The organism is Chryseobacterium urinae, from assembly GCF_030518295.1.
In the GTDB taxonomy this organism is placed as follows: Bacteria; Bacteroidota; Bacteroidia; order Flavobacteriales; family Weeksellaceae; genus Chryseobacterium; species Chryseobacterium mucoviscidosis.
Genome location: NZ_JAULSJ010000023.1, coordinates 1 through 57289, shown reverse-complemented (window position 1 = coordinate 57289; position 57289 = coordinate 1). Strand labels below are relative to the sequence as shown.

Here is a 57289-nt window from a genome sequence, read left to right as displayed (position 1 = left end):
ATTACTGCACAAGTCGGTATTAACACAAGTTCACCCGATCCGAGCTCTTCATTAGACATTTCAAGTAATTCAAAGGGACTTTTACTTCCCAGAATCAGTAATCTTTCTTTGGTTACCAATCCTGCAACAGGACTGGTTATTTTCGATACCAACAAAAAATGTATCAGCCAGAATGTAGGAACTCCGGCATCTCCGGATTGGGTATGTCTATCTCCTTATTCCGCAAGATTTTTCTATATGCCGAGTGTTGTTTTTGATACGACTACCATCGCTGCCGGACAAACGAAAGATTTATACACATTGTATAAAAATCAGTTTTCGAATATTCCTTCCAATGCAAGAAGTACTTCGGCTCCGGCAACCATTCCTTTTTTTCCTAACGCAACGGATCTTTATTATTATGTAACAGGATATGATTCTACTGTATTCAGGATTAACAGTATCAGCAGTACGGGAGTTTTAAATTATGATGTACTGGCAAACGCTACACCTGCTTCTTTTATTAACATTGTTTTTGTCGTAAAATAAGTAAAACATCATGAAAAAGAATTTCAAGGGGCTGTCATGGATGAGCCTTATCTTTACTTTGCTTACAAGTCTCGTGTACGCACAGACAGACAGTACTGAAGTTGCGAGTATTTACGGATTTTATTCTTACTCAAGCTCTTTAATGAATGCTTCTTCGGCATCCGAGCTTACCATACAGGGAAATGCTTCTCATACTGCAACAGGAGTACAGCTTACGCCGGCAAGCTCAAGTCAGTTCGGAGGATTGTTTATTAACGGCAGAACTTTTACTTCGGTAAATGGTTTACACGTAGAGTTTGAATACGATATGAAATCCGGTGCTGCGTTCAGCGGTTCATATGGTGACGGTTTATCTTTTTTCCTGTACGACGGTTCTGTCACCAATCCTACAATCGGATCTTCCGGTGCAGGTTTGGGATATGCTTATAACAGAGCAAAAAATGATTATGCTTCATTCAGAAAACCCGGTTTATCGGGAGCGTATCTCGGAATTGCGCTGGATGAATTCGGAAATTTTAAATCCAAACGTTTTCAGGGAGAATCCAGAGTTAACGGTATTGCCGGAGTAACATGGAGCCAGGGATCCAGTCACGTTACTTTAAGAGGAGCAAGAGGAGCCGCCATCAACAGCAATGGTTTAGGAGATGGTTACACAGGATATCCGGTTCTGGTAACCCGATCTACATTAAGCAATACAGGAACGGTAGGAAGAATATTACAGGCAGACAGATCGTATGCTGCAACCACCAATACACTGGCTTCTACTTTTGATCTGAGAAACGGAAGTGGAGAATTCAGAAAAGTATATCTGGATCTGATTCCTCATTTTGTAACGGCAACTACTACAGACGGATTTGATATAAAAGTGGATATTCAGACCACACAAAACGGAACACCAATTAATATTATTAATTATTATCATTACAAAACATCGCTTCCGTACAGTGAAAATGCCAATCCTGCGGTAACAGATTTTAACAGTTCCGATACTGAGGGCGCGGCTACAAACCAGACTTTAAATGCTGCAGTACCTTCGGTTTTAAAACTTGGTTTTGCGGCATCCACCGGAGCAGCGTATCAACAGCATATTATCCGAAATGTGAAATTAACACTTCCCTATTCCGCTGTTACAAATGATGATGTGGCAACAACCTGTAAGCTTCAGCCGGTTTCGATCCCGGTTTTGGATAACGATATTGCCTACAAAGGTCCCATCAGTATTACAACTCCGCCTACAGGGAATAAAAACAATATTGATAAAACGACATTCAGCTTTACAAAGACAAGTGATACCGATCTTACTTTATACCGCAAAAAAGTAACTCCGCAGGGAACATGGAGCTATAATAAAAGTACAGGAATTGTAACTTTCTATCCTTCAAGCGGCTTCACCGGAACTGCAACCATGACGTATACCGTGAAAGGAAAAACTTTAAAAGATTCTAACGGTAATATTGTTGAACCGTATGGTGACACAGCGTACAGATCGGTTCCTGCAACCATTACGGTTACTTTAAAGACAACAGGCTGTGTTTATTCGGTAGTTTCTAATAAAATGGTAACTCAGGGCATAAAGTAAACCTTAACTAAATTATATAACCAGACAGACCACAGAAATTTTCTGTGGTTTTTGTTTAGTCTTGAATGTAAAATATCATTTATATTTTTATAAATCTTATTATGCTTAAAACTATATTATATAAGAAATTACAGCATTTTCTGGGGAGATTTCACATTTTGTTACTAAGAATGATTATGAGGAATCACTGACCAAAAAAACAGCTCTTTGCACAGCTTATCATGTATAAATTATCCAATAATAACATCATCTATTCACCTGAGCTTGCTTTTATTGTAATTATACTTAAGTCTTTTTAAGTCCATTATTCAAATCACTACATAGAGATTAAACTATTTCTTACTTTTTTAATTTATATTTTATTTTAAAGCAAGACAAAATATAATAATTACGACCAAATTCATTCATAATCAAATTATTTAAAACAAATTTCAAAAAAGAGACAATTCAAAAAAGAGGTACTTTTGCAACATCAAATTTCAATACACATGAAAGAAAGAAATTGATATAATAAAAACTCAAATCATGAACAAATTATTATTCACCCTTTGTGTAGGCTGTTTTTCCACAGCTTACTCCCAAAATCTTAATTTTACAGATTCGAAATTTAAAGCTTTACTTTTAAGCTCAAATCCGGGCAATCAGATTGCACAAAACCTTAGTGGAAATTATATTGCAATAGATGCAAATAATGATGGCGAAATTCAGGATTCGGAAGCACAGCAAATTAAAACTTTAAATATAAAATTAAACGGAACTCCTGCTTTTAATAATCTTCCCGATCAAATTACAGATGCTCTTCTTTTTACCAATATGGAAGAATTGTATATACATGATAGTAAATCTGCAGTTATCAGTTTTACCAATAATTCTAAGATCAAAAAAGTTTTGTACACGGGAACGGGCGGTTTCACAGATAATACGGGAACTGCGCAAAATGTTTTGGTCGATTTTTCTTTTAATAGCTGTTCGTCTGTTCAAGATATTAATCAATTTTTATCTAATCTTAATCCTTACATCGGAACAACTTCTATATTAAGGTTTAATAATTGTCCGCAACTTACAGGAAATATTGTTTTAAACGAAAAAACAATCAAACAGCTATATCTTGAAAACTGCAATAACATCACTTCAATTACAGCAACTTCATGTTATCAACTTGAAAAATTACATTTTCAAAATTTAAATTCACTAACTAATATTTTGGTGAATGGGAACAGTGGACCTTCATTGAGTCAGGTTTATAATCAAAATATAGATCTTACAGCAACCAACTGCACGAATCTTGAAGATATTGCAGCAGATACTGACCATTACTACAGTGTTGGAGCTTATTTTTCTTCAGCAAATTTAAATGGCTCTGCAAATCTTAAAAAAATTAAAGGATTAAACGCCACTTCTATTAATTTTGCAACGGCAGGATTAATGAACCTGGAAGAACTTGATTGTTCATTTTACAACAGATATGGTTATCATACAGCTTCGGGAGTATATTTTGGAAATGTAGCTTCATTAAATCTTACAGGTTTACCAAAACTTAAAATTTTAAAGGCATTCAACCAGCCTATTACTAATGCTGTAAATTTCAGCATAGCGACAATGCTTCAGAATATTGATATTACAAATTCATGCGGCTATATGAACACAGTGAATGTGAATAATCTTGCCAATCTTCAGGCTCTGAAAACTGACAGATCTAATACGGTGGGAACACAGGGAAATGATGATCTGCAGAAAATTACAGCAAGAAACTGTACAGCACTAACCAATTTTATTTTTAGAAATAATCAGAATCTTAAAGAATTGGATATCCAGAATTGTTCCGGACTACAGAAATTATCTATCGGTTATTATGCACCGATAAGCGATGGTATTTTTCCGGAATTAAATACCGTTAATCTCCTTCAATGTACAGGTATGAAAGAAATTACGATACAATCTACCAAAATAAATAATTTAAATACATCAGATTGTGTAGCCTTAACTTCTTTAGATCTGTCTGATAATAATTTTTTACCCTCCATTAATATTTTAAATAATATAAAATTAGAATATCTCGGTCTTCAAAATATGCCTTTGATTTCACAGGCAAATACAACAGCTAATAATAAGTTGGAAAACGGATATTTCATTAATTGCCCTCAAATTACACAACTGAACTTTTCAAGTTCACCAAGCTTCAAGTATCTTACTTTATGGAACATGGCAAATCTTACCTATGTAAATGTAAGAAACGGCTCCATTGAAGATGGTTTTGATTTTATAAATTACAATCCAAATTTGGCAATGTGTGTAGATAACGCTCAATTAAATGATTTACAAGCTCTTTATGCCGACATTACATTCACTACCAATTGTGGAGGTTTTTTAAACACAAAAGATTCCGAAAACAGCAAAAACGAAATAAAAATTGTTCCGAATCCTGTGAAAGATTTTGTAATGATAAAAGCTGAAGAGCCTATTAAAAATGTAAAAATAATTGATGTGCTGGGAAGAGTAATATACAATCAGGACTGCGATAATGAACTGATGAAAATTGACCTTTCCGCTCATCCTTCCGGAAATTATATTGTAACAGTAAAAACCAATAAAACAGAGATATCCAAAAAGATTATTAAACAGTAATTCACAAACAGCAAACAGTTTTTTTTTAAGAGAAGACCATGGAATTTTTCTGTGGTTTTTGTTTTATATTTGTTAAAAGAGTTAATCACTAAAATATTCAGATATGAAATTCGGACAAGTTGAAGATCCTTCAAAAATAGATTTTACATTACCTAAAGACCATCCAAGAACGAAAGAAATTTTAAGCCGCAATAAAAACGGACTGGAAAATATCTCCATCGGATGTGCAAAATGGAACAAAACAGATCTTAAAGGATTTTATCCTAAAGGAACAAAAGATGAACTTACGTACTATGCAACGCAGTTTAATTCTATTGAGCTGAATGCCACCTTTTACGGTATGCCGACTCCGGAACAGGTACAGACATGGAAAGAGAAAACTCCCGCTGATTTTAAATTTTTTCCAAAAATCACCAATACAGTTTCCCATTTCAGAAGGCTTTTAAATATAGACGATGTCGTTACGCAGTTTGCTACGGCGGTTTTAAACTTTGATGAAAAACTGGGAATGGTGTTCCTTCAGCTTCACGATAATTTTAAACCAAAAGATTACGAAAGGCTGGAAAAATTCGTGAAAAACTGGCCAAAGGAAGTTCCTCTCGCGATCGAGCTGAGAAATACAGAATGGTTTACCGATGAAGAGATTCTCAATAAAACCTGCGATCTGTTTGAAGAAAACAACATCACCAACATTATTGTAGATACTGCCGGAAGAAGAGATATGCTTCATATGCGTCTCACCACACCAAATGCGTTTATCCGTTACGTTGGAGCCAATGCAGAAAGTGATTACGAAAGGCTGGATGACTGGATGAAGCATCTCAGCAAATGGAAGAAGGAAGGACTTCAGAATCTGTATTTTTTTGTACATCAGAATATTGAAAAAGCTTCTCCGCTGCTTTCCGCTTATTTTATTAAAAAAGTGAATGAAGAGTGGAAACAGGATCTTCACATCCCCGAAATGGCAAAAGAAAGTACAGGAAGTTTATTTTAGAATTTAATAAATTTTAATTTTATTCACTATTAAGTGGGATAATGACAACAAAAAGTGCATTTTTAATATAAATAATTCACTTTATCGCCTGTAAAAAAAATTACCGTAAATCCTTCATTTATATTGTTATAATTACTAAATTGGGAAGTAGAGATTCATTAATGAATCAGCCAAATAAAAACCAATAACAGTATGGAAAAGGAAATTTGTACAATAAGTATTACGAGCAACTGGCTCGGTGACGAGTATACTTTTTATGAAGACGAAAAAATAAAAAGAACGTACGACAACAACAGTTTGAGTTCCGATGTAACAGAATGGCTGGAACCGAAACAAATCAGTAAACACAATAAAGATAAGCTGATTAAGAACTGCCCTGAAGAGCATAAAGAAAGAATCATGATTATTCTTGATTATCCTTAATCTTTTAAAAGCAATACAAAATCCCAACCTTTAGTAAAGATTGGGATTTTTTTATTTTCTTTTTCTGAGAAGCAGCATGATGTTGAGAAACAGCAGCAGAAAATCTAAAGTGATCCAGATTCCGAGTTTTACATTTTCATGATTATATGCTTCAATCTGTTTTTTAGCCATATCGGAAAGCTTTGAACTCTGAATGATGTAATTCTGAACTTCTATCATCTGATCGATATTCTTATTCGGGACAGAATTCTGGGAGAAGTAGACAAGATTTTTCTTTCCTAAATATCCCACAACCCAATATTCATCAGACTTATCCATTTTCAGATATTCTATCCTGTAATATTCCGGACGGATGGTTCCCAGATGTTTCGTGTCGATAACTTTCCCTACTTCCGTGTCATTAAGCGTAAGAACATAAAAATCCAGAGGCTGCGGAAGTTTATTAATCACCTGTAATGCCACAGAATTTTCCACAATGCCTATCGTGCTTTTCTTGATAAACCAATACGTGAAAATAGAAAACGAAAAAATAATCGTAACAATACGGAATAATTTTGCCCATTCTGCGCCTTTCCCTTTCTTCAGCTTAGAAAGCAAAAGAGAAAAAACGGAAGCCCAGAAGATGACCAGAACAATAAATACCATAGTGCAAAGATACTTATTTAAAGACTTTTAAAAGAATCCTATTCAACATTCCATTCTTTGTAGAACTGATCGAGGAATTTCAGCATAAAATCGTGTCTTTCTCCGGCAATTTCCTTTCCTTTTTCCGTATTCATCAGATCTTTCAGCAGCAAAAGTTTTTCGTAGAAATGGTTGATGGTGGTTCCGTTGGATTTTTTATATTCTTCCTTAGACATATTGAGTTTGGGCTCTACATTGGGATCATACATCGGATTATTTTTAAAGCCTCCGAAGTTGAATGTTCTTCCGATTCCGATGGCTCCGATAGCATCAATTCTGTCTGCATCCTGAACAATTTTTAGTTCAACAGGAAGATTTTTAGGAACTTCACCTCTGTTTTTAAAGGAAATATTTTTAATAATGAACAAAACCTGCTCAATAATTTCTTTATCAGCATCCTGACTTTCAAGAAAATCGCGGGAAACTTTCAAAGCGAGAGTTTCATCTCCGTTATGAAATTTGGGATCGGCAATATCGTGAAGCAAAGCCGCCAGTTCTACAACTTCCTGATTGCAGCTTTCTGTTTCAGCAATTTTTCTGGATAATTTCCATACTCTTTCGATGTGAAACCAGTCGTGTCCTGCTTCTGCACCTTCCAGTTTTTCTTTTACAAATTCTACCGTGTTTTGGATCAGATTCTTCATTATATCAATCATTTTAAATATTGGGCGACCAAAGTATCGGAAAGAAAAAAACTTTTATCAGGAAATTTCATTTAAAATAATATTCCACAGTTTCTTATTGTAACTTCTGAAAAAATTAATATGCCCGATCTCTCCTTTTTCCGATTCTGAAATTTTCACCACTCTGTAAGTTGGCTTAAGATTCGGATAGGTATCGTTCATCAGACTTTTTACCCCTTTTTCAGTGAGCCATGCATCATCTTCAGCATACATTACAAATACTTTCTGTGTTAAATTTTTAGAATAATCCTCAATTTTCTCCAGCAATCTGTTGGTCGATTTTCTGTTTAAAATTAAGGTTCTCCAGTCATATGCGCAATTTTTCGGAAGACTTTCTCCGAGTCCGAACCAATTTCCCGGAAAATAGCCCAGTAATGCGGTGGTTAAAGGCTGGGCAATTCCAAAACCTAAATACGCTTCTATTTTTGTTTTGAATTTCAAATGTCCTACAAAAGCATTCTGCGTTCCTACAAAGAAAAATTCTTCAAACATTTCAGCATCTTTATTCATTCCTAAAATTAAAGCACCTACGGAATGTCCTAAACAGTACTTTCGATAATCTGTAAAATTTTTCTGAATGTAATCTGTAACAGCTTTAAAATCTTCGGAACCCCAGATTCTCATCGAAGCATAAAATCCTCTCATATTTTCAGGTTTCGAAAGCCCGATTCCCCGATAATCGTAGGTAATAACGGTAAATCCTTTTTCGGAAAAAAACTTTGCAAATGAAAAGTAAATCTGCTGTTTTACTCCGGTTGCAGAATTGATAAGCAATAGTTTACGATTACTTTTTTCAGGCGAAAATAAATGGGCAACTATTGAAACGTCATCAGATGCTGTAAGCTTTAGCTCTTTCATGGGTAAAAAAGAAAAAATCCACTATAAAAGTGGAAATTTTACTTTATATTTTATGTTAAGTTTAAAACTTTCGATATGTAACAAATAGCTTATGAAATAAAATCTGAAAGTCTGGGAAGGCAACATTGGGAACCTTTTGATTCAGAAACTCTTGCCGAAACTTCATTCCCGAATTTCACACACTCTTCTATAGAGTTTCTATGACACAGAGCAATAGAAAATCCTACCGTAAAAGCATCGCCCATTCCCATTTTATACGCAGTTTTATCCTTATCGTTTCTGCAATATTTCATTTCTGTACCATCAAAATAGATGGTAGAATTAATGTCATCTCTTACAAAAACCTTGTTAAAGTATTTTTTAAGAATGTCTTCTCTCTGATCTTCTCCGAAAACAATATGAAGTTCATTGCTTTTTACCACAATAAAATCTACATGATTTAAAATTTCATCGCTCAGACGCTGTGCAGGTGAAGCATACAATCCTACTTTTTTACCATATTTCTTGGCTTTTTTTATGGTATACTCAATTACCTTCATGGAGACTTCAAGCTGAAGAAGTACGAGATCTGCTGTATGAAAGTATTTATCTGCCGCCTCAACGTGTTCTACACTAAGATAATTATTGGCTGCAGGAACTACCACAATTGCGGTATTTCCGCCTGAAGTGGTTACATAAGCTGTTCCGGTGGCTTCACGATCCGTCTCAAAAACGAAGCCTACGTTCACGTTCTCATTCACCATATTCCTCATAATCTGCTGACCAAGCGGATCCATTCCAACACAGCCTACAAAGTAGACGCTGGCTCCCAAACGTGCTGCACCAACTGCCTGATTGGCTCCTTTTCCACCAAAGTAACTTTCGGATTTTCGGGCAATAACCGTCTCGTTCTCACAGGGAACTTTTTCGGTTTCTAAAACAAGATCTATCGAAGAGCTTCCTACAACGATAATTCTTGGCTGTTCTGAGGAAAAATTCATTAGTGTTTCTTATAGAATTAATATTTCGTGATTCTAACAAATTTATGATTTGAAATTTGAATTTCAAAAATAATTAATGAAAAATCAACTAATTTCAATAAATTCTGTTACGATTTTTACAGGATTATTATTTTTATCAAATCCAATATAACTTGCATAAAAACCTTCACCATACCCTGTTTCAAATGCAAAAATAGTTCCCGGATGATTTTCTGAAGGTTTTAGGAATGCAAACTGATCGATTGCTCCTTTTTCATCAAAGAAATATTCATGAAAAAATTCTTCATAGATCCCCATAAAATCAACACCTTTATTACGATACAATCTCTGTTCCAAATCGTTAAGACTATTCTGCGTATCCACATCCATAAAGCAGCCCATCCCGCTTTCCACAGGATATCCGAAAACTTCTCCTTCTGCAAGATCTTTTATGTTCTGCCCTTCTGTTGTCGCCAGTTTCCAGTCTGTAATTTCAGACTGGCTGAAAATAATTTCAGCATACGCCACACAATTGCTTTCTCTTTCCTTGTGCAGAAGAACTGCAAAATCTCCTTTCGGAAATGGTATTGAGAAAGGCTTCATATCATTTGTAATCAGAGGATCACAGGCAACAAGTTTTCCGCTGGAAAGATAAATTTTCCCAACTTCAAAGCTTTCCAGTAACGGACTTTCTACGAAGTTTTTGGAGAACAGTTTTTTGATGTTTTCTATGTGTGTCATGTTATATTTAGACTAAGATGAAGGTTCAGGCTAAGCTCTAAGCTCAACCTTAACCTAAACCTTTTATTATAAACTTTTTAATTTCTCTTCAAGAATGGCTATTTTATCTAGCGCATCTTTTTGTTTTTTCCTTTCAACCTCAACAATTTCCGGTTTTGCGTTGGCAACAAATTTTTCGTTGGAAAGCTTTTTATCTACAGAGATCAGGAATCCTTTCAGGTACTTTAATTCTTCTTCTGTTTTCGTTTTCTCTTCTCCCAAATCTAAGTTTTCACTTAAAGGAATTGAAATTTCTGTTGCGCCCACAAGAAATGTAAAGCTCGGCTTCTCTGTTTTTGTTCCGAAATGAATTTCAGAAACATTCGCCAATTTCTTAATCACGGATTCGTTAGGAAATTCTGAAGCATTGGTATAAATTTCAGCACCTTCTCTTGGAGAAATTCCTTTGGTTTGACGGTAATTTCTAACACCGGAAATAATTTCTGCAGCGATTTCAAACTTTCGAATTATTTCTTCATTAAATTCACCTGCTTTTTTCTGCTGCGCGATAACCAACGCTTCCTCCGCTTTTCTTTCAGAAATTAATTGCCACAACTCCTCTGTCAAGAAAGGCATAAAAGGATGAAGCAACTTCATTAATTCCTCAAATAGCTCAATTGTTTTATGGTAAACTTCTTTAGAAATTCCTTCACCATAATTTGGCTTAATTGCTTCCAGATACCATCCGCAGAAATCATCCTTAACCAATTTTTGAATTAGATGTAATGCATCAGAAATTCTAAACTTATCAAATTGATCATTGATTTCAGCAATTGTTTTGTTCAATTGGTTTTCAAACCATTTAATAGTCTGATTTTCTGTTTCGTTTGAAGGCTTATCTTCATGATTCCACATATTGATCAATCGGAAAGCATTCCAGATTTTCGTCATGAAGTTTCTTCCCTGAAGCATTAAATCTTCATCAAAAAGAAGGTCGTTTCCGGCTGCAGAACTTAATAAAATTCCTACACGAACTCCGTCTGCTCCATACTTATCCATTAATTCTAACGGATCCGGTGAGTTTCCTAAAGATTTAGACATCTTTCTTCTCTGCTTATCTCTTACAATTCCTGTGAAATAAACATTTTTAAACGGAACTTCTTTTCTGTATTCCAGTCCTGCCATAATCATTCTTGCTACCCAGAAGAAAATAATATCCGGACCTGTTACCAAATCTGAAGTCGGGTAATAATAATTGATGTCTTTGTTTTCAGGATCAAGCAGTCCATCGAAAACAGACATTGGCCACAACCATGAAGAGAACCATGTATCTAAAGCATCCTCATCTTGTTTTAAGTTGTCAGTTGTCAGTTGATCGTTGTTGGTTTTTTGCTTTGCAAGTTCTAATGCTTCTTCGATAGTTTCTGCAACTACGAAATCATTTTCTCCGTCACCATAATAGAACGCAGGAATTTGCTGTCCCCACCAAAGCTGTCGGGAAATATTCCAGTCGCGGATGTTTTCCATCCAGTGCTTGTAGGTATTTTTAAACTTTTCAGGATAAAATTTAACCTCATCATTCATCACAACATCCAAAGCAGGTTTTGCAATTTCAGACATTTTCAGGAACCACTGTACAGAAACTTTAGGCTCAATTACCGCGCCTGTTCTTTCTGACGTTCCTACTTTATTTACGTAATCTTCCGCTTTCAGCAAAAGATCTTTTTCTTCCAGTTCTTTCGCAATCTGCTTTCTTACCTCGAATCTGTTTTTTCCGGCGTAATGCAACCCGTGATCGTTCAGATTTCCGTCATCATCTAAAGCATCAATCATCTGAAGATTATGTTTTTGTCCGATTTCGTAATCATTGATGTCGTGAGCAGGCGTAATTTTCAAAGCACCTGTTCCGAATTCAATATCCACATATTCGTCCTCAATAATAGGAATTACTCTGTTAACGATTGGTACGATTACTTTTTTACCTTTTAAATGTGCGTATCTCTCATCATTAGGATTGATACACACTGCAGTATCCCCGAAAATAGTTTCCGGACGCGTTGTCGCTACTGACAGGAATTCTTCTGAGCCTTCAATGGCATATTTCAGGAAGTATAATTTCCCATTCTGTTCCTTAAAGATTACTTCTTCGTCGGAAATATTGGTTTTTGCTTCGGGATCCCAGTTTACCATTCTGTACCCACGGTAAATGAGTCCTTTGTTGTAAAGATCAACAAAAGATTTAATCACCTGCTGAGAAAGTTTTGGCTCCATGGTGAAACGGGTTCTGTCCCAATCGCATGAACATCCTAATTTTTTAAGCTGTTCAAGAATTGTTCCTCCGTATTTATCAGTCCATTCCCACGCGTGCTTTAAAAACTCTTCTCTTGTAATATCAGATTTATTGACTCCTTCAGACTTCAGTTTAGCAACCACTTTCGCTTCCGTAGCAATGGAAGCGTGATCTGTTCCCGGAACCCAGCAAGCATTAAAGCCCTGCATTCTTGCACGACGGACCAGCACATCCTGAATGGTATTGTTAAGCATATGCCCCATGTGCAAAATCCCCGTCACGTTTGGCGGAGGAATTACAACAGTGTAAGGCGGCTTGTCATTGGGCTCTGAATGGAAGTATTTATTTTCCAACCAGTAATTGTACCACTTTTGTTCTGTTTCCTGTGGATTGTACTTTTCTGAAATCTGCATAAATTCTTTTACTTTAATTTACAATTTGCAAAAATAGTCTAAAGAAAAATATTTTAAGTATGAATTAAAATAATTTTTAACTTTGTTTCTCAAAATTTATCTAACAACATATTTAATATTCAAGAATATGAAAAAATTAATCGCAGGAATTGCATTATTCGGAACCTTCGCTATTGCATCTGCACAAACGATTACGTTTGACAAAACTACTTTCGATTACGGAAATGTAAAGCCAAGTTCAGACGGTATCAGATTCTTTACGGTAACCAATACAGGAGATAAGCCTCTTATTTTATCGAATGTAAAAGCATCTTGCGGATGTACCACTCCGGAATTCAGCCAGGATCCTATTATGCCGGGAAAATCAGCTAAGATAAAGGTAGGATACAATACTGCAATTAACGGTGGTTTTAACAAAATGATCGAAGTATTTTCTAATGACCCTGTAAACAGCAGAAGTGTAATCTACATCAAAGGAAACGTAGATCCTAATGCTCCGGATCCAAAGCCATTGACTCCTGAAGAATTGAAAGCTAAAGCTAAAGAAGAGAAAGCGGCTGCGAAAGCTGCGAAAAAGGCTGCAAAAAAAGCGGCTAAAACTGCTGCATAATGGTAAAATCTCTACTAAAATAAACGAAACCGTCTCATGGAGGCGGTTTTTTTATTACATTTATATTAGGTTAGTTGATGGTTAACGGTTTTTTGCTATAAATTATGACCAAAATTAATCTTTAATCTTTTTAATAATTTAAAATAAACATGGACACTAACTTTTCAGACGATTTTTTAATTAAAGGAAAATTTTCCATTAAAAAAGCTTCAACAGAATACAAAGGAAAACTTACCAAAGAAGAAGGGGAACAATTATTATTAAAAGAAAAAGAAAAGCTTCGTGAGCTTCAGGAGAAATTGTATTCGGATGGAAGCCAGTCTCTCTTGGTGGTACTTCAGGCGATGGATGCCGCAGGAAAAGACAGCATGATTGAGCACGTTTTCGGGGGAGTGAATCCGCAAGGCTGTAATGTAACGAGCTTCAAAACTCCCACTTCAAAAGAATATGCCCATGATTTTTTGTGGAGGCATTATTTAGCATTACCCCAAAAAGGCATGATCGGAATTTTTAACCGTTCTCATTACGAAAGTGTACTGGTCTGCAAAGTTCATCCTGAATATAATTTAAGCGAAAAAACATGGAAATCTGTTAAGGATTTTGACGATAAATTCTGGGAAAACCGCTATGAAAGCATCAGAAATTTTGAAAAGCATCTTGCCCAAAACGGAACGACCGTTGTAAAAATATTCCTGAATGTTTCTAAAGATGAGCAAAAGAAAAGACTTCTGGACAGAATTAACGAACAGGAGAAAAACTGGAAATTTTCTGCCGCGGATCTTCCGGAGAGAGCTTTATTCGATAAATATATGGAATGCTATGAAACGGCAATCAATGAGACTTCAAAAGATTACGCGCCTTGGTATGTTCTTCCTGCTGATAATAAATGGTTTGCAAGAGTTGCAGCGATACAGATTATTATTGATGCTTTGGAAAAAATGGACCTGCAGTATCCTAAATTGTCCGAAGAAGACCGTAAAGATTTAGAAGAAGCAAAAAAACAACTGGAAAGCGAGAAATAAATTGGAGGGAAGATGGGAGCTTGAAGATGGAGGCTTAAATGATTGCGTTAAAGACTTCCATCTTCCAGCCTCTAACTTCCAACTCTTAAAACCACGAGAAAATCTATAAGCCGGATTTTGTTCTTCCGAAGAAGTGCCTGTTATTTATCTGCGTCTTACATTGCTGCAAAACTTTAGCTGATTACCCCTCGGCTTTCAGAGCGAGCAACTCCTATTTTCATTACTGAAAAGAACCGATATACTTATCATTGCACCACAAAGAGTTTACCTGGTTTCACTACAGCCGAACTGTACATACTTTCTGTTGCACTTGTCCTACCCTCGCGGGTGACGGATGTTATCCGCTTTGCTACTCTACGGTGTCCGGACTTTCCTACCTCCCGTAAAACGGGAAATCAACAAGCCGATTTTCTCGTGGCTGCAAAGATAGATAATTTGAAAATTTGACAATGTGATAATTTGAAAATTTTTAATCTGCAAGAAAATTATTTTGGTTTGATGTTATTCATTTTCAAATTACTTAAATTTTCAAATTCTCAAATTATATCATATCTTCGTGCTACAAAATTAAACATCCCAATTGGCTTCAAAGGAAAAGGAATTTGCGCAGCTTATTAAGGATAATCAGGGATTGATTATCAAGGTTTCGCGTCTTTATACCAATTCTTTGGAGGATGAGGAAGATCTTTTTCAGGAAATTGTGTTACAATTGTGGAGAAGTTATGACTCATTTAAAGGAAATTCCAAGATTTCCACGTGGATGTACCGTGTTGCCTTAAATACAGCTATTACTCTTTTCAGAAAAAAAAGCAAAAGCCTGCAGACGAATGAATTAGACATCAATCATGCAGATTTTGTGGAAGATGATGATGAAAAACAGCAACAGGTATCACTTTTGTATACAGTAATCAAGACGCTTCCCAATGTGGAAAGAGCAATCGTGATGATGTATCTGGATGATTTGCCTTATAAGGATATTGCAGAAAACCTAGGAATCACCGAAGTAAATGCGCGTGTGAAAATGAACAGATTAAAGAAAACCCTTAAAGAACAGATGGAAAAATATGCCTGAATTTGATTTAGACAGCTTTAAGAAAACATGGCAGGAACAGCCTGTTCAGGAAAAATATGATTATAATGAGATCCTTCAGATGCTCAACAAAAAATCGCGCAATTATGTGAAGTATATTTTCTGGATCAGTGTTTTCGAATTTTTATTCTTTACTTTAATAGGATTATTCTACATCATTCAGGGAAAGGAATCCAACTCTTTCATTAATATTCTCACAAAACTCGGTGTACAGAGAACTTCGGAATTAGAAAATACATTCGATAATATTTATCTGGTCTTAAAAGTTCTGAGCTTAACCATTACTGCATATTTTGTATTTAAATTTTATCAAAATTACAAGGTTATAAAAATTGAGGAAAATCTTAAAAAATTTATCCTTCAGATCATTACATTTAAAAAGACAGTAAACGCGTTTATTTTAATTAATATTGCGTTATTAATCACTTTTACCTCTATTTTCACAATCTTTGTTTTTTACATTTTAAATACTCAGAATGTAGAGATTACCAACTCCACCCTTATAGGATTTGTAGCCGGTATCATCATAAGCACTGTTTTTACAGTAATAATGGTGTGGCTGTATTACAGAGTGGTTTATGGAATTATCATTAAAAAACTTGATAAGAATTTAATTCAGTTAAAAGAAATCGATTCTCAGGAAATTTAAACTGAAAAAAGCAGGAATTTAAGATATTATTGTTAATTTTATTTAACCAAATCTTTTATTCTATGCCAATATCTTATGTTCACGGTAGTTCCGACATTCCATTATTAGGTGAAACCATCGGAAGCAATCTTAAACATACCGTTGAAAAATTCCCCAATCAGGAAGCTTTAATCTGCGTACATCAAAATTACCGCGCCACTTATCAGGAATTTTATAATCAGACAACTGCCGTTGCAAAAGCACTGATCTTTCTGGGAGCAAAATCCGGAGACCGCATCGGAATCTGGTCTACGAACCGCTACGAATGGGTTCTTTTACAATATGCAACCGCAAGAATCGGGGTTATTTTGGTAAACATAAATCCCGCTTACAGAACCAGTGAGCTGATCTTTGTGATTAACCAGTCTGAAATGTCCCACATTTTTTCATCTCTTGCTTTTAAATCCAGCGATTATAAACAGATGATTGCCGATGCAAGAGAGTTCTGCTCGACTTTAAAATCTGAAATTTTCTTTGATGATAACTGGGAAGAGTTTTTAAATAACGGACAGGAAATTTCGGATGACACATTGCATAGTTTTGAAGAACATGTACAGTTTGATGATCCTGTGAATATTCAATATACTTCCGGAACAACCGGCTTTCCTAAAGGCGTCACTCTTTCTCATCATAATATTTTAAACAATGGATATTTTATCGGAATTCGGTTAAAGTATACTGAAAAAGACAGGGTCTGCATTCCTGTACCTTTTTATCACTGTTTCGGAATGGTGATCGGAAATATTTGCTGTACTGCTCACGGAGCCTGTATGGTAATTCCGAATGATAGTTTTGATCCTGAAATTACCTTAAAAGTTGTTTCCGATGAAAAATGCACCTCGCTTTACGGAGTTCCGACCATGTTTATTGCTGAATTAGCGGTAAAAAATTTCGAAACTTTTGATTTTTCAAGTTTAAGAACGGGGGTCATGGCTGGTTCCGTTTGTCCGCCAGAAATTATGAAAAAAGTAGAAAGTCTTATGAATATTAAAGAAATGAGCATCTGCTACGGAATGACGGAAACCTCTCCTGTCTCTACGCAAACCCTGATCGGAACTCCATTTGAAAAGCAGGTGAATACGGTGGGAACCGTTCAGGATCACCTGGAAATAAAAATCATTGATGAAAACGGAAAAATCGTTGCGCGTGGCGAACATGGGGAACTGTGTACAAGAGGTTATTCTGTAATGCTGAAATACTGGAACGATCCCGAAAACACCAAAAAGGTTCTGGATGAAGGAAGATGGATGCATACCGGAGATATGGCAGTAATGGATGATGAAGGCTACATTACAATTTCGGGCAGGATAAAAGATCTGATTATTCGCGGCGGTGAAAATATTTCGCCTAAAGAAATTGAAGATTTTTTATACACTTATCCCAACATTCTTGATGTTCAGATCATCGGAGTTCCAAGCGAGAAATTCGGAGAAGAAGTGATGGCATGGGTAAAAGTTAGAAAAGGATTCGAGGTAACCAAAGAAGAACTCTTAGAGTATTGTAAAGGCAGGATCGCACATTATAAAGTTCCGAAATACTGGAAGTTTGTAGACGAATTCCCGATGACGATCTCCGGAAAAGTGCGAAAGGTTGAAATGCGTGAAGTTTCTGTAAAGGAATTGGGATTAGATAAGGCAAAGATTTAAAGACCTTGTCATTTGTAGCGAAGAATCCACTTTTACGAATGGAGTTTCTTTCAACTTCGTTCGAATCTTTTTAGGCTGTTTCAGAATGAGATACAACTTTATGGATAATTAAAAAACAATAAAAAAAGCATTTCGGTTTGAAATGCTTTTCTGTTATTTTAGAGTTCTTTTCTTAATCTCGCTACCGGAATATTAAGCTGTTCACGATATTTTGCAATTGTTCTTCTCGCAATATTGTATCCCTGCTCTTTTAAGATCACCACCAAAGCGTCGTCTGTTAAAGGCTTTCTCTTATTTTCTTTGCTGATTACTTCCTGAAGATGAGTTTTAATTTCTTTTGTAGAAACTTCCTCTCCGTCATCATTTGTTAAACTATCCGAGAACAGATCTTTAAGGTAAATAATCCCGTTCGGTGTATCTGCATATTTGCTTTTTACCACTCTGGAAATCGTTGAAATATCGAAGCCTGTAATATCGGCAATATCCTTAAGAATCATTGGTCTCAAAGATTTTTCATCTCCCGTAAGGAAATAATCTTTCTGAAACTTCACAATAGCCGTAATGGTTTGCAATAATGTATTCTGGCGCTGATTAATGGCATCAATATACCATTTTGCTGCATCCAGTTTTTGTTTGATGAATAAAGCAGCCTGTTTGTGTTCGGCAGAATTTTTATCGTGAGAATAAGTGGATAAAATATCTTTATATTCTTCTGAAACTCTCAGCGTAGGTGCATTTTTGCTGTTCAGCATCGGGATAACCTGTCCGTCTTTTACCTGAATTACAAAATCCGGAATAATTTCCTGATTGATCGTAATCGTCTGAGTATCGAAATTTCCGCCAACTTTTGGAGATAATTTTGAAATTTCGTCCAACGCATCTTTCAAATCTTCTTCCTCAATATCGTATTTCTGGATGATTTTGTTGTAGTGCTTGTTCGTTAAAGCATCAAACTGATGTCTCAGAATATTGGCAGCCAGAGAAACGGCTTTATCTGAACTTACTTTTTTCTCAATCTGCAGCAGTAGACATTCCTGAAGACCTCTCGCTCCTACTCCGGGAGGATCCAGCTTCTGCACATAATTTTCAAGGATATCTTCTACATTTTCTTTGGTGGTATAAATTCCCTGAGAAAAGGCAAGATCATCCACAATAGATTTGATTTCTCTTCTTAAATATCCGTCTGTATCGAGATTCCCGATAAGATATTCCGCAATCTTCAAATCTTCTTTATTGATGTTGGCAAGATGGATCTGCTCCAAAAGATAATCGTATAATGATTGTCCTTCCGTTAAAAGACTTTCATTATCAAATTCTTCATCATCGGAAGAATAGTTACTGGAAGACGTTTTATAGCTCGGTTCATCATCGTAAAGATACTGGTCTACATCAAAATCTGTTTCAATGCTTTCCGTACCTTCTGTTTCATATGAATCTTCCAGAGAAGAATAATCATCCTCTTTAGATTCTTCTTTTGCGATCTCTAATGCCGGGTTTTCTTCTAACTCCCTCTCAAGTTCCTCTTCAAACTCCAATGTGTGAAGCTGGATCAACTTCATCAATTGGATTTGCTGGGGAGCCAGCTTTTGTCCTAATTTGAGTTGTAAGTGTTGTTTTAGCATATTACTAGTTGGTGTTTTAACATAACATATTCTACGAATTTAGTACTTTTTTTTGACAAAACTAAATTTTAGCACGATTTTTGTACTCAACAGTGTATAATAAGCTATTTAAAATAAACAACAAAAGCCCTGAAGCATGATTTTCAGGGCTTTTTAATTTTTATATATTCAAATTTTCCGGATCTCTTCTGTTATCCCAAAAGGCAAGAATTTCAATAACCTCTTTGTTGACCCGATAATACATTGAAAAATTTTTATCAATCAAAACATATTTCACATCATCAATTTCAGAGGGAGAACCTATATTCGGATTTTCGGCGATAAGTTTTTCCTTTTTTTCAACTTCTGCCATTAATTTTGAAGAATATTTTATCGATTTATTATGTTTGATCCAATATTGAAGCGTATCCAGATAATCTGATTCTGCCTGATGAGACCAGATTACTTTAAACATGTTCTTGCTTTTTCAGCTACAGACTCACTTGATGAGAATTTCCCCTCAGAAATATCTGAAATTCCTTTTAGAATTTTCTCTTTCTGCCATTCAGTAAGTTTTTCTTCTTTATTAATCTCAAAATTAATTTTCAGCTCTTTCAAAAGAGCTTTCAGAAGATTGATCTGATTTTCGTTTTCTGTATGTATGGTAATTGTACTCATCATCATTATTTTAGGTAAAGTTAATAAAAAAATCCTTCCGATAAGATCAGAAGGATTTTTCTATATGTTTTTATTAAAAATTAAAACTCAGCGTTTTTCGGCGTTCTCGGGAAAGGAATTACATCTCTGATGTTCGTCATTCCTGTTACGAAAAGAACCAGTCTTTCCAATCCGAGACCAAATCCTGCGTGTGGAACAGAACCGAATTTTCTTGTATCTAAATACCACCATAATTCGTGTTCATCAACATGCATTTCTGCCATTTTCTGCTTAAGAACATCCAGTCTGGCTTCTCTTTCGGAACCACCTATGATTTCTCCGATTCCGGGGAAAAGAACGTCCATCGCAGCAACGGTTTTACCGTCTTCATTCAGTTTCATGTAGAACGCTTTGATCTCTTTTGGATAATCAAACAGAACTACCGGACTTTCGAAATGTTTTTCTACCAGATATCTTTCGTGCTCAGACTGAAGATCGGTTCCCCAGTTTTCAACCGGATACTGGAATTTCCCTTTCTTATTTTCTTTTGAGTTCATTAAGATCTCGATAGCTTCTGTGTAAGAAACTCTCTTGAAACGTTTCGCAATCACATTCTCAAGCTTTTCGATAAGACCTTCTTTGGCTCTGTCTTTTTCAGGCTTAGATTTTTGCTCTTCTTCAAAACGTTTGTCTAAGAACTCAAGATCGTCTTTGCAGTGATCCAATACATATTTAATTACATATTTTAAGAAATCTTCTGCAAGATCAATGTTATCCTCAAGGTTGTTAAAAGCCACTTCCGGCTCAATCATCCAGAATTCTGCAAGGTGGCGTGTTGTGTTTGAATTTTCTGCACGGAAAGTCGGCCCGAAAGTATAAATTCTTCCCAATCCCATCGCCGCAGTTTCTCCTTCAAGCTGTCCGGAAACCGTTAAATTTGTTTTTCTTCCGAAGAAATCCTGAGCAAAATCGATGTCTCCCTGCTCATCTCTCGGAATATTGTTCAGATCAAAATTCGTTACCCCGAACATTTCTCCGGCTCCTTCTGCATCGGCTCCCGTAATTACCGGCGTGTTGATGTAGAAAAACTGATTCTGGTTAAAGAAAGAATGTACCGCAAAACTCACCGCATGACGCACTCTGAAAACGGCTCCGAACAAGTTGGTTCTGAATCTCAAATGCGCCTGATCTCTCAAAGTTTCCAATGAGTGTTTTTTAGGCTGAAGAATCGTTTTGTCTCTTTCTTCCGTGAAGTTATCTCCTAAAATGGTAATTTTTTTCGCTAAAATCTCAACAGCCTGTCCAGCTCCCTGACTTTCCACCACTTCTCCTACAATTTTAAGGGAAGAAGCTGTACTGATCTTGCTGATAATCTCTTCGTCGAAATTTTCAAAATCAACAACAATCTGCAAATTATTAATCGTAGAACCATCATTAAGCGCAATGAAGCGATTCGCACGGAACGTTCTTACCCAACCGTAAACCGTAATGTCATGATGTAATACTTTCTTGTAATCCTGTAGGATTTCCTTAATGGTCTGCTTTTTCATTTGTTGATTAAAATTTTTCTGTAAAAATTAATGTCTGCAAAGTTACAAAAAAACAGCGCAATTTGAGGATTACACTGTTTTAATTCAATTCATTTATCAATTAATTACTCAAAAAATTATGCTTTAAATAAGAATCAATTAAAGAAAATCGATTTTTTTCTCTGTTTTCCTTTCCTAATTTTCCATGCATGATAAGAACTCGGAACATCATATTGCCATTTGGGAAGGATTAAAATAATTAAAATTACATCAATGTGCGAAACAAATCCTAAAATAACGGTAAGATAAAAAGTCCATCCTGCCTGTTGAAATCCAATTAAATAGGTAAAAGCGATCAGCAAACTCAGTCCCCACATTTTCGATAAAAAAGCGTGAGTACAGGTCTCTTTCCCGAATTTTAGCCAGCTTATTATATAGCAAAGTGCTTCCATGACGAAAATTAGAGCAACTCCTTTCCATTCGTTTTTTATTAATTCGGCATTCAAAAAGTAAGAAGCAAATCCAAGAGATAGCCAGAATACCAAATCGGTCTGACTGTCTAATCTTCTAAGTTTTTCGGAAGAAACACCCACTTTTCGTGCGATGATTCCGTCGAAAATATCCGTTAATAAACCAAAATACATTAAGCTTAAAATTAAAAATCGGGATTGCTCTCCTTTAAAATAAGCTAACAAAAGGATGATTGGAGCCAAACAAAATCTTGTGGCGATTAATAGATAAGGTATTGTTTTCATTTCAATTGTTTTTTTTAAGATTTAGAAGACTAAATTAAATCCCAAAGAAAATCTGAAACCTGAGGTAGAAAAGTACTTATAAGGTTCGTATTCAATATTATAACCCGCTTCAGCAGAAATAAAATGGTAAAAAACTATTCCAAATTTTGGTGATACCGCATATGGAGTAATTCCGGCGCCGGTATACAAATTGGTTATCATACTTTTTTCTTTAAAATCTGCAACTTTGTAAAAATAATCCAGTTCCGGAATAACAATAAATTTTCTTTCCGGTGTATCCCACCAATTGAAATGCCCTCTTAAACTCACATAATTATTTTCATTAAGAGGAATTTTCGGACCGAAAGAAAGAAAAGATTTATCATTCATGATGGTTAATTCGAGACGAGTGCAAATAATTGATCCTATAATTGCCCAGTCTTTTTTGTTGCCGATTTGTGCGTTTACAAAACTGCAAAAAGACAGCGCAATGATTAATACAAAATTTTTCATGATTTTTTATTTTAAAAATTACACCTCAAAGCTATACTTGAAAAGCTGTTTCATAAATGCGAAAAAAAATTAAAATAAAAATCTAAATTTGTGAAAATCGCAAAACTATGTATCAGGAACGTTTGCTTAAAGAAATCCGAAAGAAAATTGGTGACAGATCGTTAAATGACGAAATTGCCAATATTCTTAACATCAGCTACGATGCGGCACACCGAAGAACTTCCCTGAAAGCAAAATTCAGTTTAGAGGAAGCTTTGGAACTGGCAAAGTATTTTCAGATTTCTCTGGATCAGTTTCAGACTTCTGACCGGCAGATTATAGTAAGAAAAACAAGTGTTGTTATGGAAACAGAAGATTTAAAATCATTTTTCCAGAACAATCTCAATGTGTTTGAAAACCTTCCTCTTTCAAAAGGAATGACGATCTATTATTCGGCGAAAGACATTCCGTTTTTCTACACGCTTTCAGATTCGATGCTTTCTCGTTTTAAAGTATATGTATGGATGAATTTGCTTAATTCCAAACAGGTTTTCATTCCTTTTCTGCAGTTTTCGCCTCCCGATTTTAAGCTCGACACAAAAGAACTCAGGAAGAAATATGAGGAACAGAATGTTATTGAGTTATGGAATAATAGTACCATTTCGAGCATCCTACAGCAAATTTTGTTTTATTCTGAAACGGGACACCTGAAACAGAGTGAGGCTCGGATTATTTTAAATGAATTAACGGAACTTATACAGTATATTGAGGAAAAAACAGAAAACAATCTTAAATTTCAATTATATGAAAATGAACTGATGCATCTTTCCAATGACATCTTTTTTCATCATCCTCAACAGTCACTGTTTGCTATTCCGACCAATATGTTTGGCTATATTCTGATTAACGATGAAAAGACATGTACCGAAACACTGAATTATTTTGAGCATCAGATAAAAAATTCAAAATCGATGAATACTTCGGGAAACCGGGACCGAAAAATATTTTTTAACCGAATGTATACTCAGATTGAGGATTTGAAAAAGAAACTGAATACTAAAATGTAAGCAGTAAAATTATTTGTAAAACTATTCGTCTTTCTTGGAAGGAACCAAGAAAACATCAATAAGACCTTCCGGAAGATGCATTTTGATGAATCTTTCATCTCTGTTCACTTCTAAGATCCAGTCTTTGATGATAGGGATTACCACTTCTTTTCCGTCGAGATTGGTGATAAAGTAAACCTGCGCTGTCTGATCGTTTACGGAACGGATCACTCCACAGTCGTTATCATTTTCATCATGGATATTGTACCCGATGATTTCATGGTAATAAAATTGCTTTCCGGTAAGTTTTGGTAAACTTGAGAGAGGAAGATAGACATTTTTCCCCAAGGACTGATCCACTAAAGCTTCCGAGGAATTTTTAAAGGCAATATTAAGAGCATCCAATTTACTCCAGGATGATTTTTCAATAAAAAAAGGAACCAATAATCCGTTGATTTCAACGAATATTGATTCCAGTTTATTGTAAAGCTCGGGCTGATCGGTATCCAGTTTAAGGATAACGTTTCCCGCAAGTCCGTGTCTGCGCGTGATTTTTCCTAATAAATAGCAATCTTCTTTACGCATACCGGATTTTTCTTAAGCTTCAGTATTTTCTTCTGTAGATTCAGCAGCAGCTTCTCCTTCTGTAGTTTCTTCAGCAGGTGCATTTGCAGCTTCTTCAGCAGCTTTAGCGTCTGCTTCAGCCTGTGCAGCAGCAGCAACTCTAGCTTCGTTTACTTTAGCTTCAGCTTCTAAAGCAGCTTTTTTAGCATCAGATTTAGCAGTAGCCAAACCGTCCACTTTACCTTGTACTTTAGCTTCTTTAGCTTCTACCCAAGCATTGAATCTTTTTTCAGCTTCAGCCTCATCAAAAGCTCCTTTAGCAACACCACCTTGTAAGTGTTTTTTGTAAAGCGCCCCTTTGTAAGAAAGAATAGCTCTTGCAGTATCAGTTGGCTGAGCACCGTTGTTTAACCACTTTACAGCAGAATCAACGTTCAAATCGATAGTTGCAGGGTTTGTAATTGGGTTGTATGTTCCTAGTTTCTCGATGAATTTACCATCTCTTCTTGCTCTAGAATCTGCAACCACGATGTGGAAAAAAGGTCTTCCTTTAGATCCGTGTCTTTGTAATCTGATTTTTACTGACATAATGTTTGAATTTTACGGGAACTCGTCCCAGTTAAATATTTAAGAGTGCAAAGATAATATTTTTTTTCAAATATTCCACCTAATAATTTTCAATTCTTAAAACTGTTTATATATTTGTGATTAATGTCTTCGAAATGAATGTCTGTAAAAATATTTATATTTATTTTTTCATCGCCTTTCTTTTCTTTTTCCAGGTTTTTTGTTCCCCATTAAACGTTTATGATGAAGGAATTGTTTTGGTTAATGCCAAAAGATTGCTTCAGGGAGAAACGTATCTAAAAGATTTCTGGACTATTTATCCGAAAGGTCAATACTGGATTTTCGAATCCTGGATGAAAATTTTTGGAGGAAATCTGCTTTCGGTAAGGTGTCTGGAATTTTTAATCGGAATATCATTTGGAAGTTTCTTCTATTTTATTGTCAGAAACCTTATTAAATCTTCGAAAACAGCAGCTTTTTCTTCTCTGATATTTTGCTATTATCTTAATTCCAAATCTGATTTCCTTTTTTTCCCTCCTATCTATACCGCATTAATCTGTATCAGTATATCATACTTGTTATTTTTCAGCTATTTAGATAAAAGAAAATCTCACATCCTGTTTCTGTCTTTTTTAGCTCTTCAGGTTACGGCACTATTCAGAATAGATTTTTTCGTATATTCCTTTATTTCTTATATTCTAATTCTTGCTGTATCCATATTTTTTGATAAAGAATTATTCCGGAAAATTTTATTATTCGCCGGAGTTAGCTTATTATTAGCGGCTTGTACATATTATGCAATATTTACTTCCCAGGAAATCAGTCTATATTTTCAGACTCTCATTGCTGAGCCCGGCTCTCTGATTAAACAATACAGGGTAATTCCAATAAAATCAACATATTACTTGTATCCTTTATTATTCGTATTTGCTTTGTTTACTGAATATCGAAAGATAACGGGATCCGAGAAGCAAAAGCCCAATTACAAACTGCTGGTCGTAATTTTTAGTGGATTTTTATTTTTGAATCAGCTGTTTAACAGAGCCGATACGATACATTCTTTGCCTGTATTATTTTTTGCATGTATCATAGGAATTTACTATATCCGTTCATTCTTTAAAAATTTATGTTTTACTCTACCAGAATGGATTAAATATACAACAGCTGTAATCCTTCTTTTTGTTTCCGTTAAAAAAATATATCGGCATAATACAAGGGATTATAATACCGTAAATCTTTTTACAATGCCTTATTTAAAAAGTGATAAAGATTTAACGGATGTTATCTTTTTTATTCAGAACAATGTAAAAAAGCAAGATTACCTTTATATTGGTGTTGACAATCATGATCAGTTTTTGATTAATCACCTGATTTTATACTATTTTTCTCCAGGAAAAATTGCAACAAAATACAGTGAACTGCACCCCGGAATTGCCAATACTAAAAAAGGACAGCAGACAATAGTTGACGAACTTACCAAGAATAAACCTAAGTTTATCATTACAAGTGACGAAAAATCTACAGAGCCAAACAAAAGCAGTAAAGATATGGGACTTAATATTATAGACCGTTATATCGGGGAAAATTACCGCTCATATCCTTACCATAAATCTCATTATAAGATTTTCATTATCAAATAAAATTAGATCACTCCCATATACAGAAACCCTAAACACTTCTGGTTTTCTTCAATGGTTAAAGATTCTTTCAGATGGTCTACAATTTTCGGAGAACTCCAGTAACATCCGATATTATTTGCAGTACAGGTAAGATACATATTCTGAACAGCCATGGAAACCGCTGCGATTTCTTCCCATTCCGGAACCATTCCGCTGAAATTGACAACAATGGAAACTACGGTATCTGCTTTATTGATTTTAAAACCAATATCGTTGTATTTTTTTTCTAAAAAAAGTGTTTCGGGTTGGGTAGATTTGTAAATCGACTGCATTTCTAAAGCCAGTTTTGCTTTTTCTTCCCCTCTGAATATTTTGAAACGCCAGGGTTTTGTACGTTTATGATTGGGAGCCAAAGTTGCCGAATGTAAAATTTCGTCAAGAATTTCCTGTAAAATTTCTGTATCCGAATAATCTTTTGGAAATATACTTCTTCTTTGCTCTATGATTTCTTTTAAAACTTCTGCTTTATTCATGAGCGCAAAATTACGAAAAAGTTGATGGCTGACTGTTGATAGCTGATAGTTTTTAATTATTGATAAGTTAGATTATCCGTTTATTTTAAAAGTTTATTTGTCGTTCTTACGAATATTCAACGTTAATATCACTAAATAGATTCTTCACTCCGCTGCGCACCATTCAGAATGACAGCAAGTGTTTAGTTTGAAAAATTCATCATTCATCATTATTAAATGACCTCAATAATTTTCTGGTGAATTTTATTCAGTGTAAATTCATCGCCGGGTTTCATGCCCATCATTTTCTTTGCCATCGGACTTTCGGAAGAAATGGCATAGAACCGGTCGCCTTCAAAAAAGAATTCTCCCAAGGAAACCGAAATATAAAACCTTGCTTTATTCGTAATGACCAAAGATCCCAACTGAACTTTTTCGGTGGAATTATTCAGGACTTTAGCCATATTTCTTTTTAAATCGTTTAACGCTCCCAACTGACGCTGCATCTGGTAGATCTCTTCCTGCATCTCTTCTCTCATGCTGTCATATTTCGGAGTCTTTTTGATGTCGCGACTTGCTTCTAATGTAAATTCTATGAAGTTTTTTAATTTTTCGATCTTTTCGGCAATCACGTTTTTTACATAATTTCTTATGTTGTTTTTCTCAAATACGGTCTTCTCCATACATCAAATCTTTATATAAAGATAATATTTTTTCAATAATTCTTATTCGGCTTAACATAAAATAACAATTCCAAATATGGTGCTGAAATTTTAAAATAATTTCTACATTTGTTTTTTAAACGAATAAAAACTAAAAATACCATGTTTAAAGCACCATTTTCTTTCGAGGGAAGAATCAGAAGAACAGAGTATGGACTATCCTATCTTATCTATTTAGTATTTTCTGTTCCCTTCAATTTTTATTTTAATATTAATAATAATGAAGAACCTTCAGGAGTTGTTCTCATTATCTTTTTATTATTGCTTATTCCTTTAGTGTGGTTTATGTTAGCACAAGGAGCAAAAAGATGTCACGACAGAGGAAATTCAGGATGGTTCCAAATCATTCCCTTTTATTCCCTTTGGATGTTATTTGCAGATAGCGACCATGGCCCGAATGAATATGGTCCCAATCCGAAAGGTGAAGGAAATTACAATTCAATTAATGAAATAGGTCAAAAAGAATATTAAATAAATAAGCCTTGCGAGTAATTTCACAAGGCTTTCTTTTTATTTTTCTACTAATTTCTTCAGATTATTAAGTCCTTCTTCGTAGGATTTTCCCATTTGGTAATCCATCATCGGCCGCATTATTTTCATCATCGGATCCTGCTCTGTATCCATCGTCCAGGTTACTTTTGTTCCGTTTCCTTCTGGAGACAAAGCGATTTCTGAGGTTGCCTGTCCTGCAAACGGTCTTTCAAAAATCATTTCTGTTTTCTGCTTTTGGTCTGTAACCAACTCTTTCATTTCCTGACATCCTGCTCCTGCATCATCATTTTTGCTGTCCCAGCAATACTTATCTCCAACCTGACCTTCGTTTCCGGAATACACAATTTTCATATTCGGATCCAGCTTCATCCACGGATTCCACTGATTAAAGGCTTTCATGGAACTGATCTGTTTCCAGACTTTCTCTTTCGGAGCATTCATCACCATCGATTTTTCGTAATGATAGTTTTTGCCGAATGCCACCATTGCGATTAAAGCATAAACAACAATTAATAGTAAAATGATACCAAGAACTTTTAAAAATTTTTTCATCGTTATTAAAATTTAGGGTTATAATTTTTATGATAAGGACACTTCAATTTGCTGTCAAAATTAATCAATCTGGCTTCATCTTAACTTTCCATATGACAAGATTATACAATAGCGTCAAATTTTGTCACAACTTCCTTTCAGGCATCATTTTTGAGCTTTTTCGCTGTCGGTTCCGGAGAATCATTAAATTTACAATAATTAAAAATCAGAATATGAATATTTTAACAGAAAAATTCACCACACCATATCATTCAGCTCCATTTAATAAGATCAGAAACGAAGATTACCTTCCAGCTTTTAAAGATTTAATTCAGAAATCTGAAGAAGAAATTAACGCTATCGTTGATAATGAGGATGCCCCGACTTTCGAAAATGTAATTGAAGCATTGGCTTATTCCGGCGAACAGCTTGATGTGGTTTCCAATATATTTTTCAATTTAAATTCGGCAGAAACCAGCGATGAAATCCAAAAGATCGCACAGGAAGTTTCTCCGATTTTAACAGAATATTCTTCAAAAATTTCTCAAAACGAAGCTCTTTTCAGTAAAATTAAAAAAGTGTACGATGAAAAAGAGAAATATAACCTCAACGAAGAGCAGGAAATGCTTCTGAATGAAACGTACAAAGGTTTTGTGAGAAGCGGTGCTTTATTAAATGAAGAAGACAAAGAGAAATTAAAGAAAATCAGCATGGATTTGTCTTTAAAATCACTTAAGTTCGGGCAGAATGTATTGGCTTCGACGAATAATTATTTTAAACATATCACCAATAAAGAAGATCTTGCGGGAATTCCGGAAGCTATTCTGGAACAATATGCAGAAGAAGCCAAAGAAAGAAATCTGGAAGGATGGGTGGTAACGCTGCAATATCCAAGTTATATTCCGTTCATGACATATGCTGAAAACCGCGAATTGAGAAAGGAAATTGCTTTGGCGAACGGTAAAAAGTCTTTCGACAGCGGAGAATTTGATAATCAGAATTTAATTAAATATCTTCTTTCTTTAAAACAGCAAAAAGCGGAATTATTAGGCTATAAAAACTACGCAGATTATGTTCTGGAGGAAAGAATGGCAAAATCTCCGACAAAAGTTATCGATTTTCTGAACGAACTTTTAACCAAAGCAAAACCTTATGCCGATAAAGAAATTGAAGAGTTGAAATCTTTGGCAAAAGCAGACGGAATTGAAGAAATACAAGGCTATGACCACGCTTTTTATGCTGAAAAACTCCGTAAAGCAAAATATGATCTTAATGATGAAGAATTAAAGCCTTATTTTCCTTTAAATCAGGTTCAGGATGCGGTTTTCGGATTGGCAGAACAACTTTTTGGATTAACTTTTGAGGAAAGAAACGATATTCCGAAATATCATGAAGAGGTAAAGGTTTATGAGGTATTTGAAACAGGGAGCGGGAAGATTGAAGATGGAAGCAACCATTCTGAAAAAACTTTCAAAGCGCTGCTTTATGTAGATTATTTTCCACGAAAAGGCAAAAGAGCGGGAGCCTGGATGACGAGCTATAAAAACCAGTACAAAAAAGACGGCGAAAATTCCCGTCCTCATATTTCTATCGTTTGTAATTTCAGTAAGCCGACGAAGGATACTCCAAGTTTACTAACGTTTCAGGAAGTGACTACTTTATTCCATGAATTTGGTCACGCCCTTCACGGAATGCTTGCCGATACGCAATACCCTACTCTTTCCGGAACTTCCGTAAAATGGGATTTCGTGGAGCTGCCTTCTCAATTCCTTGAAAATTTCTGCTACGAACCGGAATTCTTAAAAACGTTCGCAAAACATTACAAAACAGGAGAAGTTTTGCCGGATGAAAAAATTGAGAAAATAGCACAGTCGAAAAACTTTATGGAAGGTTACCAGACTTTGAGACAGCTTGGTTTCGGGCTACTGGACATGAATTACCATACTAAAGTTGAAGAGTTGGAAAATAAAAGTGTAAAGGAGTTTGAGGATGAATATACAAAAGCAACACAGTTATATCCTTCAAATCCTGAAACCGCTATGAGTCCGAGTTTTTCACATATTTTTCAGGGTGGATATTCTGCGGGATATTATTCTTACAAATGGGCGGAAGTTCTGGATGCAGATGCGTTTCAATATTTCAAGGAAAACGGAATTTTCAATGCTGAAATCGCTGCAAAATATAAAATTCTACTTTCTTCCGGCGGTACAAAAGATCCAATGGAACTGTACAAGAATTTCAGAGGAAGCGAACCGAAAGTGGAGAGTTTGCTGAAGAGAGCGTTTGGATAAAAACATTTATAAAACCATTAAGTTATTGAGCTTAATGGTTTTATTTTAAAAATCCGTGATGAAATTTTCAGCGATTATTTAATTATAAATCTGAAATACAAAGCTTTATATTCAGAGCTAAATATTTAATTAAGGCAAAGTGAGGCAGATTTCATCTGCTATGAAGCCGCACGTTTCATCATCCGCACATAACGAAAATATGCATGTTCTCTTTCATCTTAAAAATTGTTTTTACTTTGCATAGAATTAAAATTTATATTTGAGAATCCGCTTTAAACCAATTCGAAATTAAAACCATGGAATTAATTAAAGACATTGTCTGTCAGGTTTATTTTGACGGAAAATCAACCGAAAAAATTTTCGAACTTTTAAATCTTTATCTGCCTAAATACGAACCGTTGAATTTAGATTATACTTCCAGAATGGATAGTGAAGAAGGCTTTACCAGCAATAAAGAGATGATTGATTATTTTGTAAATGAAGATCATGTTGCCCAGACCTTTTACTGGAATCAATATACTGACAATCCTGATAGAATTTTGTTTGGCGTCAATATAACTGATGATAATAAAACGGTCTTCAGTTTAACTATTGACGGAACCATTACCTTAGCTGAAATTTATTTAAATGATTTAAAACAGAGGCTGAATTCTGATATCGGAGTTATTACTTTCGTAAATCCTGCGGAGTATGAGAATGGACTTGATTTTAAAATGAAGTATGAATGAAGAGTTTTCAAAATTAAATCTGAATTTGGTTTCGAGTACAAGGTTTAATTCCTGATGAAAGTAATTCATTATACAAAAATTTTGTAACCATAAAGCCTGATTGAAAAATACAGCATATGAATTATTCATTGAAAAATAATATGTATTTTAAACCGCAATAAAAACACTCATGCATAAATTAAAATTTCAACAGAATCTAATTATTCTTTTATTAATCTTCACTATCAATCAAACTTTTGCACATTACAGATGAAATTCCAAAATGGCTATTTGAAAAACATAAATAAACATTTACAATTTCATAATTTTACGCCATGAATAAAACAATCCACAGACTCCAAAACGTAAAAAAACTCCAGGCAAAAAGATGGGAAAATGAAGATCATTGGGATGCAATTAACGATCTTTTAATCAAAGAACTGGATGAAATTTTAGCGCTTGAACCGGAAAATACTTCCGCTTTAATCAACATTGCTGCAATCTATTCTGATATGGGAGAAGACGAGCAGGCTTTAAAACATCTTCATAAGGCATTAAATCTGGGTTCCGCGGATAAGAATCTGTTTATTAATCTTGCAATTGTGATGACTTATATGGGAAAGCATCCTGAAGAATATCATGAATTTTTGGAAATTGCGGAAGACAAAACAGAAGATCCGCTTACTTTTAAAGCTCATTTTGACCCTCAGTCTCGTTGATAATTTTATCTAAAATAATGATTCGGTTTACTAATCAATTCCCAATTTTTCTGTAATTTCAGCATTTTTAAAAAACATAAATAATAACCACCTCCTATGAAGAAAACAATTATTTCAGCATTTTTTATTATCATTTTTTCAGCCCTTAAAGCACAGATTCCGACTGTAAAACCTTCGACTGTAGGTCTGGAGAAAAATTATCAAAACTTCAGCTCAAAAAAAGAAACGGTTGTTCAAAAAGAAATCATAAAGCTTGGTGACTTTAAAGACCTTCATTTTCAGAAAATTGTTCTTAAAGATTTGTCGGATGATTCTTCGCTGAGCGTTTTAGGCATCATGACACTTTCCGAAACTTTCGATAATATTTCCAGAAAGACCATTACTCTGGAAAAAGATGAAGTCGAAAAACTCATCAATGCGCTTGAAAAAATTCAGCAGAACTCATCTTCCAAACCTGAAAACGACACCAAATACAAATACACCACCAAAAGCAATATCGAAACAGGAAGCAACTACCATGCAGATGTAAAAACATGGGAATATTATCTGAAATTGCCTGCTACATTCTACAGCCAGAATGAAATACAGTTTTCCCAAAACGGACTTGCCGAACTGATAAAATTCCTTAAAACGGCACATCAGAAACTTTAAAAACAAAAACAAGATACCTATGTTTACTTTCCTTAAAAGAAAAAAGCCTGAAGTTACCATCAATTCTATTTCTATCCCAACTTTCGGCTGGGAAATCGTTGAACAAAATGACGCTCAGATCGTCTGGGTAAATCCTGAACAAAGCGCATTGATTTCTCTGTACTTTTTCAACATTCCGCCGGATTTACCGACTGTTAAAAATATTGATGAATTAAGAAACTTTCACAGGCACTCAGTTTCTGCTTCCGGTGGAGGCATTGTTGAGGTATCAACATTTAACCTTCATAATATTCCGAGTGTAAAGACTATTTTTAAAATCCCTCAACCTGAACAAGGGATGAGCTATCTTGCATCCGTTACTATTCCTTTTGAAAACTGCAGTTTTGTAATTAAAACCCAAGCTGTTGAAGTCGGAACAACAGGGATGAGAGATAATCTGGTACTAAACAGATTTCTCCAAAACGGCGAAGTTACATTTGATGATAATGGACTGAAAAACTGGTTTGAAGATCCCTACGATCCTTCCTTTAAAGAGGGTGCTCTTATGAATAAATCCGAAACAGAGGAGTATGACAATGATTTTCCCCATCATCCGCTTTCCATAGTTCGCAGCATGATTAAAAAAGCCATCGAAGAAGTGATTTTAAAGGATGAACTAAAACGGCTGACTGCTTTCAGTAAATAATAAAATTAAATTTAAAAATCATCGGCAGAGTGTATGAAATAATACCACTCTGCTTTTTTATATGAAATTTTTCACTACCTTAGTTATGAAATTTGCTGAAAAATAAGGCAATACATAAGATTATGGCAGAAAAACTTTATTTCATCAAAAACAATCCTGTTGCCGCAAAGATCAATCTGTACAACAAACTCTGCCGCGAAGAAGAAACTGCGCTTCAGTTTTTAAAAAAAGATCAGAAAACAAGTTTTGAGCTTATAAAAAAGAAAGTTCAGGAGAATGCAGAAAATCTTAATAAAGAAGAAGTGGAAGATATTTTCAATTGGTTTGCATCAGAATACACTTCCGATCCTGAAGAAATGAAAACCCAGCTTTTCGTACACGGATTTGATATTTTTTATGAAATAAATGATTCTTTACAAGTTGAAAATTTTAACCAAATTCTTTCAGATTATGAAAAATATTCAATGCAACATTTAGGGTACAAATGCAAAGCGGAAGATTTCAACCGTTTTCTGATCTACGGAATATTTTTTACAGGATTAGTAGATCAGAAAAATGAAAATTATCTGTCGGATTATTTACAATTAAATCATAAAGATCTGTATTCTTTGGCAGAACAGGAATTTCATGCAAAAAATAACGATTTTTCCCATGAAAAAAACTATCCTGATTTTGAAAAGCTGTATGACTGTACAAAGTTTTATAAAGGTTATATCATGAAACTTTAAAAACGATTAATAATTCAAATGAGAAATAACCAAAAAATAATCCAATCGGATGAATTGGATATGCTTTTGATCCTTCTTCCTTCCGGATGGAGTGAATTTCTGCTTTACATTCATGGAAGAAGTTTTAATTATGTAATTACTCATGTTTTTAACAATCCTTATTCAGAAATCATGTATGCCGTTCTGGATCTGATACAAGACAAATGGGAAACTGAATTTATCTGGTACAACGAACCGGGAGGATGTAAATTTGAAATAAAACGAATAAAGGATAAACAGCATAAAGCCATTATTTCTATATATTATTTTGAAGAATCTTACGGAGGACAGTTGAATTTTAAACTGGAAACTCAGTTCGAAGTTAAAATAAAACAATTTGTTTTGCTTTGTTACCTTCAACTGAAAAAGACTTATTTACTGCTTAATGATAAAGAATTTTCAGAAAAAAGAAGCGGTGCCTTTCTTGTACAGAATTTCCATGACTTTGAAAGAAAAGTCGAAGATTTTCTGAAGAAAAAACAAATGATCTTTTAATAAAATTCTATATTTGCATTCATGAAGCACTTAAACAACATATTGCGTCTTCCTTTTTTCAGCAATTATTATTACCCGGATAACCGTTCGGGAAGACTTCTATAACCATATTCAGTAGAAATTTAATCTAAAAATATCATAGAACCCGGACAGTTTTGTTCGGGTTTTTTCATGCTTAAAAATTAAAAATATGATCAGAAAATTAAAAGAAAATGTAGAAATCATTCTGCCGGAAAACGGACTGGAAGAGAAAATTCAGCAAGCCGAAAAAGAAAACAGAAAGCTAATCATCAAACTGGGTTTTGATCCCACTGCTCCGGATCTGCATCTTGGACACGCAGTTGTTTTGAAAAAACTGAAACAATTTCAGGATCTGGGACATCAGATTGTAATCATTGTCGGAAGTTTTACCGCAAGAATCGGCGATCCAACAGGAAAAAACAAGGCGAGAAAACCTTTAACCGCTGAAGAAGTTCATCATAATGCGGAAACGTACATCAGTCAGCTCTCAAAAGTTATTGATATGGAAAAAACAAAAATTTTCTTTAATTCGGAATGGCTGGATGCGCTGAATTTTTCGGAAATGATCCAACTGATGTCGAAAGTGACGGTTGCGCAACTGATGCACAGAAATGATTTCAATAAAAGGTTTTCAGAAAATACACCTATTGCAATGCATGAACTGGTGTACCCTGTTTTGCAGGGATTTGATTCTGTACAAATTGAATGTGACATTGAAATGGGCGGAACCGACCAGCTTTTTAACTGTACGATGGGACGACAATTACAGGAAAGTCACGGAAAATCTCCGCAGATTGTGATGTGTATGCCTTTGCTGAAAGGGCTTGACGGAAAAGAAAAAATGAGCAAATCCCTGAATAACATCATCGGATTAACCGACGAGCCGAATGAAATGTTCGGGAAAACGATGTCGATTCCAGATTCTTTAATTGATGAATTTATTGAGCTCACCACTGATTTTTCTCCAGAAGAGAAGAAAAGTTTAAAGCAAAATATCGTAAACGGTGAAAATCCAATGAATATTAAAAAGCTGATCGCTAAAAATATCATCACACAATATCATAACGCAGAATCGGCTGAAAATGCAGAGTTGTTTTTTATGAATCAGTTCCAGAGTAAAAATTTTGAAGAAAAAGTTTTTGAACCGGTCTTCATTGACTCTCTCCACCATATTCAGCATAAAATGACTTTAACAGAATTATGCCATCAACTGAAAAGTAACGAAAGCAAATCTTTCATCCGAAGACTGATTGAAAACGGTGGAATTCAGATCAATAATATAAAAATGACCGATCCGAATGAAGAAATTAAATTAGAGAAAGGAATAAAAATTAAGATCGGCAAAAGAAGTTTTTTTGAACTTTTGTAAATATTTAATTTCCGAAGGCAATTTTCTATATATTCGTTTCTTTAAAATTTAAAATACAATTGCATGAGTTATATTATGGTCGATATAGAATCAGACGGACCGATTCCGGGCGATTTTTCAATGGTCTGTTTTGGAGCCGTTTTAGTGGATGAAAATCTGGAAACCACCTTTTACGGAAAACTGAAACCTATTTCAGAGAAATTCAATCCGGATGCATTGGCAGTTTCCGGTTTAACGCGGGAAGAAACAATGGATTTTGATGATCCCAAAGAAGTGATGCTGAAATTTGAAGAATGGATTAAAGAAAATTCTAAAGGAAGACCTGTTTTCATCAGTGATAATAACGGCTTCGATTGGATGTTTATCTGCTGGTATTTTCACCATTTCATCGGGAGAAATCCATTCGGTTTTTCCTCCAGAAGACTTGCGGATCTGTATTGCGGACTGGAAAAAGACACTTTTGCCCAGTGGAAACATTTACGAAAAACAGAACACACCCATCATCCGGTTGATGATGCACGAGGAAATGCAGAAGTTTTGCTGTATATGAAAAAGGAAATGGGACTGAAAATCGGATTGAAATAAAAAAGTATGCATTTTCAGCATACTTTTTTACTTATAGGTGTAAGGCACCAAAACCTCAATAAAATTATCCGTCCGGTGCGGTTCTCCGATGGCGCGGAATTTCCAGTCGCCGTTGTGGCGGTAAACTTCTGCAAAAACCATAGAACACATTCCGTTCATATCTGCATCGCCGGAAAGACTGAATTTTGTAATTTCTCTTCCTCTTGCATCTACCGCGCGGATAAATGCATTTTCTATCATTCCGAAATGCTGCCTGTTAAACAATCCCTGGTAAATTGAAACCACGAAAACGATTTTCTGATAACGTTCATCCAACTGATCCAGCAACACAATAATCTGTTCGTCGTCGCCATCTCCGGCTCCGGTTCTGTTATCTCCGGTGAGCCATATTTTTCCGCTCGGATGCCGCATCGCATTAAAGTAGATAACATCACTTTTGTACAAAGCGATCTCTCTTCCGTTTCTTCCGGGAACCGTCATTCCGAGATCTGCTACTTTTCCGTTTTTATCTAAAAGAAAAGCGATGGCATCAAGATCATATTCCGGACCATCGCTGACCCCAAACAGACGGTTGAAAAAATTTCCGGATCTTCGAACATCCCAACCCAGACCTATGGTTACTGAGGAAAGATCATACGCATCTTCTCCATGTTCATTTTTGCGGAGGTTAATCGTCTGACCTTTTTGTAAGTTGATTGCCATATCTATTTAATGATTTGTCCTTTGTAATATTTTTCAAGGAAAAAGCCCAGATCTGCTCTGTAGCCGATTCCCGAAGCTTCAAACTTCCAGCTTCCGCCACGTTTGTACAGTCTTCCGAATTCTATTCCTGTTTCGATGGAAAAATCTTCGTCCAGTTCATATTTGGCAATTTCCATATTCGTGTTATTGTCAACAATTCTGATGTACGAATTTCTCACCTGTCCGAAATTCTGCTTTCTCCTTTCAAAATCTTCGATGGTAACGACAAAGAGAATTTCCTGCACTCTTTCATCTACTTTTTCAAGATCAATAATGATGGATTCATCATCATCTCCGTCGCTGTTTTTTCCGCTTGGGTCATCACCTGTATGCGTGAGTGCGCCATCGGGCGAACTCAGATTATTATAAAAAACAAAATATTCTTCACTTACGAGTTTTCGTTCCGCATCAATCATAATTGCGGAGGCATCAAGGTCAAAATCATATCCCATTCCTTCATTTGGATCCCATCCGAGACCGATGGTCATTTTTGTAAATCCAAGATCAATTCTTTGCCCTTTCTGTAAATTAATTGCCATAATAATGCTATGTGTTTTATGTATTGTTTATCGAAGTTATGGCGGTTTTAGGAAATTTCCAAAATATTTTGTGACAAAAAATTATGTAAATTGCAAAACATAAAATTTTGAAATTCAGTAAAATTAAGAGCTAAAAAAATCCGATCGCCATGACCGGATTTTATATTTTCGAAAGATTTAATTAAAAGATAAATTATTCTGTAAATTCTTTTTCTGCAACAATATTATTTCTTGCTTTTGCCAGCATCGGAATTGAGATTAATCCCATGACCAACATGATGCAGATCTGCAAAGGCAATGAAATGAAAGAATACGTTAAACCAACCTCTCCTCCAAGCTCACCGCTTTTCCCCATGGATATAAATAAAGCCATAAAACCATATTTCATTGCGAGATTAAAAGCTCCGATTCCTCCACTTGCGGGGATAATCATTCCGAATGTTCCCACTACAAGAATTAGAAATCCGTCATCAAAAGTGAAGTCGGAAGTTTCCGGCAACGCAAAACAGACCAAATAGGCGGCAAAATAATAGGAAACCCAGATTCCTAAAGTATAAAGAATGAATTTTCCTTTTTGCTTTAATTTGAATACAGATGTTAAACCGTCGAGTATTCCGTCTATAAATTTGATAATCTTATCTAAAACAGGAACATTGGCGAGTCTTTTTTTGAACATAAAAAATAAAACCGCACCGAGCAATAAAACTCCTATGATGAAAAAGATTTTATTCGGATTGAAATCGGCTCCCGAACTTTCATAAACCGATGAAATTACATCTCCTTTAAAGATCAAAGTTAAGCCTAAAAAGCAAAGCATACAGACTAAGTCTACTACTCTTTCCAGAATAATTGTCCCGAAAGACTGGTCTACCGGAATTCTTTCCACTCCGTACAAAGCAGTTGCTCTTGCCACTTCTCCACTTCTTGGAATTGTTAGGTTCATAAGATATCCAAAAGAAATCGACCATAGAGAATTGGAGTTTGAAATTTGGTGTCCCATTGGTTCCAGCATCAGATTCCAGCGGATTGCCCGAAACCAGTATGCTGCAATACCAAAACAAGCCGCAAACAGAACCCACCAATAATTTGCCTTTGATAAAGATTTCTGGATCACTTTAAAATCCAGACCTTTTAGGGCAAACCATAAAAAAAAGCCTGCAAAAGCAAGCGAGATCACTATTGTAAGAATGGATTTCAGAGGATTTTTTGATTTTTTCTCCATCCGGTTACGTCAAAAGGTTTGTTTTTTCGTCCGGGAAAACAATTTTTGGCTGGAAAGTCTGTGCTTCTTCCGGAGTCATCTGTGCATAAGCAATGATAATAATGATATCATCTCTCTGTACTTTTCTCGCTGCAGGACCGTTAAGACAAACTTCTCCCGATTTTCTTTTTCCTTTGATCACGTAAGTGTCGAAACGCTCTCCGTTATTCACATTCACGATATAAACCCTTTCTCCCACTACCAAACCAGCCGCTTCAATAAGGTCTTCATCTATTGTAATACTTCCAATATAATTAAGGTCAGAAGCCGTAACTCTCACCCTGTGAATCTTAGACTTAAAAACTTCTATTAACATGGTGCAAATTTATTAATAATAATTTACAAAACCGCCTTTTATAATGAATTTAAAACTCACAGAATGCCAGTACTTTAATTTAATTAAACATAATTTTTGAAGATTTTATTTACAGAATTTACAAACATATCCTAAAAACGATCAATACTTATTACAAAATTCAGGATTTAATAAATGTAAAAAATAATATTAAATTTTTAGTAAAGTCAATATACATAAGCATTTGGCATGATTTTAGTAACGTGTAACGTAGATTTTTCGTAAAAAGCTGAATTATCATATTTTAACTATTTTTACGTAAAATCAAAAAATTTATTTATTTTTTTGCAAAAAAATTGCACATATAGAAAATAGTATTATATTTGCTACTAATACGAACTAACTTTAATATTAAAAATTATGAACAAGTCTGAATTAATCGACGCAATCGCAAAAGATGCCGGCATCACTAAAGTTGCAGCTAAAGCTGCTTTAGAATCATTTATTTCTAATGTAATGACTACGCTAAAGAAAAAAGACGGAAAAGTTTCTTTAGTAGGGTTTGGAACTTTCTCTGTAGCTGAAAGAGCAGCAAGACAGGGAATTAATCCTGCAACTAAAAAGCCAATTAACATCGAAGCTAAAACTGTTGCTAAATTCAAAGCGGGTGCAGATCTTTCTGCTGCTGTTGCTTCAGCAAACGCTCCTGCTCCAAGTAAAAAGAAAAAATAATCTTTGAAAGATTAAAGAAAAAAATAAAACCTCATCGTAAGATGAGGTTTTCTTATTGATATATCAGCTATTTAGGGAGCTAATCTTGCTATTTTCCAATCGAGACCATCAACCAATTCATATACAATTCTATCGTGAAGCCGGTTAGGTCTCCCTTGCCAGAATTCTATTTCGTAAGGTTTTGCAATATAACCGCCCCAGTTTTCAGGTCTTGGAACTTCTGCATTTTCGTATTTTTCTTCCAGCTCTTTAAGCTTTTTTTCTAAAAATTCACGGTTGGGAATTTCTTGACTTTGCGGAGAAACCACGGCTCCCAACTGACTTCCTTTCGGTCTGGAATGAAAATATCCGTCACTCAGGTTTTCTGCGATGCGTTCCAGATCAGCTTTAATAATGATCTGCCTTTCCAGATTTGGCCAGAAAAAATGGAGACAGGCTTTGTGCGTTCTTTCTATAGATTTTCCTTTTCTGCTGTCATAATTCGTATAAAAAATAAATCCTTCATGTGTATACGCTTTTAACAACACCATTCTTGTAAGCGGACAGCCGTCTTCTTCTACCGTAGAAATAGCCATTGCATTGGCTTCCGAGATGCTAGGATTTTCGCTGGCTTCCAGAAACCAGTCGCGAAACTGTTCGATGGGATTTTGTTTTATCTCACTTTCAATAAGTTGGGATTTCTCGTACACTTTTCTTTTGTCGTGCAGGTTTTCCATAAATATTTTTTATTAAATTTGAGTATGAATTACTCTTACAAAGGTAAAATATTAATTTCCACACCCGACATTTCCGGCGATATTTTTTCCAGATCTGTTGTTTTGATTATTGAACATAATGATAACGGTGCATTTGGTTTAATATTAAATAAGAAAAACAGCCAGATGAGCAGTAAATTCAAAGATTTTTTTGATTTTAAGATTGAAGTTTATGATGGCGGTCCTGTAGAAAACGACAAGGTTTTCTTCATCGTAAAAGGAAAAAAAGTAACCGAAATTTATACAGAAATCACCCCTGAATTTTATCTTACGGAAGACATTGAAAACATCATCAGTGCTGTTCTGAACGGTGAACTGGAAATCAATAACGTGAAAATATTTTCCGGCTATTCCGGATGGACAGCTTTGCAGCTTGATGGGGAAATCCAGAGAAAACTCTGGACGGTAGTAGATGTTTATAACCTTGATTATACTTTGCCCAATGATCAGACGCTCTGGAAATCGATCATGCAGAATCTGGGCGGAGAATATCTTTTATGGGCAAATTCTCCTGAAGACATTTCTTTGAATTAACGGAAAAGGATTTATTAACATTGCGTTAATATTTAACAAACTTTAAGAAAACGTTAAGCAATTTTAAGCAAAGAAATTCCGTTATTTGTTAAACCAAAAATCTCTGTGATATGAAAGGAACAAAACTATTTGTAATATCCGTTTTTTCCACCGCATTTCTATCTTTCACTCCCTTTGATAAAAAACTGATCATTGTTGATGCAGGACATGGCGGAAATGATATGGGAGCCAACAGATACGGAATTTATGAAAAGGATATTGTTCTGAACATCGGAAAAGAGATTCAAAAATTCAATAATTCTCAGGATCAATACGAGGTAATTTTAACGAGAGATAACGATACGTACAGTCAGTTATCAGACAGAACAGCTCTTATCAATAAGCTGAACCCCGAAATGGTTATTTCACTTCACGTAAACAGCAGTCCGAAGCCTGAATCTACTGAACAGGGAGCTGAACTCTACACGCAGAATACCGAGGGTTCAAAAAAGCTTGCTTACCGAATTTCAAAGAAATTCAACACGTTAAAAATTGAAGAAAAAAATCTTCATATTTTAAGAGAATCTAAAGCTCCGACCGTTTTAATGGAACTCGGATATATCAATAATACAAAAGACCGAGAATATCTGACCAGCGAGAAAGGTCAGAAAGAAATTGCGCAGAAATTTTCTGAAATTTTCAGAGAATACTAAATAAAGATACAAATTTTGATTCATTCAGAATAAAACCCGGTAAAGGACTTTCGGAACTTTGTTGTTTACCGGGTTTGTCAATTTTCATATTAAAAACTTTCTTTCCAGCTTTTAATCAGTTCAGAAAACTTGTGATTTCCGAAAGTTTTATTTCTTATTTTCCCCACAGAAAATATCCCTTTTTCATCTGAAATCAGTAAAATTTCTTCGGCTTTCTGAGACTCAAACGCGATGATCTCGTGTTCCTGTATGTCTGCAAGGTTATTTTTATGCAAAAACGTTACAAAATTTTCCATAAGCGGCGAAATGTAGGCTCCTTCCGTCTGTTTCGGAATTTTGATAACATCGCCTTCCAAAAACAAAAGATTCCCGAAAGTTGTACGTGCAATTCTTTTATTCGGGTTTAAAAGGATAACGTCATCAAGGTCATTTTCCTGTGCGTAAATCCCTCCGTAAATATTTTCCGGACTGTGAACTCTTATGTTGCTTAAAAGGTTGTTATTAACGTTTATTTCCTTAATCAGATCCAGTTCAAGATTTCTTTCGTGCAGCGCTAGTACATCTTCAGTCTCGGCAATCTCATAAAAATACGAAACTGAGGATTTAGACAAAGTAATTCCGTCTGAATTTCTGAAAACCTGAAAATTTATGATTGCATTCTGAATATTTTTCCCTTCAATAATCTCTTTCTGAAATAATGTCTGAAAAAATTCAAGTGTGTAGGTTAATGGAATATTCAGCCTCATTTTTCTCATGGAAGCCATCAGGAAGAAATAGCATTCTTCATCCATGATTAATTTTCCGTTTCTGATAAAAAAAGAAACCTTCACTGCATCGCCCAAAAGAAAGGCTCTGTTCTTCACGTTGATTTCGTCTGATGTAAAATATTGATTTTCCAATGTAATCTGATTTGTTTATAAAAAAAATAATGAACGATAAATCGTTCATCAGTTTTATTATTCGGCATTGCCTACATTTATTTAGGCAGCTCCTAATTTAATTCTAAGATTTTCGATAAGATTTTCCCAATACATTGCATTTTCTTCCTCATCGCCTTCTTCGCAGAAATCTGTAATATTAAGAGACAAGTCTTCAGTAATATCATCAATGGTGATCGTCATTTCAAAGAAATTTTTGGTTCCTTCGTCTTCCTCCCATCTGAAACGCACAAAACCTTCAGGCTTATATCTGATTAAAGTAGCCTTCTCAGAAGGACCTCCACCCCAACTGAAAAAGAAATCATCACCTTTCTCTGTTACCTCATCTGCAAACCATTCAGACAACCCCTCTGCAGTTGCCAGATATTCGTACAATATCTCTGATAAACAATGCATTGGAAATTCGTAATGGACTTTATGTTTAGCCATATAATCTTTGTTTTAATCGTCCCGCAATATATAAATTAATTTTTTTATTACACAAAAATGTGTTTATTTTTTTACATAATCTTCATGATATTTGTCAGAGATTCTTAAATAGGTGTTTAATTATTATTTTACCATAATCTTTTTGTTTTGTGGTATCAAAAAAAAGCTCTGAAAAAGAGCTTTTTTATTGGTTTTCATTTAATACGTCAAGAATAACTTTGCATCCTTCTTCTATTTCTTCCTTTGAAATGGTAAGCGGCGGAGAGATTCTCAGATATTCATTTCTGTAAAGCTGCCAGAAAACAATGAGGCCTTTTTCCATACATCTTTTGGCTACGTCTAAAGTATATTCGGAAGATCCGAGATTTACAGCCAGCATGAGACCTTTTCCGTTAATGTTCTTTATTTTGGGATGAACCAGAAGACTTCTGTATAATTTCTCTTTTTCTTCCACTTCATTCATCAGACCGCTTTCCAGAACTTCTTTTAAAGTTGCATAACTGGAAGCTGCGATAAGCGGATTTCCTCCAAAGGTCGTAATATGCCCTAATTTCGGAGAATGAGACAGTGTTTCCATAATTTCGCGCGAACTCATAAAAGCACCAACAGGAACTCCTCCTCCCATTCCTTTTCCCATCACAAGAATATCCGGAACAATGCCGAAATGTTCAAAAGAAAAAAGTTTTCCCGTTCTTCCGAATCCCGGCTGAATTTCATCCAGAATTAATAAAGCGCCAACTTCTTCACATCTCTTTTTTAGTTTAATTAAATAATCATCATTAGGAACTAAAAATCCTGCCGCTCCCTGAATGGTTTCTAAAATAACGCAGGCTGTTTTCTCGGTAATTTTATCGAAATCTTTTTCGTTGTTAAATTCAATGAAGGAAACCATTGGCAATAACGGACGAAATTCTCTTTTATGGAACTCATTTCCAGATACACTTAACGCACCGTGTGTATTTCCGTGGTAAGAATTTTTGAAAGAGACAATTTCTTCTCTTCCTGTATATCTTTTTGCCAGCTTAAGACTTCCGTCTATGGCTTCTGCACCGCTGTTTACCAGATAAGTAATTTCTAAAGGATCGGGAGTAGCTTCTGCCAACAGCTTACATAAAGCCACCGGCTTTTCCTGTGCATATTCTCCATAAACCATTACGTGAAGATATTTTTCTGCCTGTTCTTTTATTGCATCTACCACTTTTGGATGGGAATGTCCTAAAGTATTGGCAGAAACTCCTGCTACAAAATCCAGATATCTTCTTCCGTCTTTACCATAAATATAACTTCCTTCCGCCTTCTCTACTTCAAAACCTGCGGCAAACTTTGTCGTCTGAGCCTGATATATAAAAAAATCCTTTTGCATTTCCATTTTCCGAAATTTTAGCAAAACTATAAAAGATTCGGCAAACTCCGAAATGAAACGGACAGAATAAAAAAATTGCCCGCAGAAAACTGCGGGCAATACCACCAAATCACAAAATATTAATATAGTTTCATATATTCTTAGGTAAATATATAGAAAAAAATTAATGAAAATACATATTCAATAAAAAATATTTACATTACATACCAAGATCGCAAATCAATTCAACAAACCATGAGAATTTATCAATTAGAAAACCGAATAACGATAAGGGTTTCCGCTTCACAGATTTTTGAATAAAACATACCTGAAAATTCAAAAAAAATTAAAAAATTATCAGGCAGCTACTATTTTCAGGGCAATTTTGTAAAAATAAATCACCATTTCCTATTTAGAAAATGGTGAATATTTTATAATTAAAAAAAATTCTGTTAAAAAAATGCGAATTTATCGCCTTACACGTTTCGGCTTTTTGGCTTCTTCTTTGGCTTTTTCTTTTTCTACTGCTTCCTGTGCTTTATTATAAAGTGTATTGTCGGCTTCATATTTTACTTCTTCATAATTAGGCGTATCCACAAGAATATCCTGCCATTTGAGAATCCTGTCTTTTGTATTCCAGTTGAAATCCGGAAATTTCCGCCTTTCGGGTTCTATCATACTCATAGGATAGGTATCTGATGCCGCTCCGATATTACAGGCAACAACATACAACATCTTTTCCTCAAAAATAGCATCAATAATACCGCAGGAAGTAAGAGAAATCCCGATTCTTTCCTTTTCCTTCGTCTGCTCGTTTTCATCATCGGAATAAGTAATTGCCTGAGCGTTTCCGATTACTTTTGCTTCTTTGATATTGTTATCTTCTCCATAATAAACCGTCATCAGTTTGCCTTTTACCTGATTAAATTCATCTTTCATATTCAGGGAATCTACTTTGCTGATGGCAAAAGCATTTCCGAGAACTTTCAGAGAATCTATATTTTCTTTTTGGGTATTAAAATAAGCTTCAACTTTATCTCCGGTTACCTGTTTTCCGTTGCTCCAAAGGATTGGATTGGTATACATGTGAAGAACTCCGTCTGTTTCATTGAAAGCAATAGAATCTGCTCTTCCCTGTGCATTGGATTTATAAAAACGTCCTTTTCTGTATGCTCTCAGAAAACTTTTCTTCACCTTGATATCTTCAGGATCCGGTTTTTGAAAAGAAATAATTTTTTCTGCCGCAAAATACATCGAATCTTTTTCCAAAGCTTTTACTGCATACGGATTTTTGGTCATCATGGCAGAATCTTTCTTTTCGTAAATTTCTCCGTAACCTCCTTTTATAAATCTTCTTTCGTTCGGATCATCCAGTGTTACATTTCCTGTCGCCTTTCCGAATCCGGACAATTGGTTGTAATACATTTCGTCTCCGGTAAGGATTTTATCATTGTAATACACTCTGGAGTTTTTGTATAAAAAAGCTTCTTTCGTATTTGTATTGTAATTTCCTTTATCGGTAACGATTCGGTTTTTAGGATTTTTCTTGTTGACAATTGTCGTCGGTCCGTTGATGTTTACGATGTTTGTATTCTGGTTCTGAACTACATTGTCTCCTTCCAGAATATACTGAGCATCTTCTATTTTCACTCTTCCGGAAAGATCGATCGTTCTGGTTGTCAGAAAATAGGTTGCTGTTTTGGAATACGTTGTACTTTTTCCGTCATTAATGGTTCCTCCGGTGTTGTAATATGCCTGATTGGAAAGTCTGTCGTAATACATGATTTCCGTTTTTATCACCGTTCCTTTCGGATCGGTAAGAACTACATTTTTTCGGGCAATTCCTTTTTGTGTATTTCCGTCGTACTCCATTTCATCGGCTGTAATTACTGAACCATCGGCGTTCTGCAGTTTTACATTCCCGATTGCTTTAATGAAATTCTGCTCTTCATACACAATCACAAGATCCGCATTCAGCAAAGAACCCTGATGCGAAAACTGTACGTTTCCCACGAAGTAATTATTCCCGTCGTATTTATCATCCTTTCTTAATTCATCGGAATGGATGTGCTTCACTTTTTCAGCAGGCGGAGCATTTTTTTGAGGAGTCGTGTTGGTAAAATAAGGATCTTTTTGCAGAGGTTTCGGCTGATCCTGTGCAAATAGAAATGTTGAAACAGAAACTAAAAGTAAAACAAATAGCCTCATGAATTGATTAATCATTCTTCGTGCCATAAAAATACAGCGAATGGGAATCAATTTTTACGCCAAATGCCTGTTCAATTGCTTCTTTAATCCCTTGAATTCTCGGATCACAAAACTCGATGATCTCTTCAATTTCCTTATCTGAATCTTTTTTATACACCACCAAATGATCGTGCTGTTTATCAAAATAAGATTTTTCGTAAGAGGAAGAAGTGAGTGTTTTTTCTCCGAACTGATGCTTACGGATGAGTCCTGCATCAAGGAAAATTTCAATTGTATTGTAGATTGTTGCTTTGGAAACATGGTATTTTTTCTGCAACATTAAAAGGTACAGATCATCCACATTGAAGTGATGATCCATACCGTATATTTCTTCGAGTATTGTATATCTTTCAGGCGTGTTTCTGAAACCTTTTTCTAATAAATAGTTTCTTAAAACATCCTTTATCAGCGCAATATTTTTTTCTTTTTGTATCGTATCCATCAAAAAATTTATCTACAAATTTATTGATTTTTATTTAAATACAAATTGTCTTACTGTGTTAAAGAATTTAACCTTTGTGGCGGATAAATTCGCACTGCTCGATTTTGGATTTTCCGACGCAGTCTTCCGTCATAGGTGCAGATTCTACCACAACGTTGTGGGAAGTGATTCCCCATGCTTTAAAGTCGTCGCTTCCGATATATTTAACGAAATTATAAATATTAAGAATGATTTTTTCTTTAACCGTAAGAAGAATATCGTTGATATAGGTATTGTCTATAATCACATACTTCAGATCCGGCGGAATATTATGCGCTCTTAATGAAGGATGGCTGCTTCTTGAGGGAATTGTTCCGTCTGCCATTAGATCTCTGAGAACCATATCAAAATAATCGTTAATTCTTCGGTCTATCTTAAACCCTAACATGAAGTTAATTTTATAGATTGTTCCCGGAAGAACTTCGTCTACCGCATATTTGAAAGTATATGGATCTTCCTGATTGGTAATGCTTAAGATAAAATAATGATCGGCTCTTTTCGGCTGCTTTTTGATGATTGAATAAATAATCTTCGATTCGATCTCATCATTTCTCTTCGCACGGCTTAAGTATGCCAAGTTAGTTGCATATTTAGGAATCGTTTCATCAAGCTTCATGTCTTTAATGATCGGAATATAGGTCTCAAGCTTAATAAATTTGATAAATTTTGTTTTAATAGATCTTCCGTTGTACCATGCATACATACAGATTCCTATAGATCCAGCCAACACGACTGTAATCCATCCTCCTTCCATGAATTTGATTACGTTTGCACTGAAGAAACCTAATTCGATTGCCATGTAAACAAATGCAAAAATAAGGATTAAAACTTTATTGACTCTTTGTTTCAACAGCCAGTATACCAAAAGAATCGTGGTCATTAACATGGTTACCGTGATGGATAAACCGTAAGCTGCTTCCATTTTCCCTGATTCCCTGAAGTGAAGAACCACCACAATACAGAACAATAAAAGCCCCCAGTTAATTCTTGGGATGTACATTTGTCCTTTAACCCCGGAAGGATAATCGATTTTTTGGTTAGGCCATAAATTTAGGGACATTGCTTCAGAGAAAATGGTAAATGATCCTGTTATCAAAGCCTGACTGGCAATAATTGCAGCCGCAGTTGCCAAAATAACGCCCGGAACCACCATCCATTCTTCCATGATACCAAAGAAAGGGTTTACTACCGAAAATCCCGGTTTACCGTAATTGGTTAAAAGCCACGCTCCCTGTCCAAGATAATTCAAGATTAACATCACTTTTACAAATCCCCAGCTTACACGGATATTTTTGGCACCGCAGTGTCCTAAGTCGGAATAAAGCGCTTCCGCTCCTGTAGTACAAAGGAAAACCGCTCCTAAAATTACAATTGCGCTCGGAGAATTGACAATAAGCTTATATGCGTAATACGGATTGAAAGATCTTAAAATTTCAAGATTTTCGCTTAAATGAGATAATCCCAAACCTCCCAAAACCAGAAACCAGATCACCATTACCGGTCCGAAGAATTTCCCGATAAAGCTCGTACCAAACTGCTGAACCACGAAAATAACAATCAGAATCGCGATCGTGATCGGAACAACCGGAGTATCCGGATTATAAATTTCAAGACCTTCGATCGCAGACATTACCGTAAGCGAAGGAGTGATTACCCCATCTGCAATAAGCGCAGCCGCTCCTACAATAGCAATAAGATACAGCCAGCCTTTTTTAAGATTTTTTACCAGAGAAAAAAGTGCTAAAATACCCCCTTCTCCTTTGTTGTCTGCTCTAAGAGCAATGATTACATATTTAATTGTCGTCTGAAGAGTAAGCGTCCAGATAATACAGGACAACGCCCCTTCGATGTACTCATTGAAAGGCATCGTACTTCCTTCCCCTCTTGCGTTAACAATCGCTTTCATTACATAAAGCGGTGAAGTACCGATATCTCCGAAAACAATTCCGAGAGACACTAAAATTCCAATGAAAGAAAGCTTTTTGATGTCAAAATGATGACCGCCTTCTGTAACTTCTGCCATACCAGCTAATTTAATTTTTAAACGCGCAAATTTAAGTCAAATTTACATCTCCATGAATTTTTCTTCATGAATATAATAAATGAAAAAACTTCCTTTCGGAAGTTTTTTTCTATAATCGTCTTATTACTTAACGTACATTGCTTTTTTGATCTCTTCTTTCACTTTTTCAAGTTTCGGGAACCACTCTGCAAATAAAGCCGCAGAGTAAGGAGCAGGAGCATCTGGAGTTGTAATTCTCTTAATTGGAGCATCCAGATAATCGAATGCTTTCTGCTGAACCATATAGGTAATTTCAGACGCCACAGAACCAAATGGCCACGCTTCTTCTAAAACAACCAGTCTGTTTGTCTTTTTAACGGACGCCAAAACAGTATCGTAATCCAAAGGACGAACAGTTCTAAGATCGATAACTTCTACAGAAATACCTTCTTTAGCCAAATCTTCAGCAGCCTGAATAGCCAGCTTCATGATTTTTCCGAAAGAAACCAACGTTACATCAGCACCTTCTCTTTTGATGTCTGCTTTTCCGATTGGTAAATAGTATTCTTCTTCAGGAATTTCCATTTTGTCTCCATACATCTGTTCAGATTCCATGAAAATTACCGGATCGTTATCCTGAATCGCAGTTTTCAACAATCCTTTCGCATCGTAAGGGTTTGAAGGAACTACTACTTTTAATCCCGGACAGTTGGCATACCAGCTTTCGAAAGCCTGAGAGTGTGTTGCTCCCAACTGACCTGCAGAAGCTGTAGGACCACGGAAAACGATTGGGCAGTTCCACTGTCCTCCACTCATCTGGCGGATTTTTGCAGCGTTATTGATAATCTGATCAATCCCCACCAAAGAGAAATTGAAGGTCATAAATTCTACAATCGGTCTGTTACCATTCATTGCAGCTCCCACAGAAATCCCTGCGAAACCAAGCTCAGCAATTGGTGTATCGATTACTCTTTTAGCACCAAATTCATCCAGCATTCCTTTTGAAGCCTTATATGCACCGTTATATTCTGCAACTTCCTCCCCCATTAAATAGATGGATTCGTCTTTACGCATTTCCTCGCTCATTGCCTGTGCAATTACCTCACGAAAAGTATATTCTGCCATATTTATTTGAAAAATTTAGAGTACAAAAGTAGTGTTTTTTTATTATTTACATAACAAAAACGACATTTCATTTAATGAAATGCCGCTTATTAATTTTTATTTGATCCGATTAATTAGCTTTCTGCCAAGTCTGTGATCTTCCGATGAAAGATAAACCAACATATCCTCTTACATTCAGGTTATCACCGCTTCTTGTAATCGTACATTTGTAGGTTTTTCCTGTTTTAGGATCGGTAATGGTTCCTCCTGTAAATTCATCGCCGTCTTTTTTAAGCCCTCTGATGATTTCCATTCCCAGAATAGGCTTGTTTTTTCTGTCGTCTTTACAAGCTGTACAGTTTGGATTAGCCGGCTTTATTAATAGTTGTGAGATTTTGCCAAAGTACTGGTCTCCTTTTTTATAGATCTCAACAATAGATTTAGCCTGTTTTGTTTCATCGTCTATGGTTTTCCATTTTCCTTCAATCTGCGCGAAAGACATTACTCCGAATAATGAAAGTGCGAAGGTCAACAATAATTTTCTCATATTTCTTATAGTTTTAATTTCAATAAAATAATTTCGTTGTCTATTATTGCTAAAAATATAAATTTATTTTAAAACAACAAAAAAATTTATTATCCTACACATAGATTACAAGAGATATACCAAAAATACTTCTGAAACAGTAATAAATTAATAGGTTTAGAAATTAAAATCCCATTCAATAAATCCTGAAAATAAAATAGTTATACTTTAGTTCATTTTTCTGTTTATCACCCGATCCATATAATCCTGATACCATGCTTTTGCTATTTGTTTTCCTTTTTGCGCTTCCGGATCAGATCTCAATTGCTCCATGAGATTTTTTTCCAATCCTAAATCAGCCTTATCAAAGATCCCCACAATTTCTTTTCCATCAAAACGGTAGATGTAATTCCCGATGATAAACTGCTCCACGGTTCCGTCTGAATTGGCAATAATCGGCGAATACTGTCTTTCGCTCACCAGACTTCTGCCCCAGCTTCTGATTTTTTTATGATAACCGATTAAATCTGCAAGCGTAGGATAAATATCAATCTGCTGTGCCAGTTCAGGATTTACACCTTTTAAATTGTATGCAGGATTTGGTGAATAAAAGATTAAAGGCACTGCGAAACGATTCATTGTTTTATCGTATTCGGGATAATAAATTTCGTTGGTATGATCTCCCGTAAAAACAAAGATGGTATTATTGAACCAAGGCTGTTTTTTAGCCGTTTCAAAATACTTTCTGATCGCATAATCCGTATATTGAATTGGTTCATGCATTTGTATTTTTCCTTTTTTAAACTTTCCGCTGTATTTCTCAGGGATTTTAAACGGATGATGTGAAGATGCCGTGAATACGGTTGCCATGAAAGGCTGTTTTTTCCCTGCATTTTTCGCAAAATACTGTAAAAAAGGTTCATCCCAGATTGCCCATATTCCGTCGAAATCTTTATCGTTATTGTATTCTGTCTTTCCAAAATAGTGTTTGAAGCCTAAGATGTTTCCAAAGCCCAAAAATCCCATGGAACCATTCGGAGCGCCGTGATAGAAAGAAGTATCGTATCCCATTTCGTTGCAGACAGAAACAATGGACTGGATTTTCTGGTTGGAATACGGCGAACTTGTAAAAGCGTCCGTTAAACTCGGAATTCCGGCAAGAACGGAACTCATCCCGTGAATCGACTGTCTTCCGTTGGCAAAAGTGTTCGGAAAAATAAGACTCTGTCCCGCCAAACTGTCGATAAACGGAGTGTAAGAAACGTAATCTTTGATATTTTTGTCTTTATTGAATGCTCCTGAATATTCTCTTCCGAAGGATTCTACAATAAAAATAATGATATTTGGTTTTTCTGCGACTTCTCTGTTATATTCTTTATAAGGATGAATGTTCTGTTCAATAAATTTTTCATCTACAAAATGAACTTCCTTAAAATTATTCGTATTTAAAGTTCGGAAAAAAGAAAACGTACTGTTCAAAACGACATTTCCCTGTGCCGGAATTTTTACGAAACGATTGGCGTCTACCAGATTGATCGGTCTTGTGCTGTGTTTAAAATCTCCACGGATCCCGCCAACAGCCAAAACAGCCGTTATGCAAAGCGTTAACAAAGACCAAACAAAATACGGAACCAGTTTTTCTGGTTTGTTTTCCTGAATCTTTACTTTTTTATAAAGAAAAATCCAGAGGATCATCAAACCTATAAATCCGATCAGAACAAAAGGATTCTGAGCAACGGAAGTCGTAAAGACCTTAAAAATATTGCTTTCATGCTGCGCAACCTGCAACGCGGCAGAGGTAAGCCTCATCTGCGAAAACCTGAAATACACCATATCTCCGAAATTCATTGCATAAGCAATTCCGTTGGTGACAAAATACAGCCAGAAAAGAAATGTCTGATAACTTTTTTTAGTATTGATGATGACCGGAATGATGCTCAGAAGAATAAAAAGGGCATTTACATATAAAATCGCCGTTGTATCGAACGCAATCCCATGAAAAGACAAACTGAAATAATCTGAAACAGAATCGATCTTTATTAAGTCTTTATTAAAGTACCAGAATAAAAATCTTGCGATCTGATAGAAAAAATAGGCTAAAAAAATTCTGTACAAAAGCACCAGAACTTCCTGTTTTCTAAATTCTTTAAACAATTTCATGCTGCAAATTTACACTAAATTCGAATTAATTTAATAATATCTCCCTGCAACCGTGTAACACACTGCTATAATTGATGCTCCGTTTAATTAACGCTTTGTTACTTTAATTTATTAATTTTGTGCCTATGAATTTTATTAAAAATAATCTTGCCAATGCCATTACCTTAGGAAATCTGCTTTCCGGATGTATCGGCGCCATTCATCTTATTTCAGGAGATTATCAGACGACTGCCATCTGTATCATGCTTTCTCTGATTCTGGATTTCTTTGATGGTTTTACGGCAAGAGCGTTAAAGGCGAATTCCAATCTCGGGACACAACTGGATTCTTTGGCAGATATGGTGAGCTTCGGACTGGTTCCGGGACTGACGATTGTTGTATCATTACTCGGAATAGATCATAGAAATCCCTTGGAAGCCATAAATTATACACATTTACTCTACAATGGACCTCAATGGGTAACTTATCTTGGTTTTTTAATCACTTTATTTTCCTGTCTTAGACTGGCGATTTTTAATCTTGATGAAGAACAAAAATATTATTTTAAAGGATTAAATACCCCATCAAACACAATTTTAATTTTCGGATTATTTTATGCTAATAAAGAATTGGGAACCTTTGAATTTTTATTTGAAAATCAAATTTATCTTCTTATTCTGACGGCTATTTCTTCATGGCTTTTAATCTCCCCGATAAAAATGATCGCGATGAAATTTAAATCGATGAAACTACAGGATAATTATCCGAAAATAGCTTTACTGGTAGGTTCTGTTATTATTTTAGCTATCTTTAAAACTATCGGAATTCCGCTAGTAATTATTTATTATATTTTAATCTCAATTATATTTCAAAAACAACTAAAATAAATTTATGTGTTGAGTAATGGACGTTTAAATCCATTTTCAAATTACCACATTCTCAAATTTTCAAATTATAAAAAATGAATTTAAAACTACATAAACCGCTTTGCATTTTTGATCTGGAAACCACAGGAACCAACATAGGGAAAGACCGTATTGTTGAAATCTGTATTTTAAAAGTAAATCCTGATTCGTCGAGAGAAAGCAAAACATGGAGGATAAATCCTGAAATGCCGATCCCGAAAGAATGCAGCGAAATCCACGGTATTTATGATGAAGACGTAAAAGATGCGCCAACTTTTAAAGAAATTGCTCCGAAAGTGATGGAAATGATTACGGGTGCGGATTTAGGAGGTTTCAATTCCAACAGATTCGATGTTCCACTGTTAGCGGAAGAGCTGCTTCGTGCCGAGTTTGATTTTGATTTGAATAAATTCAAACTGGTTGATGCGCAGACCATTTTCTTTAAAAAGGAACCCCGAAATCTAGGCGCTGCCTATCAGTTTTATTGCGGAAAAACACTGGAAAACGCCCATTCTGCGGAAGCCGATGTTATGGCAACTTTTGAAGTGCTTGATGCGCAGGTCGGAAAATACGATGATGTACCGAACGAAATCGCAGAATTAAGTACTTTTTCTTCTCAGAATAAATTTGCAGATCTTGCCGGAATGATTCATTTCAACGAAAACGGACAGGAAATTTTTGCTTTCGGAAAATATAAGGGACAAACGGTAAAGTCTGTTTTCCAGAAAGATCTGGGCTATTACGGATGGCTTCAAAACGCTGATTTTCCATTGTACACGAAGAAGGTTTTCACGAAAATCCAATTATCAAGTAAGTTTTAAATGATGCGTGAACTGGTTAAAAAGATGCTTTAATGAGCAACTAATAATGGCTGTTTTATTCCTAAAGAAGTAATTTTGGAAGATAAAACGGAACTTAACAGATCAGATTAATACAACAACTCGAAGAGGAAGACAAGCAAACCATTTTCCGGCTCGTAGAAAAAATACTTACCCATAAAAAGTTTAAAGATTTTTTTGCCAAAAACGCAGCTACGCTTTAAAATACAAAACCCACCGCTTTGCGGTGGGTTCTTTATTGTTGCTCACGGATTATAAATCCGCGAGAGCGGGTATCAGGGCTGTATATAAAGTCCACACATATTTGCGCAATCTGTATAATAAAGCACCCCTTTCATTTTTGAGTTCCAGATTTCTTTTCCGTCAATACTTTGGCTTATAAATTCTCTTTGAGTTTTAGTATAACTTATTTCTTTGGATAAAACAAAATTATATTTTTTTCCAACTTTTATTTTTCCAAAATAATCTTTCTTATTATCACATTCCTTAAAAACAGGAACAATAATCTTCGTTTTTTTATTTTCTAAATGAAGAATATAATTCCATGAGGTAGAATCTATTTTCTTTACAACTGCTGATATAACATCTTCACTTTTATTTGTTTGTGAAAAGCAGCTGATATTAAGAAAACAAATTATAATAGTTAATACTCTCATTATTTCTTTTTTAAGTTTTTATACGTTCCCGAATAACTTCCAATTGGAGTAATCACTCCTGTTTTTATATTTCTTAATGAAAGATTATCGGTTATAGTAACTCTATTACTATCAATAAATGTTCTGCTTGAACTCTGTATTAATTTAAATCCATCGCTGTCTTTATATCGAGGATCAACATAAGCCGCAATATCATGTGCATCATTGTATCCTTTTGCTGATGCTTCTGAGGAAAGCGAAGCAGGGCTTCCTGGAAAAAGGACTGCACCAATGTATGATTCTAAAGCTTCGTGCAAAATATTTGTTCCTGTAGCTGCACCCATAACATTCTCATACTTCCCTAAAATATCCGGATTAACAATATTAGTCGCACGAACTTTCCCTCCATATTCGAAACTACCACGATAAGCACCTCCTTCGTATAAAGGATATTCACTTCCCTCTGCTTCATCGACTCTCATGTCACTATCTGTTCTTAGGGTAACAATGTTGTCGTGATCAATATTTGTAGCATGAAAAAGAAGATTTGATGCATCTGTCTGTTCAGCTCCTTCAATTTTTGTTGCGGTTACTTTTCCATCTTCATCTATAGATAAATTAAGTTGCCCTTGAACGGAAGCCTGTAGTTGTTCAAATGCCTTATCTTTTTCATTTCCAGTAATAATAACATCTTTATTTTGCATTCCATCGGGATCAATAAATCTAATCGGATTATTAAATGCATAGTTGTAAGGACTGTAACGACGCATCTTCTCCGCGAGCGGATCCACGACGCCCCAACGTCCAATATCGGGCATATAAAACCTTGCACCGTAATCATACATGCCGGACTCCGTCTGTAATTCCTTGCCATTGTATTTATACTGGTAACTGCTTCCAAAACTGAAAGAAGTATTGTATCCTTCATGCTTCATCCCAAAAGGATAATAGTTATTTTCTTCAAGAACTTCTGCGCCACTTCCAT

At 35.3% G+C, this 57289-nt stretch carries 60 protein-coding genes and 1 other RNA gene (1 of these 61 cut by a window edge); 27 read left to right on the top strand and 34 right to left on the bottom strand.

All coding sequences use genetic code 11. From position 1 onward, the window contains the following. The 5 genes from QWT87_RS14665 to QWT87_RS14645 form a co-directional block, all read left to right on the top strand. Positions 1-528, top strand: the 3' portion of a protein-coding gene (locus QWT87_RS14665; RefSeq protein ID WP_228457537.1) for a hypothetical protein. It extends 69 nt beyond the left edge of the window; 528 of the gene's 597 nt are visible here — the last part of the coding sequence; its start codon lies beyond the left edge, outside the window; the stop codon is at positions 526-528. Between the two features lie 10 nt (positions 529-538). Further along, complete coding sequence (locus QWT87_RS14660) at positions 539-2107, top strand: hypothetical protein (protein WP_302716798.1); 1569 nt, start codon at positions 539-541, stop codon at positions 2105-2107. 525 nt (positions 2108-2632) lie between these two features. Further along, complete coding sequence (locus QWT87_RS14655) at positions 2633-4732, top strand: T9SS type A sorting domain-containing protein (protein WP_302716796.1); 2100 nt, start codon at positions 2633-2635, stop codon at positions 4730-4732. A 103-nt stretch (positions 4733-4835) separates the two neighbouring features. Then, complete coding sequence (locus QWT87_RS14650) at positions 4836-5726, top strand: DUF72 domain-containing protein (RefSeq protein WP_116097004.1); 891 nt, start codon at positions 4836-4838, stop codon at positions 5724-5726. Positions 5727-5918: 192 nt separating this feature from the next. Further along, positions 5919-6149: a hypothetical protein gene (locus QWT87_RS14645; protein WP_087705889.1), complete on the top strand. Its 231-nt coding sequence runs from the start codon at positions 5919-5921 to the stop codon at positions 6147-6149. Positions 6150-6200: 51 nt separating this feature from the next. On the opposite strand, the gene QWT87_RS14640 is transcribed toward QWT87_RS14645, so the two are convergent. The 6 genes from QWT87_RS14640 to QWT87_RS14615 form a co-directional block, all read right to left on the bottom strand. After that, the gene (locus QWT87_RS14640) at positions 6201-6794 is read right to left on the bottom strand and encodes a hypothetical protein (protein WP_087705891.1); all 594 of its coding nucleotides are present in this window, start codon (positions 6792-6794) and stop codon (positions 6201-6203) included. Between the two features lie 38 nt (positions 6795-6832). Next, positions 6833-7477, bottom strand: coding sequence for an HD domain-containing protein (locus QWT87_RS14635; protein WP_302716792.1), 645 nt, complete (start codon positions 7475-7477; stop codon positions 6833-6835). 57 nt (positions 7478-7534) lie between these two features. Next, the gene (locus tag QWT87_RS14630; protein ID WP_302716790.1) at positions 7535-8374 is read right to left on the bottom strand and encodes an alpha/beta hydrolase family protein; all 840 of its coding nucleotides are present in this window, start codon (positions 8372-8374) and stop codon (positions 7535-7537) included. A gap of 89 nt (positions 8375-8463) precedes the next feature. Next, positions 8464-9354, bottom strand: coding sequence for a PfkB family carbohydrate kinase (locus tag QWT87_RS14625; RefSeq protein ID WP_116097000.1), 891 nt, complete (start codon positions 9352-9354; stop codon positions 8464-8466). Between the two features lie 84 nt (positions 9355-9438). Further along, positions 9439-10074, bottom strand: a complete 636-nt coding sequence (locus tag QWT87_RS14620; protein WP_076395994.1) for a DUF4241 domain-containing protein — start codon at positions 10072-10074, stop codon at positions 9439-9441. Between the two features lie 66 nt (positions 10075-10140). Next, positions 10141-12756, bottom strand: a complete 2616-nt coding sequence (locus QWT87_RS14615) for a valine--tRNA ligase (protein ID WP_302716786.1) — start codon at positions 12754-12756, stop codon at positions 10141-10143. Between the two features lie 127 nt (positions 12757-12883). Here QWT87_RS14615 and QWT87_RS14610 point away from each other — a divergent pair, with 127 nt between their 5' ends. Continuing rightward, entirely contained in the window at positions 12884-13366 is a 483-nt protein-coding gene (locus QWT87_RS14610; RefSeq protein ID WP_087705900.1) for a DUF1573 domain-containing protein, read from the top strand. A 149-nt stretch (positions 13367-13515) separates the two neighbouring features. Then, on the top strand, positions 13516-14388 hold the full coding sequence (locus QWT87_RS14605; RefSeq protein ID WP_302716784.1) for a polyphosphate kinase 2 family protein: 873 nt from the start codon (positions 13516-13518) through the stop codon (positions 14386-14388). 90 nt (positions 14389-14478) lie between these two features. Here QWT87_RS14605 and rnpB read toward each other — a convergent pair. Further along, an RNA gene (gene rnpB, locus QWT87_RS14600) (RNase P RNA component class A) lies at positions 14479-14803 on the bottom strand. 165 nt (positions 14804-14968) lie between these two features. On the opposite strand from rnpB, the gene QWT87_RS14595 reads away from it, so the two are divergent. The 3 genes from QWT87_RS14595 to QWT87_RS14585 all read left to right on the top strand — a co-directional run bounded on the left by QWT87_RS14595 (position 14969) and on the right by QWT87_RS14585 (position 17812). After that, positions 14969-15460 (top strand): RNA polymerase sigma factor, encoded by a 492-nt coding sequence (locus QWT87_RS14595; RefSeq protein ID WP_076396001.1) that lies wholly within the window; start codon positions 14969-14971, stop codon positions 15458-15460. Continuing rightward, positions 15453-16127, top strand: a complete 675-nt coding sequence (locus QWT87_RS14590; protein WP_185209178.1) for a beta-carotene 15,15'-monooxygenase — start codon at positions 15453-15455, stop codon at positions 16125-16127. Before QWT87_RS14595 ends, QWT87_RS14590 begins: the two co-directional genes overlap by 8 nt. Before the next feature lie 62 nt (positions 16128-16189). Then, positions 16190-17812, top strand: a complete 1623-nt coding sequence (locus tag QWT87_RS14585; RefSeq protein WP_302716782.1) for an AMP-binding protein — start codon at positions 16190-16192, stop codon at positions 17810-17812. Between the two features lie 158 nt (positions 17813-17970). On the opposite strand, the gene rpoN is transcribed toward QWT87_RS14585, so the two are convergent. From rpoN to QWT87_RS14555, 6 genes are all read right to left on the bottom strand, one after another. After that, on the bottom strand, positions 17971-19434 hold the full coding sequence (rpoN, locus tag QWT87_RS14580) for an RNA polymerase factor sigma-54 (RefSeq protein ID WP_087705908.1): 1464 nt from the start codon (positions 19432-19434) through the stop codon (positions 17971-17973). Between the two features lie 160 nt (positions 19435-19594). Next, a complete protein-coding gene (locus QWT87_RS14575) occupies positions 19595-19888 on the bottom strand; it encodes a type II toxin-antitoxin system RelE/ParE family toxin (protein ID WP_302716780.1) in 294 nt (97 codons plus the stop codon). Then, positions 19876-20097, bottom strand: coding sequence for a DUF2683 family protein (locus tag QWT87_RS14570; RefSeq protein ID WP_302716778.1), 222 nt, complete (start codon positions 20095-20097; stop codon positions 19876-19878). Before QWT87_RS14570 ends, QWT87_RS14575 begins: the two co-directional genes overlap by 13 nt. 74 nt (positions 20098-20171) lie before the next feature. Beyond that, positions 20172-21620 carry an asparagine--tRNA ligase gene (asnS, locus tag QWT87_RS14565; RefSeq protein WP_076396013.1) on the bottom strand — a complete coding sequence of 483 codons (1449 nt, stop codon included), beginning with the start codon at positions 21618-21620 and terminating at the stop codon, positions 20172-20174. A 134-nt stretch (positions 21621-21754) separates the two neighbouring features. Further along, positions 21755-22354: a CDP-alcohol phosphatidyltransferase family protein gene (locus QWT87_RS14560; protein ID WP_116096885.1), complete on the bottom strand. Its 600-nt coding sequence runs from the start codon at positions 22352-22354 to the stop codon at positions 21755-21757. 21 nt (positions 22355-22375) lie between these two features. Beyond that, on the bottom strand, positions 22376-22846 hold the full coding sequence (locus QWT87_RS14555) for a hypothetical protein (protein ID WP_116096883.1): 471 nt from the start codon (positions 22844-22846) through the stop codon (positions 22376-22378). 107 nt (positions 22847-22953) lie between these two features. Between QWT87_RS14555 and QWT87_RS14550 the strand changes: the two genes are divergently transcribed. After that, on the top strand, positions 22954-23892 hold the full coding sequence (locus QWT87_RS14550; RefSeq protein ID WP_302716774.1) for a helix-turn-helix domain-containing protein: 939 nt from the start codon (positions 22954-22956) through the stop codon (positions 23890-23892). A gap of 21 nt (positions 23893-23913) precedes the next feature. On the opposite strand, the gene rimM is transcribed toward QWT87_RS14550, so the two are convergent. Both rimM and QWT87_RS14540 read right to left on the bottom strand, forming a co-directional pair. Then, on the bottom strand, positions 23914-24456 hold the full coding sequence (gene rimM / locus QWT87_RS14545) for a ribosome maturation factor RimM (protein ID WP_116096879.1): 543 nt from the start codon (positions 24454-24456) through the stop codon (positions 23914-23916). 12 nt (positions 24457-24468) lie between these two features. Beyond that, positions 24469-25023 carry a 30S ribosomal protein S16 gene (locus QWT87_RS14540; protein WP_087705922.1) on the bottom strand — a complete coding sequence of 185 codons (555 nt, stop codon included), beginning with the start codon at positions 25021-25023 and terminating at the stop codon, positions 24469-24471. A 134-nt stretch (positions 25024-25157) separates the two neighbouring features. On the opposite strand from QWT87_RS14540, the gene QWT87_RS14535 reads away from it, so the two are divergent. Beyond that, entirely contained in the window at positions 25158-26642 is a 1485-nt protein-coding gene (locus QWT87_RS14535; RefSeq protein WP_302716771.1) for a glycosyltransferase family protein, read from the top strand. Positions 26643-26644: 2 nt separating this feature from the next. Here QWT87_RS14535 and QWT87_RS14530 read toward each other — a convergent pair whose 3' ends face one another. Then, positions 26645-27154 carry a nitroreductase family protein gene (locus tag QWT87_RS14530; protein ID WP_302716769.1) on the bottom strand — a complete coding sequence of 170 codons (510 nt, stop codon included), beginning with the start codon at positions 27152-27154 and terminating at the stop codon, positions 26645-26647. Between the two features lie 212 nt (positions 27155-27366). After that, positions 27367-27816, bottom strand: coding sequence for a GreA/GreB family elongation factor (locus tag QWT87_RS14525; protein ID WP_076396041.1), 450 nt, complete (start codon positions 27814-27816; stop codon positions 27367-27369). A 141-nt stretch (positions 27817-27957) separates the two neighbouring features. Between QWT87_RS14525 and QWT87_RS14520 the strand changes: the two genes are divergently transcribed. Further along, positions 27958-28326 (top strand): DUF805 domain-containing protein, encoded by a 369-nt coding sequence (locus QWT87_RS14520; protein ID WP_302716767.1) that lies wholly within the window; start codon positions 27958-27960, stop codon positions 28324-28326. A 39-nt stretch (positions 28327-28365) separates the two neighbouring features. Here QWT87_RS14520 and QWT87_RS14515 read toward each other — a convergent pair whose 3' ends face one another. Beyond that, positions 28366-28899: an SRPBCC family protein gene (locus QWT87_RS14515; RefSeq protein WP_302716765.1), complete on the bottom strand. Its 534-nt coding sequence runs from the start codon at positions 28897-28899 to the stop codon at positions 28366-28368. Between the two features lie 212 nt (positions 28900-29111). On the opposite strand from QWT87_RS14515, the gene QWT87_RS14510 reads away from it, so the two are divergent. From QWT87_RS14510 to QWT87_RS14470, 9 genes are all read left to right on the top strand, one after another. Next, the gene (locus QWT87_RS14510) at positions 29112-31169 is read left to right on the top strand and encodes a M3 family metallopeptidase (protein WP_302716763.1); all 2058 of its coding nucleotides are present in this window, start codon (positions 29112-29114) and stop codon (positions 31167-31169) included. Positions 31170-31465: 296 nt separating this feature from the next. After that, positions 31466-31897, top strand: a complete 432-nt coding sequence (locus QWT87_RS14505) for a hypothetical protein (RefSeq protein WP_302716761.1) — start codon at positions 31466-31468, stop codon at positions 31895-31897. A 314-nt stretch (positions 31898-32211) separates the two neighbouring features. Next, positions 32212-32595, top strand: coding sequence for a tetratricopeptide repeat protein (locus tag QWT87_RS14500; protein ID WP_302716758.1), 384 nt, complete (start codon positions 32212-32214; stop codon positions 32593-32595). A 96-nt stretch (positions 32596-32691) separates the two neighbouring features. Beyond that, on the top strand, positions 32692-33246 hold the full coding sequence (locus QWT87_RS14495) for a hypothetical protein (protein WP_076396055.1): 555 nt from the start codon (positions 32692-32694) through the stop codon (positions 33244-33246). Between the two features lie 19 nt (positions 33247-33265). After that, on the top strand, positions 33266-33931 hold the full coding sequence (locus QWT87_RS14490) for a hypothetical protein (RefSeq protein ID WP_087705941.1): 666 nt from the start codon (positions 33266-33268) through the stop codon (positions 33929-33931). A gap of 122 nt (positions 33932-34053) precedes the next feature. Continuing rightward, a complete protein-coding gene (locus QWT87_RS14485) occupies positions 34054-34659 on the top strand; it encodes a hypothetical protein (protein WP_087705942.1) in 606 nt (201 codons plus the stop codon). Positions 34660-34677: 18 nt separating this feature from the next. Continuing rightward, positions 34678-35193, top strand: coding sequence for a hypothetical protein (locus QWT87_RS14480; protein WP_087705944.1), 516 nt, complete (start codon positions 34678-34680; stop codon positions 35191-35193). A 190-nt stretch (positions 35194-35383) separates the two neighbouring features. Then, positions 35384-36583, top strand: a complete 1200-nt coding sequence (gene tyrS, locus QWT87_RS14475; protein ID WP_302716754.1) for a tyrosine--tRNA ligase — start codon at positions 35384-35386, stop codon at positions 36581-36583. A gap of 63 nt (positions 36584-36646) precedes the next feature. Then, positions 36647-37168, top strand: a complete 522-nt coding sequence (locus QWT87_RS14470; protein WP_302716752.1) for a 3'-5' exonuclease — start codon at positions 36647-36649, stop codon at positions 37166-37168. Between the two features lie 27 nt (positions 37169-37195). On the opposite strand, the gene QWT87_RS14465 is transcribed toward QWT87_RS14470, so the two are convergent. The 4 genes from QWT87_RS14465 to panD all read right to left on the bottom strand — a co-directional run bounded on the left by QWT87_RS14465 (position 37196) and on the right by panD (position 40025). Further along, positions 37196-37870 carry a TerD family protein gene (locus QWT87_RS14465; protein WP_302716750.1) on the bottom strand — a complete coding sequence of 225 codons (675 nt, stop codon included), beginning with the start codon at positions 37868-37870 and terminating at the stop codon, positions 37196-37198. A 2-nt stretch (positions 37871-37872) separates the two neighbouring features. Next, positions 37873-38448, bottom strand: a complete 576-nt coding sequence (locus QWT87_RS14460; RefSeq protein WP_076396075.1) for a TerD family protein — start codon at positions 38446-38448, stop codon at positions 37873-37875. Positions 38449-38641: 193 nt separating this feature from the next. After that, on the bottom strand, positions 38642-39670 hold the full coding sequence (locus tag QWT87_RS14455; protein ID WP_302716746.1) for a lysylphosphatidylglycerol synthase transmembrane domain-containing protein: 1029 nt from the start codon (positions 39668-39670) through the stop codon (positions 38642-38644). A gap of 4 nt (positions 39671-39674) precedes the next feature. Continuing rightward, a complete protein-coding gene (gene panD / locus QWT87_RS14450) occupies positions 39675-40025 on the bottom strand; it encodes an aspartate 1-decarboxylase (protein ID WP_055984500.1) in 351 nt (116 codons plus the stop codon). A 399-nt stretch (positions 40026-40424) separates the two neighbouring features. Here panD and QWT87_RS14445 point away from each other — a divergent pair, with 399 nt between their 5' ends. Continuing rightward, the gene (locus QWT87_RS14445) at positions 40425-40736 is read left to right on the top strand and encodes an HU family DNA-binding protein (protein ID WP_087705953.1); all 312 of its coding nucleotides are present in this window, start codon (positions 40425-40427) and stop codon (positions 40734-40736) included. A 71-nt stretch (positions 40737-40807) separates the two neighbouring features. Here QWT87_RS14445 and pdxH read toward each other — a convergent pair whose 3' ends face one another. After that, positions 40808-41452 carry a pyridoxamine 5'-phosphate oxidase gene (gene pdxH / locus QWT87_RS14440; protein ID WP_302716743.1) on the bottom strand — a complete coding sequence of 215 codons (645 nt, stop codon included), beginning with the start codon at positions 41450-41452 and terminating at the stop codon, positions 40808-40810. Between the two features lie 24 nt (positions 41453-41476). Between pdxH and QWT87_RS14435 the strand changes: the two genes are divergently transcribed. After that, positions 41477-42025 carry a YqgE/AlgH family protein gene (locus QWT87_RS14435; RefSeq protein ID WP_302716741.1) on the top strand — a complete coding sequence of 183 codons (549 nt, stop codon included), beginning with the start codon at positions 41477-41479 and terminating at the stop codon, positions 42023-42025. A 110-nt stretch (positions 42026-42135) separates the two neighbouring features. After that, the gene (locus QWT87_RS14430) at positions 42136-42717 is read left to right on the top strand and encodes an N-acetylmuramoyl-L-alanine amidase family protein (protein WP_302716739.1); all 582 of its coding nucleotides are present in this window, start codon (positions 42136-42138) and stop codon (positions 42715-42717) included. An 89-nt stretch (positions 42718-42806) separates the two neighbouring features. On the opposite strand, the gene QWT87_RS14425 is transcribed toward QWT87_RS14430, so the two are convergent. The 9 genes from QWT87_RS14425 to QWT87_RS14385 form a co-directional block, all read right to left on the bottom strand. Further along, entirely contained in the window at positions 42807-43616 is an 810-nt protein-coding gene (locus tag QWT87_RS14425) for an aminotransferase class IV (RefSeq protein ID WP_302716737.1), read from the bottom strand. An 81-nt stretch (positions 43617-43697) separates the two neighbouring features. Next, positions 43698-44084, bottom strand: a complete 387-nt coding sequence (locus QWT87_RS14420; protein ID WP_076396089.1) for an START-like domain-containing protein — start codon at positions 44082-44084, stop codon at positions 43698-43700. Positions 44085-44268: 184 nt separating this feature from the next. Then, positions 44269-45447, bottom strand: coding sequence for an aspartate aminotransferase family protein (locus QWT87_RS14415; RefSeq protein ID WP_302716811.1), 1179 nt, complete (start codon positions 45445-45447; stop codon positions 44269-44271). A 447-nt stretch (positions 45448-45894) separates the two neighbouring features. Further along, positions 45895-47634: an OstA-like protein gene (locus tag QWT87_RS14410; protein WP_302716734.1), complete on the bottom strand. Its 1740-nt coding sequence runs from the start codon at positions 47632-47634 to the stop codon at positions 45895-45897. A 7-nt stretch (positions 47635-47641) separates the two neighbouring features. Next, positions 47642-48115, bottom strand: coding sequence for a Fur family transcriptional regulator (locus QWT87_RS14405; RefSeq protein ID WP_076396095.1), 474 nt, complete (start codon positions 48113-48115; stop codon positions 47642-47644). Between the two features lie 67 nt (positions 48116-48182). Continuing rightward, complete coding sequence (locus QWT87_RS14400) at positions 48183-50177, bottom strand: KUP/HAK/KT family potassium transporter (RefSeq protein ID WP_302716728.1); 1995 nt, start codon at positions 50175-50177, stop codon at positions 48183-48185. 123 nt (positions 50178-50300) lie between these two features. Beyond that, positions 50301-51281 (bottom strand): pyruvate dehydrogenase complex E1 component subunit beta, encoded by a 981-nt coding sequence (locus QWT87_RS14395; RefSeq protein ID WP_302716727.1) that lies wholly within the window; start codon positions 51279-51281, stop codon positions 50301-50303. Between the two features lie 109 nt (positions 51282-51390). Next, positions 51391-51807: a DUF2147 domain-containing protein gene (locus tag QWT87_RS14390; RefSeq protein ID WP_087705966.1), complete on the bottom strand. Its 417-nt coding sequence runs from the start codon at positions 51805-51807 to the stop codon at positions 51391-51393. Positions 51808-52014: 207 nt separating this feature from the next. Further along, complete coding sequence (locus QWT87_RS14385; protein WP_302716724.1) at positions 52015-53946, bottom strand: LTA synthase family protein; 1932 nt, start codon at positions 53944-53946, stop codon at positions 52015-52017. Positions 53947-54071: 125 nt separating this feature from the next. Between QWT87_RS14385 and QWT87_RS14380 the strand changes: the two genes are divergently transcribed. Then, positions 54072-54812, top strand: coding sequence for a CDP-alcohol phosphatidyltransferase family protein (locus QWT87_RS14380; RefSeq protein WP_302716722.1), 741 nt, complete (start codon positions 54072-54074; stop codon positions 54810-54812). Between the two features lie 74 nt (positions 54813-54886). Then, on the top strand, positions 54887-55651 hold the full coding sequence (locus tag QWT87_RS14375; RefSeq protein WP_302716720.1) for a 3'-5' exonuclease: 765 nt from the start codon (positions 54887-54889) through the stop codon (positions 55649-55651). Between the two features lie 293 nt (positions 55652-55944). On the opposite strand, the gene QWT87_RS14370 is transcribed toward QWT87_RS14375, so the two are convergent. Both QWT87_RS14370 and QWT87_RS14365 read right to left on the bottom strand, forming a co-directional pair. Then, positions 55945-56325: a hypothetical protein gene (locus tag QWT87_RS14370; RefSeq protein WP_214588798.1), complete on the bottom strand. Its 381-nt coding sequence runs from the start codon at positions 56323-56325 to the stop codon at positions 55945-55947. After that, positions 56325-57289, bottom strand: a 965-nt coding sequence (locus QWT87_RS14365) for an RHS repeat-associated core domain-containing protein (protein ID WP_302716718.1), incomplete at its 5' end; no start/stop codon positions are given. The genes QWT87_RS14370 and QWT87_RS14365, both read right to left, overlap by 1 nt.

Excerpts from the sequence above, each read along its gene's own strand:
- rimM (WP_116096879.1), bottom strand. The coding sequence starts at position 24,456 with ATGCGTAAAGAAGATTGCTATTTATTAGGAAAAATCACGCGCAGACAC.
- QWT87_RS14465 (WP_302716750.1), bottom strand. The coding sequence starts at position 37,870 with ATGGCAATCAACTTACAAAAAGGTCAGACGATTAACCTCCGCAAAAAT.
- QWT87_RS14405 (WP_076396095.1), bottom strand. The coding sequence starts at position 48,115 with ATGGATACGATACAAAAAGAAAAAAATATTGCGCTGATAAAGGATGTT.
- asnS (WP_076396013.1), bottom strand. The coding sequence starts at position 21,620 with ATGAAAAAGCAGACCATTAAGGAAATCCTACAGGATTACAAGAAAGTA.
- QWT87_RS14505 (WP_302716761.1), top strand. The coding sequence starts at position 31,466 with ATGGAATTAATTAAAGACATTGTCTGTCAGGTTTATTTTGACGGAAAA.
- QWT87_RS14625 (WP_116097000.1), bottom strand. The coding sequence starts at position 9,354 with ATGAATTTTTCCTCAGAACAGCCAAGAATTATCGTTGTAGGAAGCTCT.
- QWT87_RS14610 (WP_087705900.1), top strand. The coding sequence starts at position 12,884 with ATGAAAAAATTAATCGCAGGAATTGCATTATTCGGAACCTTCGCTATT.
- QWT87_RS14415 (WP_302716811.1), bottom strand. The coding sequence starts at position 45,447 with ATGCAAAAGGATTTTTTTATATATCAGGCTCAGACGACAAAGTTTGCC.
- QWT87_RS14375 (WP_302716720.1), top strand. The coding sequence starts at position 54,887 with ATGAATTTAAAACTACATAAACCGCTTTGCATTTTTGATCTGGAAACC.
- QWT87_RS14605 (WP_302716784.1), top strand. The coding sequence starts at position 13,516 with ATGGACACTAACTTTTCAGACGATTTTTTAATTAAAGGAAAATTTTCC.
- QWT87_RS14520 (WP_302716767.1), top strand. The coding sequence starts at position 27,958 with ATGTTTAAAGCACCATTTTCTTTCGAGGGAAGAATCAGAAGAACAGAG.
- QWT87_RS14650 (WP_116097004.1), top strand. The coding sequence starts at position 4,836 with ATGAAATTCGGACAAGTTGAAGATCCTTCAAAAATAGATTTTACATTA.
- QWT87_RS14640 (WP_087705891.1), bottom strand. The coding sequence starts at position 6,794 with ATGGTATTTATTGTTCTGGTCATCTTCTGGGCTTCCGTTTTTTCTCTT.
- QWT87_RS14390 (WP_087705966.1), bottom strand. The coding sequence starts at position 51,807 with ATGAGAAAATTATTGTTGACCTTCGCACTTTCATTATTCGGAGTAATG.
- QWT87_RS14370 (WP_214588798.1), bottom strand. The coding sequence starts at position 56,325 with ATGAGAGTATTAACTATTATAATTTGTTTTCTTAATATCAGCTGCTTT.
- QWT87_RS14500 (WP_302716758.1), top strand. The coding sequence starts at position 32,212 with ATGAATAAAACAATCCACAGACTCCAAAACGTAAAAAAACTCCAGGCA.
- pdxH (WP_302716743.1), bottom strand. The coding sequence starts at position 41,452 with ATGGAAAACCTGCACGACAAAAGAAAAGTGTACGAGAAATCCCAACTT.
- QWT87_RS14510 (WP_302716763.1), top strand. The coding sequence starts at position 29,112 with ATGAATATTTTAACAGAAAAATTCACCACACCATATCATTCAGCTCCA.
- tyrS (WP_302716754.1), top strand. The coding sequence starts at position 35,384 with ATGATCAGAAAATTAAAAGAAAATGTAGAAATCATTCTGCCGGAAAAC.
- QWT87_RS14560 (WP_116096885.1), bottom strand. The coding sequence starts at position 22,354 with ATGAAAACAATACCTTATCTATTAATCGCCACAAGATTTTGTTTGGCT.
- QWT87_RS14570 (WP_302716778.1), bottom strand. The coding sequence starts at position 20,097 with ATGATGATGAGTACAATTACCATACATACAGAAAACGAAAATCAGATC.
- QWT87_RS14630 (WP_302716790.1), bottom strand. The coding sequence starts at position 8,374 with ATGAAAGAGCTAAAGCTTACAGCATCTGATGACGTTTCAATAGTTGCC.
- QWT87_RS14485 (WP_087705942.1), top strand. The coding sequence starts at position 34,054 with ATGGCAGAAAAACTTTATTTCATCAAAAACAATCCTGTTGCCGCAAAG.
- QWT87_RS14620 (WP_076395994.1), bottom strand. The coding sequence starts at position 10,074 with ATGACACACATAGAAAACATCAAAAAACTGTTCTCCAAAAACTTCGTA.
- QWT87_RS14635 (WP_302716792.1), bottom strand. The coding sequence starts at position 7,477 with ATGAAGAATCTGATCCAAAACACGGTAGAATTTGTAAAAGAAAAACTG.
- QWT87_RS14655 (WP_302716796.1), top strand. The coding sequence starts at position 2,633 with ATGAACAAATTATTATTCACCCTTTGTGTAGGCTGTTTTTCCACAGCT.
- QWT87_RS14460 (WP_076396075.1), bottom strand. The coding sequence starts at position 38,448 with ATGGCAATTAATTTACAGAAAGGGCAAAGAATTGATCTTGGATTTACA.
- QWT87_RS14590 (WP_185209178.1), top strand. The coding sequence starts at position 15,453 with ATGCCTGAATTTGATTTAGACAGCTTTAAGAAAACATGGCAGGAACAG.
- QWT87_RS14555 (WP_116096883.1), bottom strand. The coding sequence starts at position 22,846 with ATGAAAAATTTTGTATTAATCATTGCGCTGTCTTTTTGCAGTTTTGTA.
- QWT87_RS14435 (WP_302716741.1), top strand. The coding sequence starts at position 41,477 with ATGAATTACTCTTACAAAGGTAAAATATTAATTTCCACACCCGACATT.
- QWT87_RS14480 (WP_087705944.1), top strand. The coding sequence starts at position 34,678 with ATGAGAAATAACCAAAAAATAATCCAATCGGATGAATTGGATATGCTT.
- QWT87_RS14535 (WP_302716771.1), top strand. The coding sequence starts at position 25,158 with ATGAATGTCTGTAAAAATATTTATATTTATTTTTTCATCGCCTTTCTT.
- QWT87_RS14645 (WP_087705889.1), top strand. The coding sequence starts at position 5,919 with ATGGAAAAGGAAATTTGTACAATAAGTATTACGAGCAACTGGCTCGGT.
- QWT87_RS14430 (WP_302716739.1), top strand. The coding sequence starts at position 42,136 with ATGAAAGGAACAAAACTATTTGTAATATCCGTTTTTTCCACCGCATTT.
- QWT87_RS14410 (WP_302716734.1), bottom strand. The coding sequence starts at position 47,634 with ATGAGGCTATTTGTTTTACTTTTAGTTTCTGTTTCAACATTTCTATTT.
- QWT87_RS14470 (WP_302716752.1), top strand. The coding sequence starts at position 36,647 with ATGAGTTATATTATGGTCGATATAGAATCAGACGGACCGATTCCGGGC.
- QWT87_RS14585 (WP_302716782.1), top strand. The coding sequence starts at position 16,190 with ATGCCAATATCTTATGTTCACGGTAGTTCCGACATTCCATTATTAGGT.
- QWT87_RS14575 (WP_302716780.1), bottom strand. The coding sequence starts at position 19,888 with ATGTTTAAAGTAATCTGGTCTCATCAGGCAGAATCAGATTATCTGGAT.
- QWT87_RS14495 (WP_076396055.1), top strand. The coding sequence starts at position 32,692 with ATGAAGAAAACAATTATTTCAGCATTTTTTATTATCATTTTTTCAGCC.
- QWT87_RS14420 (WP_076396089.1), bottom strand. The coding sequence starts at position 44,084 with ATGGCTAAACATAAAGTCCATTACGAATTTCCAATGCATTGTTTATCA.
- QWT87_RS14490 (WP_087705941.1), top strand. The coding sequence starts at position 33,266 with ATGTTTACTTTCCTTAAAAGAAAAAAGCCTGAAGTTACCATCAATTCT.
- QWT87_RS14540 (WP_087705922.1), bottom strand. The coding sequence starts at position 25,023 with ATGTCAGTAAAAATCAGATTACAAAGACACGGATCTAAAGGAAGACCT.
- QWT87_RS14455 (WP_302716746.1), bottom strand. The coding sequence starts at position 39,670 with ATGGAGAAAAAATCAAAAAATCCTCTGAAATCCATTCTTACAATAGTG.
- QWT87_RS14395 (WP_302716727.1), bottom strand. The coding sequence starts at position 51,281 with ATGGCAGAATATACTTTTCGTGAGGTAATTGCACAGGCAATGAGCGAG.
- QWT87_RS14445 (WP_087705953.1), top strand. The coding sequence starts at position 40,425 with ATGAACAAGTCTGAATTAATCGACGCAATCGCAAAAGATGCCGGCATC.
- QWT87_RS14615 (WP_302716786.1), bottom strand. The coding sequence starts at position 12,756 with ATGCAGATTTCAGAAAAGTACAATCCACAGGAAACAGAACAAAAGTGG.
- panD (WP_055984500.1), bottom strand. The coding sequence starts at position 40,025 with ATGTTAATAGAAGTTTTTAAGTCTAAGATTCACAGGGTGAGAGTTACG.
- QWT87_RS14530 (WP_302716769.1), bottom strand. The coding sequence starts at position 27,154 with ATGAATAAAGCAGAAGTTTTAAAAGAAATCATAGAGCAAAGAAGAAGT.
- QWT87_RS14525 (WP_076396041.1), bottom strand. The coding sequence starts at position 27,816 with ATGGAGAAGACCGTATTTGAGAAAAACAACATAAGAAATTATGTAAAA.
- QWT87_RS14550 (WP_302716774.1), top strand. The coding sequence starts at position 22,954 with ATGTATCAGGAACGTTTGCTTAAAGAAATCCGAAAGAAAATTGGTGAC.
- QWT87_RS14385 (WP_302716724.1), bottom strand. The coding sequence starts at position 53,946 with ATGAAATTGTTTAAAGAATTTAGAAAACAGGAAGTTCTGGTGCTTTTG.
- QWT87_RS14515 (WP_302716765.1), bottom strand. The coding sequence starts at position 28,899 with ATGAAAAAATTTTTAAAAGTTCTTGGTATCATTTTACTATTAATTGTT.
- QWT87_RS14380 (WP_302716722.1), top strand. The coding sequence starts at position 54,072 with ATGAATTTTATTAAAAATAATCTTGCCAATGCCATTACCTTAGGAAAT.
- QWT87_RS14400 (WP_302716728.1), bottom strand. The coding sequence starts at position 50,177 with ATGGCAGAAGTTACAGAAGGCGGTCATCATTTTGACATCAAAAAGCTT.
- QWT87_RS14660 (WP_302716798.1), top strand. The coding sequence starts at position 539 with ATGAAAAAGAATTTCAAGGGGCTGTCATGGATGAGCCTTATCTTTACT.
- rpoN (WP_087705908.1), bottom strand. The coding sequence starts at position 19,434 with ATGCTAAAACAACACTTACAACTCAAATTAGGACAAAAGCTGGCTCCC.